This window comes from Delftia sp. HK171, assembly GCF_001886655.1.
Lineage (GTDB): Bacteria > Pseudomonadota > Gammaproteobacteria > Burkholderiales > Burkholderiaceae_C > Comamonas > Comamonas acidovorans.
The window spans coordinates 1,476,997-1,534,667 of record NZ_CP018101.1 but is presented as its reverse complement, the minus strand read 5'-3'; the positions used below and the strand labels follow the sequence as shown (position 1 = coordinate 1,534,667).

The 57,671-nt window shown below is 64.7% G+C and carries 49 protein-coding genes and 1 pseudogene (2 of these 50 only partly in view); 6 read left to right on the top strand and 44 right to left on the bottom strand.

Annotated elements, in window-relative coordinates:
- Positions 1-1,124: the 3' portion of a S9 family peptidase gene (locus BO996_RS06945; RefSeq protein ID WP_156897929.1), read on the top strand. Its footprint begins 769 nt before the window's first position; the window shows 1,124 of its 1,893 coding nt (coding positions 770-1,893); its start codon lies beyond the left edge, outside the window; it ends in the stop codon at positions 1,122-1,124.
- Positions 1,125-1,168: 44 nt separating this feature from the next.
- Here the strand turns inward: BO996_RS06945 and BO996_RS06940 are convergent, their stop codons facing one another.
- The gene (locus BO996_RS06940) at positions 1,169-2,995 is read right to left on the bottom strand and encodes an ABCB family ABC transporter ATP-binding protein/permease (RefSeq protein ID WP_071957045.1); all 1,827 of its coding nucleotides are present in this window, start codon (positions 2,993-2,995) and stop codon (positions 1,169-1,171) included.
- 41 nt (positions 2,996-3,036) lie between these two features.
- Here BO996_RS06940 and BO996_RS06935 point away from each other — a divergent pair, with 41 nt between their 5' ends.
- On the top strand, positions 3,037-3,513 hold the full coding sequence (locus BO996_RS06935; RefSeq protein WP_012203278.1) for an acyl-CoA thioesterase: 477 nt from the start codon (positions 3,037-3,039) through the stop codon (positions 3,511-3,513).
- Between the two features lie 74 nt (positions 3,514-3,587).
- Here BO996_RS06935 and BO996_RS06930 read toward each other — a convergent pair whose 3' ends face one another.
- Positions 3,588-4,253: a bactofilin family protein gene (locus BO996_RS06930; protein ID WP_012203277.1), complete on the bottom strand. Its 666-nt coding sequence runs from the start codon at positions 4,251-4,253 to the stop codon at positions 3,588-3,590.
- Between the two features lie 218 nt (positions 4,254-4,471).
- Here BO996_RS06930 and BO996_RS06925 point away from each other — a divergent pair, with 218 nt between their 5' ends.
- Both BO996_RS06925 and BO996_RS06920 read left to right on the top strand, forming a co-directional pair.
- A complete protein-coding gene (locus BO996_RS06925) occupies positions 4,472-4,939 on the top strand; it encodes a MarR family winged helix-turn-helix transcriptional regulator (protein ID WP_013804191.1) in 468 nt (155 codons plus the stop codon).
- The gene (locus BO996_RS06920; protein WP_071954360.1) at positions 4,936-6,315 is read left to right on the top strand and encodes an MATE family efflux transporter; all 1,380 of its coding nucleotides are present in this window, start codon (positions 4,936-4,938) and stop codon (positions 6,313-6,315) included. The genes BO996_RS06925 and BO996_RS06920 overlap by 4 nt, the downstream gene beginning before the upstream one ends.
- 40 nt (positions 6,316-6,355) lie before the next feature.
- On the opposite strand, the gene BO996_RS06915 is transcribed toward BO996_RS06920, so the two are convergent.
- The 20 genes from BO996_RS06915 to BO996_RS06820 form a co-directional block, all read right to left on the bottom strand.
- Complete coding sequence (locus BO996_RS06915) at positions 6,356-6,847, bottom strand: thioesterase family protein (RefSeq protein ID WP_071954359.1); 492 nt, start codon at positions 6,845-6,847, stop codon at positions 6,356-6,358.
- Positions 6,841-7,635, bottom strand: a complete 795-nt coding sequence (locus tag BO996_RS06910; protein WP_013804194.1) for an enoyl-CoA hydratase — start codon at positions 7,633-7,635, stop codon at positions 6,841-6,843. Before BO996_RS06910 ends, BO996_RS06915 begins: the two co-directional genes overlap by 7 nt.
- A gap of 16 nt (positions 7,636-7,651) precedes the next feature.
- Entirely contained in the window at positions 7,652-8,482 is an 831-nt protein-coding gene (locus BO996_RS06905) for an acyl-CoA thioesterase (protein WP_034365068.1), read from the bottom strand.
- A 37-nt stretch (positions 8,483-8,519) separates the two neighbouring features.
- On the bottom strand, positions 8,520-9,422 hold the full coding sequence (locus BO996_RS06900; RefSeq protein ID WP_016451807.1) for an alpha/beta hydrolase family protein: 903 nt from the start codon (positions 9,420-9,422) through the stop codon (positions 8,520-8,522).
- A 163-nt stretch (positions 9,423-9,585) separates the two neighbouring features.
- A complete protein-coding gene (locus tag BO996_RS06895) occupies positions 9,586-10,782 on the bottom strand; it encodes an acetyl-CoA C-acyltransferase (protein ID WP_061287125.1) in 1,197 nt (398 codons plus the stop codon).
- Positions 10,783-10,920: 138 nt separating this feature from the next.
- Complete coding sequence (locus tag BO996_RS06890) at positions 10,921-13,323, bottom strand: 3-hydroxyacyl-CoA dehydrogenase/enoyl-CoA hydratase family protein (protein WP_071954358.1); 2,403 nt, start codon at positions 13,321-13,323, stop codon at positions 10,921-10,923.
- Positions 13,324-13,376: 53 nt separating this feature from the next.
- Entirely contained in the window at positions 13,377-13,817 is a 441-nt protein-coding gene (locus BO996_RS06885; protein WP_012203268.1) for a DUF2147 domain-containing protein, read from the bottom strand.
- Positions 13,818-13,897: 80 nt separating this feature from the next.
- Positions 13,898-15,703 carry an acyl-CoA dehydrogenase C-terminal domain-containing protein gene (locus BO996_RS06880; RefSeq protein WP_012203267.1) on the bottom strand — a complete coding sequence of 602 codons (1,806 nt, stop codon included), beginning with the start codon at positions 15,701-15,703 and terminating at the stop codon, positions 13,898-13,900.
- 63 nt (positions 15,704-15,766) lie between these two features.
- Entirely contained in the window at positions 15,767-16,474 is a 708-nt protein-coding gene (locus BO996_RS06875) for a TetR/AcrR family transcriptional regulator (RefSeq protein ID WP_071954357.1), read from the bottom strand.
- A 200-nt stretch (positions 16,475-16,674) separates the two neighbouring features.
- Positions 16,675-17,790: an IPTL-CTERM sorting domain-containing protein gene (locus tag BO996_RS28915; protein ID WP_156897928.1), complete on the bottom strand. Its 1,116-nt coding sequence runs from the start codon at positions 17,788-17,790 to the stop codon at positions 16,675-16,677.
- 547 nt (positions 17,791-18,337) lie between these two features.
- Positions 18,338-18,880: a hypothetical protein gene (locus BO996_RS06865; RefSeq protein WP_071954355.1), complete on the bottom strand. Its 543-nt coding sequence runs from the start codon at positions 18,878-18,880 to the stop codon at positions 18,338-18,340.
- Positions 18,877-19,992 carry a hypothetical protein gene (locus tag BO996_RS28910; RefSeq protein WP_156897927.1) on the bottom strand — a complete coding sequence of 372 codons (1,116 nt, stop codon included), beginning with the start codon at positions 19,990-19,992 and terminating at the stop codon, positions 18,877-18,879. Before BO996_RS28910 ends, BO996_RS06865 begins: the two co-directional genes overlap by 4 nt.
- Positions 19,992-20,693 carry a hypothetical protein gene (locus tag BO996_RS06855; RefSeq protein WP_013804202.1) on the bottom strand — a complete coding sequence of 234 codons (702 nt, stop codon included), beginning with the start codon at positions 20,691-20,693 and terminating at the stop codon, positions 19,992-19,994. The genes BO996_RS28910 and BO996_RS06855 overlap by 1 nt, the downstream gene beginning before the upstream one ends.
- The gene (locus BO996_RS06850) at positions 20,671-21,606 is read right to left on the bottom strand and encodes a hypothetical protein (protein ID WP_071954353.1); all 936 of its coding nucleotides are present in this window, start codon (positions 21,604-21,606) and stop codon (positions 20,671-20,673) included. Before BO996_RS06850 ends, BO996_RS06855 begins: the two co-directional genes overlap by 23 nt.
- Positions 21,603-26,594, bottom strand: a complete 4,992-nt coding sequence (locus BO996_RS06845; RefSeq protein ID WP_071954352.1) for a tape measure protein — start codon at positions 26,592-26,594, stop codon at positions 21,603-21,605. The genes BO996_RS06850 and BO996_RS06845 overlap by 4 nt, the downstream gene beginning before the upstream one ends.
- A 70-nt stretch (positions 26,595-26,664) precedes the next feature.
- Positions 26,665-26,955 carry a DUF1799 domain-containing protein gene (locus BO996_RS06840; protein WP_012203260.1) on the bottom strand — a complete coding sequence of 97 codons (291 nt, stop codon included), beginning with the start codon at positions 26,953-26,955 and terminating at the stop codon, positions 26,665-26,667.
- 29 nt (positions 26,956-26,984) lie between these two features.
- Positions 26,985-27,440 carry a hypothetical protein gene (locus BO996_RS06835; RefSeq protein WP_071954351.1) on the bottom strand — a complete coding sequence of 152 codons (456 nt, stop codon included), beginning with the start codon at positions 27,438-27,440 and terminating at the stop codon, positions 26,985-26,987.
- A gap of 43 nt (positions 27,441-27,483) precedes the next feature.
- Positions 27,484-28,410 (bottom strand): phage tail tube protein, encoded by a 927-nt coding sequence (locus tag BO996_RS06830; RefSeq protein ID WP_012203258.1) that lies wholly within the window; start codon positions 28,408-28,410, stop codon positions 27,484-27,486.
- A 129-nt stretch (positions 28,411-28,539) separates the two neighbouring features.
- Complete coding sequence (locus BO996_RS06825; RefSeq protein WP_071954350.1) at positions 28,540-29,025, bottom strand: hypothetical protein; 486 nt, start codon at positions 29,023-29,025, stop codon at positions 28,540-28,542.
- A gap of 441 nt (positions 29,026-29,466) precedes the next feature.
- Positions 29,467-30,081 (bottom strand): S24 family peptidase, encoded by a 615-nt coding sequence (locus tag BO996_RS06820; RefSeq protein ID WP_013804208.1) that lies wholly within the window; start codon positions 30,079-30,081, stop codon positions 29,467-29,469.
- A gap of 146 nt (positions 30,082-30,227) precedes the next feature.
- Here BO996_RS06820 and BO996_RS06815 point away from each other — a divergent pair, with 146 nt between their 5' ends.
- Positions 30,228-30,740 carry a Mor transcription activator family protein gene (locus BO996_RS06815; RefSeq protein ID WP_071954349.1) on the top strand — a complete coding sequence of 171 codons (513 nt, stop codon included), beginning with the start codon at positions 30,228-30,230 and terminating at the stop codon, positions 30,738-30,740.
- 103 nt (positions 30,741-30,843) lie between these two features.
- Here BO996_RS06815 and slmA read toward each other — a convergent pair whose 3' ends face one another.
- The 6 genes from slmA to BO996_RS06785 form a co-directional block, all read right to left on the bottom strand.
- Positions 30,844-31,539, bottom strand: a complete 696-nt coding sequence (slmA, locus tag BO996_RS06810) for a nucleoid occlusion factor SlmA (RefSeq protein ID WP_012203254.1) — start codon at positions 31,537-31,539, stop codon at positions 30,844-30,846.
- A gap of 82 nt (positions 31,540-31,621) precedes the next feature.
- Positions 31,622-33,109 carry a sensor histidine kinase gene (locus BO996_RS06805; protein ID WP_034390299.1) on the bottom strand — a complete coding sequence of 496 codons (1,488 nt, stop codon included), beginning with the start codon at positions 33,107-33,109 and terminating at the stop codon, positions 31,622-31,624.
- A gap of 37 nt (positions 33,110-33,146) precedes the next feature.
- The gene (locus BO996_RS06800) at positions 33,147-33,866 is read right to left on the bottom strand and encodes a response regulator transcription factor (protein WP_012203252.1); all 720 of its coding nucleotides are present in this window, start codon (positions 33,864-33,866) and stop codon (positions 33,147-33,149) included.
- Positions 33,867-33,987: 121 nt separating this feature from the next.
- A complete protein-coding gene (argB, locus tag BO996_RS06795) occupies positions 33,988-34,878 on the bottom strand; it encodes an acetylglutamate kinase (protein WP_012203251.1) in 891 nt (296 codons plus the stop codon).
- Positions 34,879-34,988: 110 nt separating this feature from the next.
- Positions 34,989-36,092 (bottom strand): glycosyltransferase family 4 protein, encoded by a 1,104-nt coding sequence (locus tag BO996_RS06790; protein ID WP_012203250.1) that lies wholly within the window; start codon positions 36,090-36,092, stop codon positions 34,989-34,991.
- 5 nt (positions 36,093-36,097) lie between these two features.
- Entirely contained in the window at positions 36,098-36,871 is a 774-nt protein-coding gene (locus BO996_RS06785) for a glycosyltransferase family 2 protein (RefSeq protein ID WP_071954348.1), read from the bottom strand.
- A gap of 344 nt (positions 36,872-37,215) precedes the next feature.
- Here BO996_RS06785 and BO996_RS06780 point away from each other — a divergent pair, with 344 nt between their 5' ends.
- A complete protein-coding gene (locus tag BO996_RS06780) occupies positions 37,216-41,007 on the top strand; it encodes a methyltransferase domain-containing protein (protein WP_071954347.1) in 3,792 nt (1,263 codons plus the stop codon).
- Positions 41,008-41,041: 34 nt separating this feature from the next.
- Here the strand turns inward: BO996_RS06780 and BO996_RS06775 are convergent, their stop codons facing one another.
- The 16 genes and pseudogenes from BO996_RS06775 to BO996_RS06700 all read right to left on the bottom strand — a co-directional run.
- Entirely contained in the window at positions 41,042-42,085 is a 1,044-nt protein-coding gene (locus tag BO996_RS06775) for an acyltransferase family protein (RefSeq protein ID WP_071954346.1), read from the bottom strand.
- Between the two features lie 23 nt (positions 42,086-42,108).
- The gene (locus tag BO996_RS06770) at positions 42,109-43,140 is read right to left on the bottom strand and encodes an acyltransferase family protein (protein WP_071954345.1); all 1,032 of its coding nucleotides are present in this window, start codon (positions 43,138-43,140) and stop codon (positions 42,109-42,111) included.
- 7 nt (positions 43,141-43,147) lie between these two features.
- A complete protein-coding gene (locus BO996_RS06765; protein ID WP_071954344.1) occupies positions 43,148-44,008 on the bottom strand; it encodes a class I SAM-dependent methyltransferase in 861 nt (286 codons plus the stop codon).
- Positions 44,009-44,039: 31 nt separating this feature from the next.
- On the bottom strand, positions 44,040-44,852 hold the full coding sequence (locus BO996_RS06760) for a class I SAM-dependent methyltransferase (RefSeq protein ID WP_232240475.1): 813 nt from the start codon (positions 44,850-44,852) through the stop codon (positions 44,040-44,042).
- Between the two features lie 129 nt (positions 44,853-44,981).
- Positions 44,982-46,043: an acyltransferase gene (locus BO996_RS06755; RefSeq protein ID WP_083571124.1), complete on the bottom strand. Its 1,062-nt coding sequence runs from the start codon at positions 46,041-46,043 to the stop codon at positions 44,982-44,984.
- Between the two features lie 3 nt (positions 46,044-46,046).
- Positions 46,047-47,330 (bottom strand): ABC transporter ATP-binding protein, encoded by a 1,284-nt coding sequence (locus BO996_RS06750; protein ID WP_071954341.1) that lies wholly within the window; start codon positions 47,328-47,330, stop codon positions 46,047-46,049.
- Positions 47,327-48,127, bottom strand: a complete 801-nt coding sequence (locus BO996_RS06745) for an ABC transporter permease (RefSeq protein WP_071954340.1) — start codon at positions 48,125-48,127, stop codon at positions 47,327-47,329. Before BO996_RS06745 ends, BO996_RS06750 begins: the two co-directional genes overlap by 4 nt.
- Before the next feature lie 246 nt (positions 48,128-48,373).
- On the bottom strand, positions 48,374-49,282 hold the full coding sequence (locus tag BO996_RS06740) for a peptidylprolyl isomerase (protein WP_071954339.1): 909 nt from the start codon (positions 49,280-49,282) through the stop codon (positions 48,374-48,376).
- A 104-nt stretch (positions 49,283-49,386) separates the two neighbouring features.
- Positions 49,387-51,105, bottom strand: coding sequence for a cell surface protein (locus BO996_RS06735; protein WP_071954338.1), 1,719 nt, complete (start codon positions 51,103-51,105; stop codon positions 49,387-49,389).
- Positions 51,106-51,316: 211 nt separating this feature from the next.
- Positions 51,317-51,754: a hypothetical protein gene (locus BO996_RS06730; RefSeq protein ID WP_071954337.1), complete on the bottom strand. Its 438-nt coding sequence runs from the start codon at positions 51,752-51,754 to the stop codon at positions 51,317-51,319.
- Positions 51,755-51,810: 56 nt separating this feature from the next.
- Positions 51,811-54,380, bottom strand: a pseudogene (gene gspD, locus BO996_RS06725) (type II secretion system secretin GspD).
- A gap of 37 nt (positions 54,381-54,417) precedes the next feature.
- Positions 54,418-54,759, bottom strand: a complete 342-nt coding sequence (locus tag BO996_RS06720; protein ID WP_071954336.1) for a hypothetical protein — start codon at positions 54,757-54,759, stop codon at positions 54,418-54,420.
- A gap of 325 nt (positions 54,760-55,084) precedes the next feature.
- Complete coding sequence (gspM, locus tag BO996_RS06715; RefSeq protein ID WP_071954335.1) at positions 55,085-55,657, bottom strand: type II secretion system protein GspM; 573 nt, start codon at positions 55,655-55,657, stop codon at positions 55,085-55,087.
- A complete protein-coding gene (locus tag BO996_RS06710) occupies positions 55,657-56,790 on the bottom strand; it encodes a PilN domain-containing protein (RefSeq protein ID WP_071954334.1) in 1,134 nt (377 codons plus the stop codon). Before BO996_RS06710 ends, gspM begins: the two co-directional genes overlap by 1 nt.
- 65 nt (positions 56,791-56,855) lie before the next feature.
- Positions 56,856-57,593, bottom strand: coding sequence for a general secretion pathway protein GspK (locus BO996_RS06705; RefSeq protein WP_232240474.1), 738 nt, complete (start codon positions 57,591-57,593; stop codon positions 56,856-56,858).
- A gap of 47 nt (positions 57,594-57,640) precedes the next feature.
- Positions 57,641-57,671: the 3' portion of a general secretion pathway protein GspJ gene (locus BO996_RS06700; RefSeq protein WP_232240473.1), read on the bottom strand. It continues 605 nt past the right edge of the window; the window shows 31 of its 636 coding nt (coding positions 606-636); its start codon lies off the right edge, out of view; its stop codon occupies positions 57,641-57,643.

The following is a 57,671-nucleotide window of genomic DNA, read 5'->3' as shown; positions in this document are numbered from 1 at the left end:
CCCGGCCCGACGAGGAAGAGGAAATCTTCGTGCCCGAAGAAGTCGATCTGGGCGCGGCGGCCTATTCGCGCAAGCGCCGCGTGCTGACCCTGGCCGCCTACCAGACCGACAAGCCGCAGTACCGCTTCTTCGATGCCGAGACCGAAGCCCTGTACGGCCGGCTGGCCGCGCAGCTGCCGGGCTACGACTTCGCCATCCAGGGCGCCAACCGCGCCGAGGACAAGTTCATCGTCGCCGCCTTCAACGACCGCACGCCGGGCGCGCGCTATATCTACGACGCGGCCGCCGATGCGCTGACCAAGCTGGCCGACATCAACCCGGCCATTCCCGAGTCCGCCATGTCGCGCGTGCAGCCCGTCAGCTACACCAGCCGCGACGGCCTGACCATCCACGGCTACCTGACCCTGCCGGCCGGCCGCGAGCCCAGGAACCTGGCCTGCATCATCAACCCGCACGGCGGCCCCTGGGCCCGCGACGGCTGGGGCTACAACCCCGAGGTGCAGTTCCTCGCCAACCGGGGCTTTTGCGTGCTGCAGGTGAACTTCCGGGGCTCCACGGGCTATGGCCGCGCGTTCTGGGAAGCGGGATTCGGCCAGTGGGGCCTGAAGATGCAGGACGACATCACGGACGGCGTGCACTGGCTGATCGACCAGGGCATTGCCGACCCTGCGCGCATCGGCATCTACGGCGGCAGCTATGGCGGCTATGCCACGTTGGCCGGCGTGGCCTTCACGCCCGACCTGTATGCGGCGGCCGTGGACTATGTGGGCGTGTCCAACCTGTTCACCTTCATGAAGACCATTCCGCCCTACTGGAAGCCGCTGCTGGACCAGATGCACGCCATGGTGGGCGATCCCGAGCGCGACAGGGAGCGCCTGGCCGCCACCTCGCCAGCCCTGCATGTGGACCGCATCAAGGCGCCGCTGTTCATCGCCCAGGGCGCGCGCGATCCGCGCGTGAACAAGGACGAGAGCGACCAGGTGGTGAAGGCGCTGCGCGAGCACGGCGTCGAGGTGCAGTACATGGTCAAGGACAACGAGGGCCACGGCTTTCACAACGACGAGAACAAGTTCGAGTTCTACGAGGCCATGGAGCAGTTCCTGGTCACGCACCTCAAGCCCTGAAGCCGTCCAGGCGCCAGGCCACCCGGCCGCCCGGTCGCCCCGCGCTACAGCACGGCGGGCTCCCCGCTTTGCTGCAGCGCCCACATGTCCGCATAGCGCCCGCCCGCCGCGACCAGCTGGGCGTGGGTGCCGCGCTCGACGATGCGGCCCGCATCCATGACCAGGATCTCGTGCGCATCGACCACGGTGGACAGGCGGTGGGCAATCACCAGCGCCGTCTTGTTGCGCGCGGCGCTTTGCAGCTCGGCCTGGATGGCGCGCTCGTTGGCCGAGTCCAGCGCCGAGGTCGCCTCGTCAAAGATCAGGATGGGCGGGTCCTTGAGCAGGGTGCGCGCAATCGCCACCCGCTGCTTTTCGCCGCCCGACAGCTTGAGGCCGCGCTCGCCCACGCGCGTGGCATAGCCCTGGGGCGTGGCCTCGATGAAGTCGTGGATGCGCGCGGCGCGCGCGGCCGCCACCACTTGGTCCCGGCTGGCGCCGGGGCGGCCGTAGGCGATGTTGTATTCCACCGTGTCGTTGAACAGCACCGTGTCCTGCGGCACGATGCCCACGGCGCCCCGCACGCTGTCCTGGGTCAGCTCGCGCAGGTCGCGCCCGGCGATGCGCACATGGCCGGACTGCACGTCGTAGAAGCGGAAGATCAGCCGCGCCAGCGTGCTCTTGCCCGAGCCCGAAGGGCCGACCACGGCCACGGTCTTGCCGGCCGGAATGGTGAAGCTCACGTCCTTGAGGATGGGCCGCTCGGGGTCATAGGCAAAGTCCACATGCTCGAAGCGCAGCTCGGGCGGTGCGCCGTCGGCCGGCAGAGGCCGGGCGCCGGGCGCGTCGGCCACCTCGCGCTCCTTGTCCATGAGGGTGAACATGCGCTCCAGGTCGGTCAGGCTCTGCTTGATCTCGCGGTAGATCACACCCAGAAAGCCCAGCGGGATGTAGAGCTGGATCATGAATGCGTTGACCATGACCAGGTCGCCCAGCGACAGCCGCCCGTCCACCACGCCCTGCGTGGCGCGCCAGAGGATGGCGACCAGGGCCGTGGCGATGATCAGCTGCTGCCCGCAGTTGAGCATGCTCAGCGTGGTCTGGCTCTTGAGGCGCACGCGGCGCAGCGCCTCCAGGTTCTCGTCATAGCGCCGCGCCTCGAAGCCCTCGTTGCCGAAGTACTTGACGGTCTCGTAGTTCAGCAGCGAGTCGATGGCCTTGGTGTGCGCCGCCGACTCCTGGGCATTGGCCTCGCGCCGAAAGCGCGTGCGCCACTCGGTCACCGTGACGGTGAACGTGATGTAGAACACCAGCGCCGCCAGCGTGATGACCGCGAACCAGATGTCGAAGCGCAGCGCCAGGATGCCCAGCACCAGCGCCATCTCGATGAAGGTGGGCAGGATGCTGTAGAGCGAATACGAGATCAGCGACTCGGTGCTGCGCACGCCGCGCTCGATGTCGCGCGTCATGCCGCCGGTCTGGCGCTCCAGGTGAAAGCGCAGGCTCAGCGCATGCAGGTGCTCGAAGGTGGACAGCGCAATCGCCCGCGAGGCGCCCTGCGTGGCCTTGGCAAAGACCAGGTCGCGCAGCTCGGTGAACAGCGAACTGGAAAAGCGCAGCAGCCCGTAGGCCAGCAGCAGGGCCACGGGCACGACGAGCACCGCGCGGGCATCGCCGGCCTTCAGATCCAGCGCATCGACCAGGTGCTTGAGCAGCACGGGCACGCCCACGTTGGCGAGCTTGGCCCCGATCATGAAGCCCAGCGCCGCCAGCACGCGCCACTTGTATTGCCACAGGTAGGGCAGCAGGCGCCGCAGCGCGTTCCAGTCCCGCGACGGTGCCGGGGTTGGGACTAAGGGTAAATCCGTAGGGGAAGCGCTCTCGCGTCGCATGAAAGACAATTCTCGGTTGTTATATTGACCCGATTGTGCCCATGCCACCCCGCCCCGACCTCCCGCCCCATCCCTTGCCCGCAGACAAGGAGCTGGTTCTCAAGGTCATTCCCATGCCCGCCGATGTCAACGCCAATGGCGACATCTTCGGCGGCTGGGTCATGGCGCAGGTCGACCTGGCGGGCTCGGTGCTGCCATCGCGCCTGGGCCAGAGCCGCATGGTCACCGTGGCCGTGAACGAGTTCATCTTCAAGCAGCCCGTGCGCGTGGGCGACATCCTGTCGTTCTACTCCAGCGTGCAGCGCGTGGGCCGCACCTCGGTCACGGTGGATGTCGAGGTCTATGCCGAGCGCTTTGCCGACCAGGGCCGCTTCGTCAAGGTGACCGAAGCCCTGCTGACCTACGTGGCCATCGACGGCCAGGGCAAGCCCCAGTCGCTGCCGGACAACGACCAGGTGCGTTCCTGGCGCGCAGCGGCCGAGCGCAATGCAGAACGAAAGCAGCAGCAGGCCGGCTGAACCCGCCCACCTCTGCAGCCATGAAAAAAGCGACCTTCGCAGGTCGCTTTTTCATTTCCGGCAGCAGAGATGGCTCATGCCAGCGACGGCGTGACGCGCGGCTGCAGCGAAGCCGCTGCGGTGGCCGCAGCCAGGGCAGCGGAACTGCTGGCGGCGCTGTCGCTGGAGACGGCCGACGAGGAAGAGGACAGGCTGGAGGCGCTGGACGCCACGGCCGAACCCGAAGATGAACGCGGCGAGGAACCGGCCTCGATCTGGCCTGTGAGCTCGCCACCCTCTTCGATCACCACCTTGCCGTAGCGGATCTTGCCGCTGACCTTGCCCGTGCCGTAGATGACCAGCTTCTCGCGCACGGTCAGCGTGCCGTCGAACACGCCATGGATCTCGGCGATATCGATCTCGGCCGTGCCATGGAAGGCGCCCTGCTCGGCGATCTGGATCACGCGCGAGTCCATGGTGGCCTCCACCGTGCCTTCGACCACCAGCGTGTCGCAATCGGTGATCTCCACGCCCTTGAGCTTGATGTTGGGGCCCACGGTGAGCTTGCTGCCCGGAGAGTCCTGCGACACAGGCGAGGCCTGGCGCTGGGTGGATGCCGGGCTGCTCACGCTGGAGCTGGGCATGACGGCTCCCGAAGGGCTGCCGCCCGTGCTGGCGGCGCCTGTGCCGCTGCCCAGGGTGTTGCGGGAGGTGAAAGCATCGTTGTCGCGCTTGCCAAAGAACGGGTTCTGAACAGCCATGGGTGGGTCTCCTTCGGAAAAATCCGATGCTACGCACACGAACTGGCAACAAATGCCGGCATCTCGCAAGAACGGTAACGAGATGGTTCTCCCGTTTCATGTGCTTGCAAGCCTTTCTCGATCACACACCGCGCATGCGCAGGTCGCGCAGCGGACATGCGCAAATCAATAGGTGCATCTACACTTATTTCCATTCCAGGCAACCTGCCCCTCGCCCCATGACCTCCTCCACCTCAAGCGCCGCCAGTCCGGTCTGCACCTGCTTCATGGTGCGCAGCCTGTCGCGCAAGATCTCGCAGCTCTATGACGACACGCTGGCGCCCAGCGGCCTGCGCGGCACGCAGTTCAGCCTGCTGGTGCAGGCACGCAATGCGCCCGACGGCCCGCCCACGGTCTCGGCCCTGGCCGAGCAGTTGCACACCGACCGCACGACAATGACGCGCAACCTGCGCACGCTGCAGCAGGCCGGCTTCATCGACCTGGTTCCCGGCGCGGATGCGCGCAGCCGCTGCGTGGTGGTCACGCCCGAAGGCCGCGCCCGCATCCGCGAGGCTGCCGCCCTGTGGCGCCAGGCCCAGCAGCGCGTGCGCGAGCTGTGCGGCAGCGAGCAGATCGGCGCGCTGGAAAGCCTGGTGCTGGGCATGCTGCCCGTGCTGGAAACCGCCACGCAGGAGAGCGCGGAATGAGCGCCGCCCTGCCCTCCGCAGCCCCTGGCGCTGCGGCCAGTGGGTCCGCGCATCCGTTGGTCAGCGGCCCCATCGCCTCCACCCTGATGCGCCTGGCCGTGCCCAACATGGTGGCGCTGAGCATGTCGGTGCTGGTCGCCGTGGCCGAGACCTACTACGTGGGGCAGCTGGGAACCGTATCGCTGGCGGCCATGGCCCTGGTGTTTCCGCTGGCCATGCTCACGCAGATGATGAGCAACGGTGCCATGGGCAGCGGCGTGTCCTCGGCCATCAGCCGCGCGCTGGGCGCGGGCGACGGCGCGCGTGCCTCGGCACTAGCCCTGCACGCCATCGTGATCGGAGCCATCGCGGGGCTGCTGTACTCGCTCATCTTCGTGCTCTGCGGCGCCACCTTCTACGGCTGGCTGGGCGGGCGCGGCGAGGTGCTGGCGGCGGCCACGGGCTTTGGCGCCGTGCTGTTCAGCGGCGCCATCCTGGTGTGGCTGTGCAATACGCTGGCCTCGGTGGTGCGGGGCACGGGCAATATGCGCATGCCGTCGGCCGTGATCTTTGCGGCCTCGCTGGTGCAGATCGTGGTGGGCGGCACGCTGGGGCTGGGCCTGGGGCCCATGCCGCGCTGGGGCATGCCGGGCGTGGCCGTGGGCAACATCGTGGCCATGGTGCTGGCCGTGGCGGCCTTTCTGGCCTACCTGCAGTGGGGCCAGCAGCGCCTGCAGCTGGACTGGCGCACGCCGCGCCTGGCCTGGCCCATGTTCCGCGACATCCTGCGCGTGGGCGCCCTGGCCTGCCTGTCCCCCGTGCAAACGGCGCTGGCCGCGCTGCTGCTGACAGGCATGGTCGCCCGCCTGGGCCCGCTGGCCCTGGCCGGCTACGGCATAGGCCAGCGGCTGGAGTTCCTGCTGATCCCCATGGCCTTCGGCGTGGGCATGGCCGCCGTGCCCATGGTGGGCATGGCCATGGGCGCCGGCCAGGTCGCCCGCGCGCGCCGCGTGGCCTGGTCGGGCGGCGCCATGGCCGCCGCCCTGCTGGGCGTGCTGGGGCTGGTGGTCATGGTCTGGCCGCAGCTGTGGTCAGGCATCTTCACCGGCGACCCGGCCGTGCGCGCCTACGCCGACCTCTACCTGCGCACCGTGGGCCCGGCCTTCGGGCTGTTCGGCCTGGGACTGGTGCTGTACTTCGCCTCCCTGGGCGCAGGCCGCGTCTGGGCTCCCGTGCTGGCCGGCACGGTGCGCCTGCTGATCGTGGTGGTGGGCGGCGGCTGGCTCATGTCCAGCGGCCTGGGCAGCGCCCAGTCGCTGTTCATCCTCGTGGCCGTGGCCATGGCCGCCTATGGCGCAGGCACGGCCTGGGCCGTGTGGCGCGCGCGCTGGGGGTGAAGAGACGCAAAAAGAAGGCCCGCAGTCAGCGGGCCATGCTTCAAGAAACGATGTACGCCGCCGTCCCCGTGGACAGCAAGCTGCCATCGGCCCCCAGGAATTCCATGCGCGTATTGGCCACGCGCGAGCCGAGCCGCAGCACCTCGGCGCGCAGGATGAATTCGCTGCCTATGCCGGGGCGCAGGTAGTCCACGCGCAGGTCGATGGTGCCCAGGCGCGAGAAGCGATGCAGGCGCTGCAGCGGCGCATCTTCCATGTGCTTGGCACCGATGGCCGCCATGACGGCCAGGCCGCCCATGGAGTCCAGGCCGGCGCTGATCACGCCGCCGTGGATGCGCTGGTAGGCGGCGTGGCCTATGAGCTCGGGCCGCATGGTGATGCGGCCTTCAACCCGCTCGGGCAGCACTTCGGTGATGCGCAGGCCCAGCACCTGGTTGAAGGCGATCTGGCGCTCGAACACTTCGCGCAGCCCGGCGATGAACTCGGGCTCGAATTGCACGGGCGCCTCGGAGGCCTTCGTGGATTTCAGCACTGGCTGAAGTCCGGCTTGCGCTTCTCCATGAACGCGGTGAACGCCTCCTTGGCAGCAGGCCCGCCCATCAGCTTGCCGAAGCTCGCTCCCTCCTCGGCCATGCGCTCGCGCACCAGGCCGGACTGGCCGGCCTTCATGAGGCGCTTGGTCTCGATCAGGGCCGACAGCGGCTTGGCCGCCAGCTTCCTGGCCTGGGCCTGAGCCAGTGCATTGCATTCGCTGGGCGGCACGACGCGGTTGACCAGGCCCACTTCCAGTGCGGCTTCAGCCAGGAAGGGCTCGCCCAGCAGCAGGGCCTCGGCCGCGCGGTGGTAGCCGAGCATCTGGGGCAGCAGCAGGCTGGAGGCCGCTTCGGGGCACAGGCCCAGGTTCACGAAGGGCAGCGAGAAGGCCGCGTTGTCGCCCGCATAGACCAAGTCGCAGTGCAGCAGCAAGGTAGTGCCGATACCCACGGCCGGGCCGCAGACGGCGGCGATCACGGGCTTGGGAAAGGCGGCGATGTTGTGCAGGAAGCGCCAGACGGGGCGCTGCTCGCCCTCCGGCCTGGCGGCGCCGCCGGCCGACTGCTTGAGGAAGTCGGCAATGTCGTTGCCCGCGCTGAAGATGGCCATGTCGCCCTGGAAGACCACGCAGCGCACGGCGGCGTCTTCGCCGGCCTGGGCCAGCGCATCGGCCATGCTGGCGTACATGGCCTCGGTAATGGAGTTCTTCTTGTCTGCGCGGTTGAAGGTGATGGTGCAGACACCGGCTTCGGTGTGCACGAGGATGTCCTGGGTGGTTTCGCTCATGATGGTCTTGCCTTGCTTATTCCTTGAAATACACGATCTGGTGGCTGCTCGCCAGCATCACGCCGGCCTCGCTCCACAGCTGGGCGCTCTGGTCGAAGAAGCCGTTGCGAAATTCCTGGCCGCGCGCCTGGGCCAGCAGGTGGCCCGTGCCTGCGGCGGCCAGTTCCTCACGCCCCGCATGGAAGTAGACGGTGATGGACACCGTGCCCGCCGGGGTGCGCTGTGCGCGGCGCAGCCACACGCGCGGGAAGAATACGTCAGCCAGGCCGGCCAGCGCGCAAAAATCCAGTGCGCGCGGCGGCTCGTCGCGCACCCACAGGCGCGTGAGGCTGTCGGTCTCGCGGCCATCCCAGGTCTGGGGAATGATGCCGTCGAGAAAGCGCATGTCGTAGCGGTTGAGCCATTCCACGCCGCCCAGCGGCGGCACGCGCGGCACGGCGGCAGGCGACGGCACCTCGGGCATGGCCAGGTCGGTACCGCCCCAGGTGCTGCGCCGCACGGCCGTGACGGCCGTGGCCGTGGTGACGACCTGGGCATCACCATCCTGGTCGGGCTGGGTGATGGTCAGCAGCCAGTGCTGGGTGGAGCGGTTGGTGCGAACGGGGCGGGCCTCGATGTCGAAGCGCCCCGCGCCCAGCGCAGCTGCGTAGTTGACGGTGATGGACAGCGGATCGCCCAGGCACAGCGGATGCTGCTGGATGGCCTGCACCAGCGCGGCGGCGGTGATGCCGCCGTACGGGCCCACCATGTTCCAGTAGTCCTGCGTGGTCTGGCCCTGGTAGTGGCCAACGGCGCCGGTGGGCGTGAGCGCCACGGCCTGGTCGAGAGGATGGATGTCTGTGCTCATGGCAAACGAGTGTGATGGCAAGCGTCGCCCGCGTCCGTCAAGCCGGCGACTCTGCGGGTGAGGGAAAGCGCGGGTGGGCCGCGGCGGCCGGCGCCTTGGTCCAGCCCGAGAACACGTCCACGGCCCGGCCCCAGAGCGCGTCGCGCATATCGGCGCGGAAGAAGCCGAAATGCCCTATGCGCCGCAACTGCAGCGCCTTGGGCTCGATGCGCTCGATGCGGCTGGGGGCATTGGCGTAGAGCGCGAACAGGTGCTCGGTGCCGCGCCAGGTCATGAGTTCGTCGTCGCTCATGGACAGCGCCATCACCGGAAAGCGCACGGCGGCGTAGCTGCGCGCGGCGGCCTCGCCCTCGGCACCCACGCTGTAGCGCGGATTCAGGCACCAGCGGCGCCACTGCAGCATGACGCCGGCCGGCAGGTCGCCCACCTTGCGCAGGCGCCGGCCCGGAAAGTAGCCGCACAGGCGCGTGGCCACGGGCACCAGCACATGCCAGAAATAGGGAACCATGCGCTTGAGGCGGGGCGCATTGTCGCGCCAGTAGCCGCTGCCGGCCGCAATGCTCAAAAGGCCGTCCACCAGCTGCGGGGAGCGCAGCAGGCCCGGCAGCTGGGCGCCCAGGCTGTGGCCGATCAGGAACAGCGGCTGGTCCGGCAACTGCGCCTTGGCATGGGCGATGACTGCCTCGTAGTCGCGCGCCCAGTCGCACAGGTCGGCACGCACCTGGCGCAAAGAGCCTTGCAGGGAATCGCCATGGCCCCGGTAGTCAAAGCTGGTCACCCGATAGCCCTGGCCCGCAAGCCAGGTGGCAAAGGCCTCGTAGAAGGCCTGGCGCACCCCCATGGCCCCGCCGATCACCACGCTGGCGCGTGGCGGGCCAGCGGGCGTGTAGACGCGCAGCGCCAGCGTGGCGCCATCGCTGCTGAGTTGGTGTTGTTCCATGGCTGTCTCCTGGTCGGTGCCGCAATGTGCTGACACCAAGTCAAAAACCGGCGCGGCCCCACGCCAGAGACACCAAGGAAGGGCCGCCCCGCACCGAGGGTGTCGTCCCCCTCCCTCGCGCAGCGAGTAGAGAGGGGGAAGCGGCAAAGCCGCTCAGGGGGTGCTACATCCTCTCGAAGATGCCGGCGGCGCCCTGGCCCATTCCGACGCACATCGTCACCATGCCGTAGCGCAATTGCTTGCGGCGCAGCGCATGCACCACGGTGGCCGAGCGGATGGCGCCCGTGGCGCCCAGCGGGTGGCCCAGGGCAATCGCGCCGCCCATGGGGTTGACCTTGGCGGGGTCCAGGCCCAGCGTGTTGACCACGGCCAGCGACTGGGCGGCAAAGGCTTCGTTAAGTTCGAACCAGTCGATGTCGTCCTGCTTGAGGCCCGCATAGCGCAGCGCGGCCGGGATGGCTTCGATGGGGCCGATGCCCATGATGGCCGGCGGCACGCCCTTGCTGGCATAGCTCACGAAGCGTGCCAGCGGCGTGAGACCGAAGCGCTGCACGGCGGCGCCGCTGGCCAGGATCAGCGCGCCTGCGCCATCGCTGGTCTGCGAGCTGTTGCCAGCCGTCACCGAGCCGCGCGCCGCGAACACGGTGCGCAGCTTGCCCAGGCCTTCCAGGCTGGTGTCGGGGCGTGCGCCCTCGTCCAGCTCCACGGTGCGCGTGCGCACCACGGGTTCGCCCTTGGCCAGGTCCAGGCTCCGGTCGGTGACCTCGATGGGCGTGATCTCGTCCTTGAACTCGCCGGCCTGCTGCGCGGCCAGGGCACGGCGGTGCGACTCCAGCGCAAAGGCGTCCTGCGCATCGCGCGAGACCTTCCACTGCTGGGCCACCTTCTCGGCCGTCAGGCCCATGCCGTAGGCAATGCCCACGTCGCCATCGCGCTCGAAGATGGATGGCGACAGCGAGGGCGCGTTGCCCATCATGGGCACCATGCTCATGCTCTCGACGCCGGCCGCGATCATCACGTCGGCCTCGCCCACGCGGATGCGGTCCGCCGCCATGGCCACGGCCGACAGGCCCGAGGCGCAGAAGCGGTTCACGGTGATGCCGCCCACGCTGGTGGGCAGGCCCGCCAGCACGGCGCTGATGCGCGCCACGTTCAGGCCCTGCTGGGCCTCGGGGATGGCGCAGCCGCAGATGATGTCCTCGATGGCAGCCGGGTCCAGCCCCGGCACCTGGGCCAGCGCGGCCTTCAGCGTGGTCGCCAGCAGGTCGTCGGGACGGTAGTTGCGGAAAAAGCCCTTGTGCGACTTGCCGATGGGCGTGCGCGTGGCGGCGACGATGTAGGCGTCTTGGATTTGTTTCATGGAGATTGCTCCTAGATCTCAGTTATTCGCGGCCCGCAACGCAGGCATGTCCCAAGTCAGGGACAGCGAGCAAGGGCCGCCCCGCCGCGAGGCTGTCGTCCCCCTGGGGGAAGGCGCGAAGCGACTCAGGGGGGCATATCAATTCCGGACGGGCTTGCCGGTGTTCAGCATTCCGAGAATGCGTTCATGGGTCTTCGGATGGCCGATCAGGTGGCAGAACGCCTTGCGTTCGAGCTTCATCAGATAGGCCTCGTCCACCAGGGTGCCCGCATCCACGTCGCCGCCGCAGACCACGTTGGCGATCAGGCTGGCCACATGCTGGTCGAACTCGCTGATGAAGCCGCCGTCACGCATGTTGACCAGCGAGCCCTTGATGGTGGCCACGCCGCTGCGTCCCGCCACGGGGAAGCTGCGCGGCAGCGGCGCGCGCCAGCCGCCTGCGGCCATGGACTTGGCCTCGTTGATGGCGACGAAGAGCAGTTCGTCCTTGTGCGGCACGATGAGGTCGCTGTCCAGCAGGTAGCCCAGCTTGCGCGACTCGATGGCACTGGTGCCCACCTTGGCCATGGCCGCGGCCGTGAAGCCTTCGGTCAGGAAGGGCAGCAGGTCCTTGCCCGTGCTGGTGGCGGCGTTCTCTGCCGCACGGCGCGCGATATAGGTCAGGCCGCCCGCGCCGGGCACCAGGCCCACGCCGACTTCCACCAGGCCGATGTAGCTTTCCATGTGCGCCACGCGGCGTGCGCTGTAGACGGCCAGCTCGCAGCCGCCGCCCAGCGCCATGCCATGGATGGCCGCAACCACGGGCACCTGGGCGTAGCGGATGCGCAGCATCAGGTTTTGCAGCTCCTGCTCCACGCTTTCGATGGCGTCGGCGCCGCCGATCACGAAGGCCGGCATGGTGGCTTCCAGGTCGGCGCCCACGCTGAACGGCGCATCGCCCGACCAGATGACCATGCCCTGGAAGTCGGCCTCGGCCACGTCCACGGCTTCCATCAGCGCTTCCATGACTTCGGGGCTGATGGCGTGCATCTTGTTCTTGATGCTGGCGATCAGGATCTGGCCGTCCAGCGTCCAGGTGCGCAGCGCCTTGGATTCGGCGATCGTGGTGCCGGCCGTCTTCCAGTCGGGCAGGCTGTCTTCGCCCAGCAGCTTCTCGGGGAAGATCTGGCGCTCGTAGACGGGCAGCACGCGGCGGGGCACGAACTGGCCCTTGGCAGGGCTCCACGAGCCCTGCGCCGTGTGCACGCCGCCAGCCTCGGCCACCGGGCCTTCGAAGACCCACTTGGGCAGGGGCGCCTTGCTCAATGCCTTGCCGGCATCGATGTCCTCCTGGACCATCTTCGCCACTTCCAGCCAGCCCGCTTCCTGCCACAGCTCGAACGGGCCCTGCTTCATGCCGAAGCCCCAGCGCATGGCCTGGTCCACGTCGCGGGCAGACTCCGCAATGCTCTCCAGGTGGATGGCCGCGTAGTGGAAGCTGTTGCGCAGGATGGCCCACAGGAAGCGGCCTTGCGCGCCCTCGGCATTGCGCAGCAGCTTCAGGCGCTCGGCCGCGGGCTTCTTGAGCATGCGGCCATAGACCTCGTCGGCCTTGCCGCCGGCGGGCACGTAGTCCTCGCTGTCCAGCTCGAACTGCAGGATGTCGCGGCCGACCTTCTTGTAGAAGCCCTTCTTCGCCTTCTGACCCAGGTTGCCCAGCTCGATCAGCTTGGCCAGCACGGGCGGCGTGCCGAAGCTGCCGTAGAAGGGATCGGTCTCGGCGTTGAGGTTGTCCTGCAGCGTCTTGATCACATGGGCCATGGTGTCCAGGCCCACCACGTCGGCCGTGCGGAAGGTGCCGCTGGATGCGCGGCCCAGCTTCTTGCCGGTGAGGTCATCGACCACGTCGAAGGTCAGTCCGAAGTTCTCGACCTCTTTCATCGTGGCCAGCATGCCGGCGATGCCGATGCGGTTGGCGATGAAGTTGGGCGTGTCCTTGGCGCGCACCACGCCCTTGCCCAGGCCGCTGGTGACGAAGGCTTCGAGCTGGTCCAGCACCACGGGCTGCGTGGTCGGCGTGGCGATCAGCTCCACCAGCGGCATGTAGCGCGGAGGGTTGAAGAAGTGGATGCCGCAAAAGCGCGGCTTGATCGCGTCGGGCAGCGCCTCGGACAGCTTGGTGATGGACAGGCCCGAGGTGTTGGACGCCACAATGGCGTGCTTGGCCACATGGGGCGCGATCTTGGTGTACAGATCGAGCTTCCAGTCCATGCGCTCGGCAATGGCCTCGATGATCAGGTCGCAGCCCTTGAGCAGCTTGAGGTGCTCCTCGTAGTTGGCGGGCTGGATCAGGTCCGCGTCCTCGGCCACGCCGATGGGCGAAGGCTTGAGCTTCTTGAGGTTGGCGATGGCGCGCTCGGCGATGCCGCTTTTCGGGCCTTCCTTGGCAGGCAGGTCGAACAGCACCACGGGCACCTTGACATTGACCAGATGGGCGGCGATCTGCGCTCCCATCACGCCAGCGCCGAGCACGGCGACTTTCTTCACATTGAATCGGGACATGGATGTTCCACAAGTGGGAGGAAGGAGGCCGCTGCGGCCGCCCTCCGGAATGGTTACTGCACTCGCACCCAGGTCTGGGTGCGGCCGAAGGGGCCGATGGAGCCGCGCACCTCGAGCTTGGCGCCGCCCTCGATGGGCGTCAGGCGCAGCGTGTAGGTCTTGCCGTTTTCGGGGTCGAGGATCTTGCCGCCTTCCCAGACGTCCTTGCCCTCGGCCTTCTTGGCGCCGCGGATGATCTCCAACCCCTTGAGCGGCTGGCCCTTGCGGTCGTCCGAGCATTCGGTGCAGGTGGCGGCCGGATCGGCGCCCTTGCGCAGGATCTGCTCGATGCGGCCCGTGACCACGCCGTCGTTCTCGGCCACGCGGATCTCGGACTTGGCTTCGCCGCTCTTGTCGTCCACGCTCTTCCACAGGCCCACGGGCGTCATCTGCGCCTGCGCTGCGGCAGCCGTGAGGCCCAGGACCATTGCTGCCAGTGCTTGATATGCCTTCATTTCAAACCCCTTTCGCCTAGAAAGGCGCGCAGGCCACGCTGATGCGCACAGCCCGCGCTCCCATGTTGGAGTGAAGCCGTTCAGGCCAGCGCTGCGTCCGTGTCCATCAGGGACTTACTGCCCGCGCGGGCCGTGCGCATCAGCGTGGCGGTCTCGGGCAGCAGCTTGGCGAAGTAGAAACGCGCGGTCTGCAGCTTGGCCTGGTAGAACGGGTCGGTGTTGCCCTTGGCGATTTCGCGCAATGCCACCTGGGCCATGCGGGCGAAAAAGTAGCCGAACACCAGGTGGCCCGCCACACGCAGGTAGTCCACGGACGCGGCACCCACCTCGTCGGGGTTTTGCATGCCCTTGAAGCCGATCTCGGTGGTGAACTTGGTCATCTGGTCGCCCAGGTAGGCGATGGGGTTGATGAACTCGGCCATCTTCTCGTTGACGCCCTCTTCCTCCACCAGCTGCGCCACCAGCTTGCCGAACTTCTTGAGCGATGCGCCCTGGTTGCCCAGCACCTTGCGGCCCAGCAGGTCCAGCGCCTGGATGCCGTTCGTGCCTTCATAGATCATGTTGATGCGCGCATCGCGCACGAACTGCTCCATGCCCCATTCGGTGATGAAGCCATGGCCGCCATAGACCTGCTGGCTCATGGTGGTGGCCGTCCAGCCGTTGTCGGTGATGAAGGCCTTGACGATGGGCGTCAGCAGCGCCACCAGCTCGGCGCTGTCCTTGCGCACCTTTTCGTCGGGGTGGTTGAACTCCTTGTCGATCAGGAAGGCGCAGTAGGTGACCAGTGCACGGCCACCCTCGGCATAGGCCTTGGCCGTCAGCAGCATGCGGCGCACATCGGGGTGGACGATGATGGGGTCGGCCGGCTTGTCCTTGGCCTTGGTGCCCGACAGGCTGCGCATCTGCAGGCGGTCCTTGGCATAGGCCAGGGCGTTCTGGTAGGCCACCTCGGTCAGGCCCAGCGACTGGTTACCCACGCCCAGGCGGGCGGCATTCATCATCACGAACATGGCCTGCAGGCCCTTGTTCGGCTGGCCCACCAGGGTGCCGATAGCGCCGTCGATATTGATCTGTGCCGTGGCATTGCCATGGATGCCCATCTTGTGCTCCAGCGCGCCGCAGAAGATGGGGTTGCGCTCGCCCAGCGAACCATCGGCCTTGACCACGAACTTGGGCACCACGAACAGGCTGATGCCCTTGGAGCCGACCGGCGCATCGGGCAGGCGGGCCAGCACCAGGTGGACGATGTTGTCGGTGAAGTCGTGCTCGCCCGCGCTGATGAAGATCTTGTTGCCGGTGATCTTGTAGGTGCCCTCGGGCGCGCCGGCCACGGGCTCGGCCTTTGTGCGCAGCAGGCCCAGGTCGGTGCCGCAATGGGGCTCGGTCAGGCACATGGTGCCGGTCCACTCGCCGCTGGTCAGCTTGGGCAGGTACAGCTTCTTTTGCTCTTCCGTGCCGTGCACATGCAGGGCTTCATAGGCGCCGTGCGACAGGCCCGGGTACATGGTCCAGGCCTGGTTGGCGCTGTTGAGCATCTCATACACCGCCGAGTTCACCGCAAAGGGCAGGCCCTGGCCGCCGTAGGCCGTGTCGCAGGACAGCGAAGGCCAGCCGCCTTCCACATACTTCTGGTAGGCCTCCTTGAAGCCCTTGGGCGTGGTGACCTCATGGGTTTCCTTGTTCAGCACGCAGCCCTCTGCATCGCCGCTGATGTTCAGCGGAAACGTCACATTGGCCGCAAACTTGCCCGCCTCTTCGAGCACGGCATTGATGGTGTCGGCATCGACCTCGGCATGCGCCGTCATCTGCTGGTAGTCGTCCGTGACCTTGAACACCTCGTGCATGAGGAATTGCATGTCGCGCAGGGGCGGGTTGTAGCTGGGCATTTGTCTTCTCCTGTGATGGCGGGGTTTGCGGTGGATGCGGTGAAAACGGTGGAAGCGAAAAAATCAGGCCGGGCCGGCGTAGCGCGCCAGAATGCTCTCGAAGCCGTCGATGGCGCGCTGCATGGAGCCTTCGTTGCGCAAAAAGCGCGCCTCGTAATGCAGGGCCAGGATCAGGCCGTGGATCTCGAACAGCAGCTGGTTCTCATCCAGATCGGCACGCAGATCGCCGCTCTCGCGGCACTGCACGATGGTGCGGCGCATGGCCGCGTGCCAGGTCTGGACCGAGGCCGTCAGCGCATCGCGCACCGGCCCCGTGCGGTCGTCGAACTCCACGGCGCCGCTGATATAGATGCAGCCCGAGTCCAGCTCGATCGACGTGCGCTTCATCCAGTTGTCGAACAGCGCCCGCAGACGCGCCACGCCGCGCGGCGCCTGAAGCGCGGGAAAGAACACTTCCTGCTCGAAACGGTCGTGGTACTCATGCACCACGGAAATCTGCAGCTCCTCGCGCGAGCCAAAATGCGCGAACACGCCCGACTTGCTCATGCCCGTCAGCTCGGCCAGAGCGCCGATGGACAGGCCCTCAAGCCCGATGTGCGTGGCCAGGTTGAGGGCAGCCTCCACAATGGTGGCCTTGGTCTGCTGCCCCTTGTGCAGCGCGCGGCGCGGCGCGGGCGCTGCGGCTTCGTGCACGGAAGAGCCCGCCTTGGGATCGGCTGTGGCGTCAGCGGTCAAACGGGTGATGCGGCGTGGGGCGGAAACGCTGGACATGCGAAATTCTTGTTAAAACGAACGTTCGTGCTATTTTGCATGGAAAGCTTGTCGCGGCGAAGACATGCGGGGGAAAACACCTAGCTTGTGGGCGAGCACGCAGAGGCTCGCGCATGAAAAAAGCCGGCATCAACCGGCTTGCGCAAGACACAAATCCCTCTCGAACCCACGCCTTTCCGGGTCGTGATCTCAGCCCTGGTTCAGGTGTTCACCCCTGTGCCTTCACGACGGCGCAGCCTGAACGCCCCCCCAGCCACCGCGATGCTCAGCAGTGCCAAGCCCCAAGGCGACAGCACGGGAACACTGGCTGCCGCCGAGGGCGATGGTGGTGCAACAAATGCGGTGATCTGCAGCACAACCGTCGTTCCATCCTGCACGAGATGGCCAGTTGCCCCTGCGGGCAGCGCCCCCAGCGTGAACAACCCATCGACACCTCCGGCTCCTGCATCGAGCAGCGTATAGCTTTGGCCGGCAGACAACGTACCGCCAAGATTGCTCACATTGAGGGCGGCCCCGTCGACCCATGCCGCCTTGTTTGATGGTGCCGCACCCGGGCCCGTGACTTGAATCAGATCGGCGGCGCCAGTGCCTGCATTGATCTCCGCCTCATAGATGCCGGCACGCATATCCAGAAAGGCTGCACTGACTGTCCCGATCGAATGACCGGGTGCCAGTGTCCCATTGAGCACCAGAGCGCCATTGATGGAAGCTGTTCCCTTGAAGCGACTGCCCGCGGTCGTCAGGCGAATGTCCGCCGCGATCGCAGCCCCTTGCAGCACCAAGGTATTGTTGGCTCCCTTGAGCTGGATGGAGGAGCCATTGCCAGCGCTGCCAGCAGCCAAAGGAGTTCCGCCCTGGCCCGCGGTCACGGTAGAAGTGACAGTCACTGTATTGCCGGACCCTTCCACACGTATTCCATCACCGCCCACTCCGCCGAATCCGCCACCCGGCACGCCCACGCTATCGCCTCCATCGCCGCCGGATGCCGACGCGATGGTGATGACATTGGCATTGCCGATGACGTAAAGACCGGATCCACCGCCACCACCGCCTCCGGCCGTACCACTGTCACCTCCACGGCCTCCCGTGGCGACTCCGATGGTGCAGCGCGCCCCATTGGATCGAATGACCACGCCAGCTCCGCCACCACCGCCACCGCCACCGCCGGAAGACATTCCCACGGCGCCGCCTGCACCTCCCGCGTAGCCGGCAGCCGAGGCGACCGCGCCACCGGCACACATGCTGGCGTCAGCCCCGCCGCCACCTCCCCCACCGGCGAAGTTGCCAAAATCTGCGTCGCCACCAGCGGAGTTCATGCCCCCGGGGGCACGCACGTGCGACAGATCCAGACCACCGGCCGCACCCCAAAGCGATGCGGGAGCACCCAGTCCATCCAGGGTGGACATTGCGCCCAACCCACCGGCATTGCCCTGCCCTCCGGCACCGGGGCCGGAGCCTCCGGAACTGCCGACGCCATTTCCGCCAGCGCCGCCTCCGTGTCCACTGCCTCCACCCCCGCTGATGTCCATGATTCCCACGCCACCCCCGCCTCCTGCGCCACCTGCCCATGCGTTGGGAAGCGCCATGCCCATGACAAACAGGCTGGCCGACGCCAGTGCTGAGACACGCAGCAATTCAGGAAACGAAGGGAGTGAATCAATGGATGATCTGGACATTTTGGGGCAACGACACAGGCAATTACAACTGTAAGAGACCGTAAATTTAAATGAGATTTACCCAGAATCGGGCATCTCTGAATTTATTTTGCGTACCGCGGCCCGATTCATCCAATCATGATGGCACTCGAAGACAAATGCAAAAAAGCCGGCAATTGCCGGCTTGCGTGCACGCCTTGCGGCCCGGTCATGCCTCCACGGCAAAGACCCTGATGCCCTTGAAGCGCATGCGCCTCCCAGGCGGCAGGTCGGCATTGATAGCGGCCTCGGTCACTTCCCAAACCCGGCTGTCCTCGAAGTGGACCGAGAAGCGCAGAACGCCCTGGACCATGGAGGCCAGCACCACGCGCTCGCGGCCATCGCGCGACCGGATGGGCAGTCGAAAGCTGTCATCCTTGGCCAACACCTGCGCGCCTGCCCGCAGCTCGGCAGAGAGGGCCAGCGTGGCGCCCACCGGCACCGTCGCATCGGTGAAGTCGGGAGTATGTACAAAGTCCTCCTTGTCGGCCGCGATGCCGGTGATGACGATCTCCGGCATCGCGGGTTCGGGCACCGGCTCGGGCGGGGCCTCATAAGGCAGTTCGACCCAGGCCAGGCCCGTGAAGTTGCTGCGCGGGCGGCCCGCTGTCTCGTGCGTCTGCATGTTGTCGGGTGGCAGTGTCGTCGTGCGCGAGCCGGGCATGGTGGACATGCCTGCGTACCAGCCCCAGAGGTTGAATTCGTAGTTCATGCGGCACCCAGTTCGTAATAGAAGTCGCGGTCGTTAAGGGTCTCCGAAACATGTACGACGGAGTCCAGCCCCTGCGCTACATACAGGCCCTTGCCGGGCCCCAGGCCAAACATGGCTTTCCCTGCTGAGGTGCTATCCCCTGACACATTACTCCCGGCAAGTGGGGGAAATGCCCGCCAAGTGATCCCATCCGCCGACACAATCAACCGGACTCGACGGATTTGAGCCCAATCGACCGTATACATCTTCAAATAGGCACAACCGTCAGCCATCACCGCATACTGCGGGACACCGAGACAACGCTCTCCGTTCTCTCCATCAAAAACCTGCCACGATTGCACGGAAAAACTCGCACCGTCTTCTGTCACGATGGACCTGACCGTATTGCCCCGCACTTCAACCAGCACGAATCTGCGCCCTACTGCAAAGGCATTCTGGGGCTGGATGTCCGCACTGAGCTTGAAGGCAGCGAACGTAGTCGATACGGAAAAATTCAGTCCATCGACCGATGTTGCCAGTACGGTGCCATCGGAGGAAATGGTCAAGTACCGCTCCCCGTTGTAGACCACGGATTGCCAGGAAGTGTCCACGGGCATCACCAGGCTTACGCTGGCGCTTGTTCCAGTTTCGCAACGACTCAGCCCACGAAACTCAGGAAAGCCGTAGAAAAACCCGCCAGCACACATGACCCGTCGGACCGCCCCCAGAGGCGAAGACGTGAATGTCAGACCATCGTTGACACTGACATACGACTCGTATTGCGTGGCACTTGAGGAGGGAACGCCGCTGCCGCATGCAATCACGACATTGCCGCCGCGCTCAGCAATCGAGTAAATCGCAGGCCAGCGTCCGCTGCCGGTATGGGTGAAGCGCAGCACCATGGTCCTGAGGTCAGCCGAGGTGTAGACCTTGTCACCAACCACCAGGAAGTTGACTCGACCATTGTTTACACCGTGATCAGGGACGATGTTGGGAGGCGATGTTGCACCAAGGGGCCGAAAGGCGTTGGCTGTCAACATGGACACACTTGGTACCTTTCGCTCCTCCCCGCTCCAGATACGCCGGCGCATCAGCGCGGCAGGTTGGCCATAGATATTGTTGAAGGAAAGCATCAGATCCACCCAAGGGTTGCGGTTTGAGTAAATACGCGGTCGGCATAGCGCGAGTCCAGCGCCAGGTCGTCCTCGATTCCGGAAAACTTGCCTCCGTTGCGCCTGAGCACGGGCGTCAGCGCACCGGAGCGGTTGGTGACGCGCAGTTGCTCCTGCGGCGCGGACCCGGCCGGCATCAGGCATTCGCACTGCGGGTGCAGGACGATGTAGTGCATGCCGACGATCAGGTGATGGGGCCCTGCCGTTGTCAGCTCCTGCTGCGGCATGGACTGCGGTGAACCGGACAGCCGCCAGCCCGCGGGATCCTGGGCCGGGTCGAGCGCGCTGGCCGTGGTGCCGGCTGGTACGCGCCGATAGGTCAGCAGCGACTGGGGCGACCACACGGCGTCGCCCTGGGCGTAGCTGCCCGGCGCCCATCGGGAGGCACCGGCGACAATGGCAGCGTTCTGGGCGCTGGTCGCGGCGGCGGAGGCGGCGGCCTGCGCAGCGTTCTTGTTGCCCTCGACCGTCAGCATGGCCTGGGCCATTTCCGTCAGAAACGTCGTGAGCCAAGTCACCAGGCCCGCCGTCCAGTTACGAAAGCCCGTCAGCCAGTTCAGATAGACATCCGTCTTGACGTCGAAGACGTCCTGCGGGTCCGTGCGACGATTCGGGATCGCCACCGATTCCTCGGGTGCACTAGGTGGGGGTGTGAAGTTCATCGTCTTCCAGTCCTTCAATGGTTAGGTTGCAATCGGAGAAGCCATGGGCCACCAGAACCTGGTCGAAGCCCGTGATGTAGCCGTAGGTGGTGAGCACGCCGTAGCCGCGCGCACCTATCCAGACGACCGGTCTGGCGCGATACGCCAGGATTTCGTTGCGCACGCGCTCGTACTGCGTGCCGTGAACGAGGACCTGCAGCTTCAAGCGGTCGCTGTAGGCGCCGGGCTCGGCCATCCAGCCGCCCCAGTCGTCGCGCTTCTTGAGGCTCCAGTCGTCGAAGCTGACCGAGGGCCGCCACTGCGTGTTGCCCAGCCAGACGGCACGGCCGATGACGACTTCGGCGCAGCGCGCCTTGGCCCCCAGGTTGGCGATGCGTATCGTGATGCTGGCCTGCGTGTAGGCCGGCAGTCCCGAGATGGACAGCTTGCGTTCGCGCTCTATGGGGTTGAAGAAGTAGCCCCAGTGCGAATTGCCCGAAGGGCGCAGCACCAGGCGCTGCCCGCTGTGGAACACCTCGCCGGCCACGGGGTCGGTCATCACCACCTCGACCGTGTGCGCCTGCAGGCCCAGCAGCTCGATGTCCGTGACCACGCGGCCGGGCTTGATGGTGACCTCGATAAGGTCATCGGCCTCGGTGTACGAGCCCAGGCTGGCATCGAACATGCGCAGCCGGTTTTCCACACCGCGCCTTTGCCACTTGCCTTCCGAACTGGCGGGGTCATTGCCGGTATTGCTGCCGGCCATGCTGCGCCAGATCACGCGCGAGGCGTCGATGATCTCGTCGTTGAGCGCATAGGCCTTGCTGGCGGACCAGGGCTGCAGGCCGCTTGCGGCGACGTTCGTGCTCATGTTGTCCAACGTGATAGGCAGGGGCGGCACAAATCCCATGCCGCGTGTGAATTCATCGTTCATGCGGTCTCCCTTTGCTTGACGCCGATGGCGTCGCTCTTGCGAGCCATCTTTTCGAGGCTTTGCAGCAGCACGATCTGCTGGCGCCCCAGGTCATAGGTCAGACGCTGCAGGGACTCGAGGGCCCTGTGCAGGTCGCCGCCCTGCATTCCCTCCAGCAGGCGCCGCGTCTGCTGGGCGCTGTGGATCCGTGAAGGTCCGGTGAACTCGAGCTCGGGGCCGTTTTCCCCGACCAGGCGCAGGCCGCCGAAGTGCTCGCCACCCGAGGCGAAGCGCGGAATGCCGAACTGGTCCAACGCCGCCAGCACGTCGCGCTCCGAGTAGCCATACAGATAGGCAAGATCCAGCGCCGTGCCCCCCTGGGCCTTGATGTCATTGGCCAGTCCCACCAGGTCTCCGGTGCCGTCGTACTTATGGAAGGTTGGCGAGAGCGCATCGAGCTTCTTGGCTCGCTCGGGATCCGTTTCGTAGTCGTAGATCGCGAAGCCATCACCGAGCACGGCAATAGGCATCTTGTACTTGCTATACACGGTGGAGCTGCCACCTCCACCCCCAGGACCTGGCCCCGGACCAAGTTCCGCGCCCCCGCTGCCGCCACCGGAACCGCTTCCGCCAGAACCAGCACCACCTCCGGTACCAGCTCCTTCCTTGAGCAGTGCCGCGCGGAATTCCGCCCATGCGAGATCGGACGACAGCAGCCGCGTGTCGATGCCACGCGCTATGTCCAGCGCCTCCTTCTCGGTCTTGAGCAGCCGCTCCAACGCATCGACCTGGCTTTTTTCCTGCTCCAGAATCAATTCATCGGCAGACAGCTGCTCGCCTGCCGCGTCATGCAGTACTTCGAGCTTGTTGGCCAGGATCAACTGCGCGGCCTCATAGTCCAGGCGCGAGCGGAAGTTGCCCGAGGAAATACCGCCGCGCGCAACCGAGACGGCCTCGCCGATGTCAGCCGATTCGGGCAGATAGCCCGTGCGCCGGTACGCAGCCAGTGCCTGGTCAATGACCTCGTTGGCTCTGGCCAAGGCCATGGCCTGGGTGCTCTCGATCTGGCCGCGCAGTTCGACGACATGCCCGCGCAAGGTGTCCATGAGGGCGCGCTCGGTATCCACGCGCTCCTGCGCGACATCGACGCGTGCCTGTATGGCCGAGCGCTCCGCATCGACGGAACGCTGCAGCAGGCTCCACGCCGCATCCGTATCGGCCTCGTTCTTCTTCGCCTCCTGCGCCTGCTCCTCCTGCTTGCGCTTGGCTTCCTCCGCCTGTTTGGCCGAAGCCGCCGCAGCATCCTCGGATGTCTTGGTAACGGCCTTGAACGTGTCGTTGAGCTTGAGCAGCTCGGCAGCGGTCTCGGCCGAAGATTTGCCGGTGCCGCCGATATTGCCGATCAGCTTGTCCATACCGGCAGTGAAGTCGGCCAGCGACGTGCTGGTGTTTGCCAGGTTCTCGAGATCGGCCGCGAGTTTCCCGATATCGCCCGAACCTTCTCCCAGAGTAGAGCTGGCCCAGTCCTTGAAGGCGCCAGTCTTGGCCATGTCCTTGAGGCCTTGCGTGCCCTGGACCTTGGAGATGGCGTCCTTCAATACCTTGGCATTCGCCTCCTCGGAGTTGGCTGCCTTGAGCTTGTCCTCCACCAGCTTGCGGAACCGGGCCTGGGCGTCGTCGGCATCCAGGTCGATGTCCACGCCCAAGTCCTTGAGCTTGCTGCCCATCTCGCGCTTGGCGATGGTCTTGCGCTCGTCCTCGCTATAGAAATTCTGGTAGAAGCTGCCGGCGTTGGCGTTCAGCGTCTCGATGCCGCCCGAAGCCTTGATCAGGGACTCGAAGGCCAGGTCGGTCAGGTCGGCAAAGCCCGTGATCTTCTTGCCCAGTTCCTCGAAGGAGCGGCCGATCAGGTCGATGGTCTGGAAGGCGGCCTGCAACGCCTCGACATTGGGTGCTTCGCCCAGCGAGTCCAGCGTGGTGCGCATCCAGCTGGGCAGGTCCGCCTTCTTGAGTTCGGACACCAGCAGGGAACCGGTCTGGCCCAGGAAGGCCTTGTAGGCCTCGTCCGGGTTGTTGCCCAGCGAGCGGTTCTCGAAGCCGGCCAGGATCATGCCGGTCGTCTTGTCGATGATCTTGGCGTAGCCGTAGGCGTCCTCGTCGCTGTACCGGCCGTTGACGGCAAAGCCGCCGACCAGGTCGATGCCGCGCGCGCTACCCGTCGCGTATTTGCTGAGAGACCCATAGACCGAGGCCAGGCCGTCCAGGCTGGTCTTGAGCTGCTTTTCGACGGCATCGCTGTGGCGCTGCGTCAGATCGTCATACCAGTCTCCGGCCGCACGGCCGAACAGCTGTTCGGCGGCCCTGTCGTTGCCGACGCCAGCGGTGCTGTAGGCGGCGCCAGCGTGGTTGGGGCCGCGGGAGCCGAAGGCCTTGTCCAGGGCTCCGCCCAGGAAGCTGCCGACCATCGTTCCGATTCCGGGAAGAATCCACGTCCCCACGGCTTGGCCGACAGCTGCGCCATATTGCCCCTGAGACAGGCTATAGAGACTTCCCAAATAGCCTGCGGCAGACCCCAGCCCACCTTTAAATCCAGGGATGTCTTTCAACCAAGAGTCAAACCTCCCCACGGTCCGGCTCAGGTCAAGCATCGCTCCACCGGCCTTGTCCCAACCGTTCACGACGAGCTTGAACGCAGAATCACTGAGGAACTCTTGAGCTGAGCTACCCCAGGTTGACCAGTCCGTCAGTCCCCCCCCCAAGCCCGCATCTGTCAAGCCACCAGGTCCAGAAGTTCCCGGAGCCCCTGTTTTACCGAAGAGGTTGCCGATGAATCCTTGCAACTGAGCAATCACAGGAACAAGGAATGGCCGTGCAAACGCCTTGTACATCTCATCGGCCACCGTGGCCTTGAACGTCGCGCTCAGGTTCTTGGTGAACGTGCGCCAGCCTTCCGTACCGTTGGCCAGCATGTCCGTGAAGCCCTTGCGGAACATCTCGTCCATCTGGTCAACGGACTTCTGGGTTTCCTGCATGCGGGTGCGCTCGGCGACATTGGTCTTGGCCTGGTTCGCAGCGGCCGTGGCGTCTTCCTTGAGCTTCTGGGCAGCTGCGGCGTCCGTGGGATTCTTGGCCGCGATGTCCTGCAGCTTTTTCTGGAGATCAATCTCGATCCTGTACTGCGCCAGGGCGATCTCCCGATCGCGCTGAGACATGGCGGCCAGGGACTGCTCGAACTGGGTCGCCTCGTTGGCCTCCTTCACGCTTTGCGCATACTCGGCCACCATGCGTGCCGAGTCGTTGTAGCCCTTGACCCTGGCGAGTTCGCGCGTGGCATCGGCCTCTTTGCCCACGGCCTCGGCGACGTCCTTCGAGCATCGGACGCTCTCTTGCTTGGCTGCGTTGTCTTGCAGTTCCGCGATGGTCTTTTCGACCTGCTCCTGCCGCAGCTGTCCCAACGCATCGCCAGTCAGACCGATCGCGAGGGTCTCCTGCCGGGCGAGGTCCAGGTTCTTTTCGGCCAGTCCGGCCTTGGTCTGGTGCTCCTTGACGAGTTGCGCCACCTCCTGCTGCCTTTTCTGCAGTTCCTGATCGCGCTTGAGCTCCTCATTGTCCTGCTGCGTTCTGGCTGGCACGGCCGGTGGCGCGTAGCTGACGGTGCGGGGTACCGCAGGCGGCTCTTTCTTCTGCGCAGGCGCATCGGTTTTCTTGCTTTGCTCCTGCGGCTGTGGCTGTGGCTGTCCCACCAGCGGCGGATTGATGAACCCGCGGCCGCCGCCTGCATTGCGCTGACCCTGTGCCGCCATCAATTCGCGCTGCACCTGCTGCAATTTTTCGACCAGGCGCTGGGCATCGTCATGGGCCGTGCGCACCCACACATTGCGCGATGTCGCTGCCCCCTTGGCCTGCAGCATCTCCAGTTCAGCCCTGGCGCGCGGAAGCTCCTTGGCCAGATAGGCTGCCTTTTCCGCATTCGACTGGAAGGCCGTGCTGATGTATTGCAAGCCCACCGCGCGCCCGGCTATGTTGCCCAGGCCGCTGCTGATCTGGCCCAGGAAGCCCGACCCGTTGTCACGCGCGCGCGACATGGACTCCGAAAAGGCGTTCATGTCGTTGGCCGCTGCATTCATGCCAAAGGAGATCATCTGGCTGATGCCGGAATCTCCCACGGCGGACTTGAGCTTGTCCCAGGCGTTGGCCATGCGTTGGGTGCCGGCATCCAGCCTGTCCGCCGCCTTGTCCGTCCCCTCTCCCAGGGAGCTTTGCAGCGCCTGCGAGAAACGGGGCAGAAAGTCCTGCGTCACGACCTCGCCGGTCTGCAGCATCTGGGAGAACCGCTCCTGTGTCACACCCAGGGCCTGAGCGCCGACCAGCGCCGCATCCGGGATATGTCCCAGTTTCTCGCTGAAGTCCGACGCGCCTATCGTCCCCTTGCCCATCAGGTCGAGTACGGCTGCCAACGAGGCATTGCCCTGCTCCACGGAAAGGCCCATGGCCGCGTTGGCCGAGGCAATCCCCGTGAAGATGCTCTGCACCTGCGCGCCTTCCAGCGCCGTACCACGCGCCTTGGTGGCGAAGTCGGCGTAGGCCTGGCCGGTGGCATTGAGCTGCAGGCCCAGCCGATCGGCCAGGGCCGTGACATAGGCCAGTTCCTGCGCGCCCTTGCCGCCGGTGGCAAGGTCCAGCCGCGTACGCAGATTCTCTGTCTGGGCACTGGCCGTGTAGAGCGCCTCTCCCACCTTGGCCGCCGAACCCGCCACCTCCAGCAGGGCATTGGCGCGGCCTGCAATCTTGCCCATGGAAGTGGACAGGCTCTCGACATCGACGCTGGCACGCGCCGACACAAGTCCCGTATCCGTTGAGGCACCTGCGAACTGCGACATGCCGGCATACGCCTGCTGCAGCTTGCCGTGGAGTTTGTCGAGCTCCTGGGAGAACTGGGCATTCTGCGCACGCAGCTCGCTCAGGCTGGGCGTCTGGGCGATGCCTATGCTTTTGACCGCTGTACTCATGCTGATCTCTGTTCGGTATGCTTGACCGCTTGTGTTTGTCTTGAAAGGCCGGAGCCGAGGCCCCTATGCCTCAGCCCCGGTTGAGCTGGCGCAGCGCCTGCGCCTCCAGTACCTGCAATTGCGCGAAGACCTCGCCGCGCTGCGCGGCGGGCACCGCGTAGCGGCGCATCACGATCTCGGCCCCGGCGTAGTCCAGCCCGTCCCAGTGCCACTGGCCCCAGGGCGTGGCCGTCCTGCGCCACTGGGTGGAGCAGCCGAGGTACACGCTCCAGGCCATCGCATGCTCCGGCCACAGTTCGTAGTCCTCGGGGTGCTGCCGTTGCAGATCGCCGGGCACCATCCGGTCGGGGTCGATCCCCATCTGCGCGCACTGGGCGCGCAGCTCGTCGTCTACGAGATAGCGGTCTGCGCCGTCGAGGCCGAGGTGATGCCGGACAGCGCCACGGAGTTTTTTGTGGCGGCATCCCGCTGGTGCACGTTGAGTCCGTCGAACCAGGCCACGGCCATGGCCTGCTCCAGTCCCGGGTAGGCCTCCTCGGCCGCCAGGCGCTCGTCGCGGCTGTAGGGCACGGGTGTTCCTTCGTCGCCCAGCATCCCCTCCCAGCCCACAACCACTTCGTCGAGCAGCTCAGGGATGGTCATGCGCCGTACCTCCTGCGAGCCATCGGGCTGCGTGGCGGGCTTGCCGACGACGATGAGTTCATTGATCTCGTCACGCCGCGCCTTGCCCAGGCGCTTGAACACGACGGCAAAGTGATGGGCTCCGAACCTGCCCTCATCGACGGGCAGGTACAGCGTTGCGGGAACGGAGATGGTGGACTTGAGCCCGGAAATCTTGACGGCCATGGTGATCCTTGGATGTGTAGTTGTCAGGCAGGGAGGTGAGGCGTCAGATCTCGATGGACCATTCGTCGTTGCCCGCGTCGGAGGGAATGAACGACAGGGGGATGGTGATCATCTGCACGCCATCGCTGTCGCTGTAGGTCGGCTTGCCGATCTGGGCGCGCGCGCTCTTGAAACTGACGGTGTTGGTGGCGCCCGGGCCATGCTTGAGCGTGACGGGCACGATGGCGCTGGCACGCGCCAGGCCGATCCAGTCCTTGGTGGCCACGCTGGTGTTCTCGAAGGTGACGCTGCCCGTGGACTTGCGGTCCGTGATTTCCACGGTGTCCACGTTCATCAGGTCGCGCTTGACCACCTGGTTGCCGCACTTGAAGCTGAAGGCGCTGCAGGCCACCGCCAGGCCGTCGAGGGTCAGTTGGGTGTTGGTCTTGTTGACGCCCAGGGGAGCGACGAAGTCGCTGTAGTCCACTGCCGGCAGGGCCTCATCCACTGCGGGGACAAAGGAGCCCGTGAACTCGAACTTCCACTTGGGAATGGCCTTGGCATCGGTGCTGAATTCCACCTCGCCGCGTGCACCATGCATCTTGTAGAGGGTGCCGTCCACGTTGCCGTAGATGGTCACGCTCTGGATGCCGTCGGTCACGGGAGAGAAGACTGTCTTCACGCCAGTCTCGGTGCTGGCGCTGGCGGCGCACGCACGCAACAGGTCGGTCACGCCGGGACGCTCACCCGCTGCGGCCACACCCGCGAATTCCACGGAGAACGCCACCTTCTGGTATTCGGTGACCAGGGTGCTGCCGCTGGAGCCGAAGAAGGGACGGATGTTGTTGCGCTCGACCACATCGCCCTCGATGGGGGTGAGGGTCACGTCGCTGACCAGCATGGCATTGGCCGCCAGCGGCACGACGGCCGTGCCGACAACGGTTTCAACCAGGGCCAGGAGGGCCATCTTGCGCATGATCTTTGCTGCCATTTGGAAAATCCTTTGAAGAGATGAGGAGAGGTTTCGCGGCCTTGGGCGCCGTTCTCCAGCGCTGCGGACCACAGGGGTTGCGGGAAAGTTGCGGGTATCCGGTCTAGGCCCGGTTCGGTGGTGTGCAGGTCACAGGTAGCTCCAGGTTCTGAGTTGCAGGACAACGGAGTGGCAACGCACTCCCGCGAAATCCACAGGCTCGGCTCGCACGACCTGCACGCCATCGGTGCTGTCGTCGCTGCCTGCCAGGGGACCGGGCTGGCACGCGCCGCCCAGGGTCGGATCGGCTCGCACCAGGGCGCGGAACTGCTCGACCAGGTCGTCAAGCAGCAGCTCGCTGGCCTGGGTGTCGGCGATGGCCAGGTAGCCATGCAGCGTCCATTGGTGCACGCTCACCGTGCGGGCCGTGCTGCTGCCGTGCTCGGCCGTGCTGCTTCTGCGCAGCCACCAACCGCGGACATGGGCCGTGCCTGCTGTAGGCGGCGTGTACGTGAACAGGGCGGCCAGCTCGGCATCGCTGGCGGCATGGCGTTCGCGGTCCTGCACAACGCCGATCTGCGGCACCGAGGCCAGCACGGACACGATGGCGTTGCGATGCTGGGCCAGTGCATTCATGAGCGCAGCACCGGAAAGGCCGCCGTCACGCTCGCCGCAGCCTCGGCCACGATGGGCCGCAGATGAGCGGCAAAGAGCAGGAACAGTTGTGCGATGGCGTACATGGGTCACTCCGTTGGGGGACGCAGAAAACGATGCGTCGTTGCGATGGAGTGACTGTGCCGAGGCAGGCAAAAATGAATAAGGCCTGCATATGCAGGCCCGGTTTCAGAGTCCACAGGCGCGCGCCTTCTCAGGCGCAGCGGATCTGGATGCCAGGCACATGTGCCTTGGCCCGACACATCCCAACGGCCAGGCAAGCGCAAACGTCCTGCCGCTCGGGCAGGCACGGATGCACGAAAGAGGAGGACGAGAAAGGCTGGGAGAAGACGGAAGCGCGCAGGCTGGCCTCAGGCCTGCGGCAAAGTCTTTGGAGCGATGCTGGGAGGCGCGGCCCGGGGGCTAAAGTTCTCCGCCGTGCCAGAGGACCCGGCCGCAGATGCGCAGCCGGTTGGCCGCTTCGCCTTCCAGAACCTGGGGCGGATAGGCGGGGTTGTAGCTGACGATGCGCACACCGCCCGTGCTGAAGTCGCGCTCCAGCAGCTTGACGTAGTTCTCACCCTCCAGCTCGATCACATAGACACCATCCTGGGTCAGCGTATCGACCGAGGTGTTGACCAGCAGGATGTCGCCATCGTTGATGCGGTCCGCCATGGATCTTCCACGGGCACGCACGATCTTGGCGTTGTGCCTGCCCAGTCCCTTGGACTGCAGCCAGGACGAACGGAAGGCGAAGCGGCCTATCACCTCGTCGGGGCCATTGACGGCCCCATGCCCTGCGCTGACGTGCGCATCGAGCATCTCGATCTGCGTGAACTCGTCCTCGGCCGCCCCACCATGCCGAGCCCCAGGCTTCGCTGCGCCCGTGCCGTTGAAATACTCCAGCGGCCGGCCCGCTCGCTGCGAGGCCCGCAGCAGTTGCCGTGCTGGCACTTCCCCGCGCTTGCGCCAGGTCCGCACCGTTTCAGGCTGCACCTCCATGCCCGCCATCCAGTCTGGTCCCAAGGCTTCAGCCATGCGCGCCAGTACCTCATCAACGTTGGATGTAAGCGCATCAGTCACAGGTTTTGCAGGCATGGCGAATCTTGACAGTGGTTCGTTATGGACCAAGAATATGGTTCAAATTGAACCGTTTCCTTTTGAACCAAGAGCGTACAGCCAAAATGCATTCCGAACACCATCCGGCACCCGCCTTCCAGGGCTTTCGGCCTGCTGCCCTGCCCCCCACCATCGGCATGCACACGCCCGTGGCAGCTGCCTTGGACCCGCACCATGGCACTTGCAGCGATCTGCTTCCGCCCCTGCTGCAGGACTTCGAGCGCCTGATCGGACTGCAGCCCACGATGGCCCTGGTGCAGCGCTGGGGTGGACTGCGCATCTACGTTCCCACGCCGGACAAGGTCACACCCGAGCATCCCTATGCAGCCACCATCGGCGTGCCAGCCTTGCTCCAGCTCGCTCGTGAGTATGGGGGCCTGCCCCACTTCCAGCTGCCCAGGGCAGCGCGTGCACTGCAGGCACTGCGCAACCAGCGCATCGCTGCAGACTACGCCACGGACAAAACGGCCCGGCAGCTGGCTGCCGAGCATGGGATTACGGAAGGCCAGGTGGGGCGCATCGTTGCGGCGCTGGGCGTGACAGCACCGGCCAGGCGACGGCGCAATCTCGTGGGCTGAGCACAGCCACCGCGACGAAGCAAGGCCGTGGTCGCAAAAAAAGCCACCGGCGCAGGCGGGTGGCTTTGCTGCAAAGCGGACCCTGGGGTCCGCTGGGCCATGTTCAGACCATCAAGGCCAGGCTGGCTTCCAGATGCTCGGTCGGCAGGCGGCGGAAACCCGAGCGCGCGTAGCGCTGCAGGCGGCCCAGCGCGAACGATGTCAGCACGCTGGCGGCCACCTGTGCATCGACCGTCGGGGCGGAAGAGCCCAGCGCACCGGCGGCGGGGCGCAGGCACTGGCGCAGCGTGGATTCGATGCGGTCGAAGAACTGGTTCATGCGGGCCTGAAGGCGCTCGTGCTCGAAGACGATGGCATCGCCCACCATGACGCGCACCATGCCGGGGTTGCGCTCGCCGAACTGCAGCACCAGGGAGATCACGCGGCTGGCCTGGCGCATTCCGTCCACTGCGGGCCGCTCTTCCTCCGGCACATCCCGCCCGACGATCTGCTGCACCAGCGTGAAGACGGATTGCTCGATGAACTCGATCAGTCCTTCGAACATCTGGGCCTTGCTGGCGAAGTGGCGGTACAGGGCTGCCTCGCTGACGCCCAGATGGGCTGCCAGCGCTGCCGTGGTGATGCGTTCTGCGCCCGGCTTCTCCAGCATGGCCGCAAGCGCCTGCAGGATCTGCTCGCGCCGCTCCCCGGGTTTGGGGCGTTTGCGCGCAGGCGTAGGGGCGGAAGCGGAGGCGGCTTCGTCGGAAACGACATCAGCGCCAGGAGCGGATAAAGGCGACAGGACTTCAGACTCGGACATAAGCAGATCAACTATTTGTAAGTAATTCTCTCACAGCCCTCGGCGGCAACTCCGCACAAAGCTGTCCCCATGAGCGCAACCGTCAGGATCGCTTGCCTGTTGCTTGCGCTGCTATTGTTTCCGAGAGCATGGCCGGCATTTGCAATGGAAGCTCCAAGCGTACCAGCAGGCCCTTGCCTTGCGCTGCGGCGCCAAAGGCCAGAGTGCCCTGGTGCAGCAGGGCGATTTCTTCGGCAATGGCCAATCCCAGCCCGGTGCCGTCACCGGCCGCGCCCTGCGCGCGGTAAAAGCGCTGCGTGATCTGCGAGCGCTCGGCCTCGGGCACGCCGGGGCCGTCGTCCTCGATCTCCAGGAAGGCCCAGCCTTGCGGCTCATCCGCAGACTGTGCCGCGCCATGGTACATGCCGCAGCGCAGCGTGACGCTGCCGCCGGGCGGCGTGTACTTGATGGCGTTGTCCACGAGGTTGGAAACCAGTTCGCGCAGCAGCCAGCTGTGGCCCCAGACACTGGCGGCCGCCACGTCAAGGCCGAAGTCCAGCCCCTTGGCGCTGGCCTGGTCGAAAAACATTTCCAGCATGCTTTCGCACAGGTCCTTGAGGTCCACCTTCTGCAGCGGCTGGACTTCGGCATTGCGGGCGTCGGCACGTGACAGCGCCAGCAACTGGCGTGCCAGCTGCGAAGTGCGCCGCGTGGCATCGCGCAACTGCTCGATCTGCGTCACGCTGAGCACCACCTGGGCCTCGGTGCCCTTGCGCCTCGCCTCGGCCTGGGCAGCCTGCGCGCTCAGCGCCCAGGCCTCGACCTGGGCCTGCAAGGCCGCCAGCGGCGTGCGCAATTGATGGGCCGCATCGGCCACAAAGCGCCGCTGGCCTTCGGCCTGGGCGTTGACCAGTGCAAACAGGCGATTGAGCGAGCGCACCAGCGGACGGACCTCGGCCGGCGAGCTGTGCTCCGAGATGGGACTGAGGTCGCGCGGCGAGCGCCGTTCCACCGCCTGGGTCAGGGTCAGCAGCGGCCGGAAAGCCCGGCTGACCGACCAGTAGATGGCGATGCCGGCACCCGCGATCAGCAGCACGCTGGGCAGCAGCACATGCAGCAGCAACTGGCGCACCCATTGCTGGCGCACATCGCCGCCATCGGCCAGCACCAGCACCATTTCACCGGCGCCATAGGTCTCGGCGCGCATGACGGCCACGCGGTAGGTCAGGCCGTCATGCTCCTGGCTGTGGAACTCGGCCAGCGGCGTGGAAGGCACGTCGAAGCGGATCCAGGTGTCGCCGGCAACGACATGGCCCTGCAGGTCGCCTATGGCATATCCGACGTCGTCGCCGCGCTGGCGCAAGACGTCCTCGATGGCGGGCGTCAGCGCCACCAGAGGCGGCGTTCCCTCGGCGATCGACGGAGCCAGCACCGAATCGGCCAGCGCAGGCAGCAGGCGCAGCAGGCGCTGGTCATGCTGGGTGGAGGCTTCGTCTGCCGAGCGATAGCCGAACCAGCCGCCCATCAGTGCCAGCAGCGTCAGCGGCACCACCAGCAGCACCAGCAGGCGAAGGCGCAGATTGGCCGTCATGGGCGGTCAGCGCCTGGGACCATGCGCCATGTCCGCATCAGGCGGCGGTATGCGAGAGTTCCAGCCGATAGCCGAAGCCCCGGATGGAACGAAGTGCCACGCCATGCGGCTCCAGCTTGCTGCGCAGGCGAGAGACATAGACCTCGACCGCATTGGGCGTGATCTCGCGGTCCCAGCCCGTGAGCGCCTGCAGCAGCTTGTCCTTGCTGGCGGGCTTGGGCGCGTGGATCAGCAGGTATTCCAGCACGGTCCATTCACGTGGGCCCAGGTCGATGGGCAGCAGTTTTCCCTCGCTCTCGTCGTCCTGCGCAGGCTGGCGCGCGCCGGCGCGGCGGCCTGCCGTGTCCAGCTCGATGGGACCGAAGCTCAGGACGGCCGATGTGGCTGCCTGCGAGCGGCGCAGCAGCGCGCGCAGCCGGGCGAGCAGCTCGGGAAGCTCAAAGGGCTTGACCATGTAGTCGTCGGCGCCCTGGTCCAGGCCCTGCACGCGGTCCTGCAGCGCATCGCGCGCCGTCAGGATCAGCACGGGCATGGCCGAGCTCTCGACGGCGCTGCTGCGCAGGCGGCGTGTGAGTTCCAGCCCGTCGATGCCCGGCAGGCCGATGTCGATCACGGCCAGGTCGAAGGCTTCCTGGGCCAGCACCTCCAGGGCGCGCTCGGCACTGCCGACCCAGTCCACGGCATACCCCGCATCGGACAGCCCCAGCTTGATGCCGCTGGCCACCATCACATCGTCTTCCACAAGAAGCAAACGCATATCAAACCTAAAAAACAAAAGCCGCCCAAAGGCGGCTTGCAGCAAACCGGCCCAGGCCGTCAGACCACGCCCGGGCCATGCACGATGGTAACGCGAACCGCAAAGTCCGCGCCATCGGGCCTCAATGGCTGCGGATCATGGTGCCGTAGGCCTGGTCGGTCAGGATTTCCAGCAGCATGGCATGCGGCACGCGGCCATCGATGATGTGCACGGCGTTGACGCCGGCCTTGGCGGCATCCAGGGCACCGCTGATCTTGGGCAGCATGCCGCCCGAGATGGTGCCGTCTGCGAACAGCGCGTCGATCTCGCGCGCAGTGAGGTCGGTCAGCAGGCTGCCCGCCTTGTCCAGCACGCCGGGGGTGTTGGTCAGCAGCACCAGCTTTTCGGCCTGCAGCACGGTGGCCAGCTTGCTGGCTACCACGTCGGCGTTGATGTTGTAGCTCTCGTTTTCCTCACCAAAGCCGATGGGGCTGATCACCGGGATGAAGGCGTCATCCTGCAGCGCGCGCACCACGCTGGGGTCGATGGAGACGATATCGCCCACCTGGCCCACGTCGTACTCGATGTTCGGATCCTTGTTGTCGACCATCTTGAGCTTGCGTGCGCGGATCAGGCCACCATCGCGCCCGGTCAGGCCCACGGCCTTGCCACCGGCCTGGTGGATCAGGCCCACGATGTCCTGCTGCACCTCGCCGGCCAGCACCCATTCCACGACTTCCATGGTTTCCGCGTCGGTCACGCGCATGCCCTGGATGAACTCGCCCTTCTTGCCCAGGCGGTTGAGGGCCGTCTCGATTTGCGGCCCGCCGCCATGCACCACCACCGGATTCATGCCCACCAACTTCAGCAGCACCACGTCTTCCGCGAAGTCGGCCTGCAGGGCCGGATCGGTCATGGCGTTGCCGCCATACTTGATGACCATGGTCTTGCCATGGAACTTGCGGATGTAGGGCAGGGCCTGGGCGAGGATTTCGGCCTTGTCGCGGGGGGCAATCGAGAGGATATCGTTCATGGTGCTAGCCCTGGGGCGTGGAAGTAGTCAACAACAAGGCGGGCATTGTGCCGCAACTGCGCGGCAGTGTTGCATGCCCGGATGACGGAACGCCCACTGGCGCCCGGCCATCATCCATTGTTCTGCATCCAGCCCGGCAGCTTGAAGCGCACGATGGCCAGATAGGCGATCACATAGCTGACCACGAACAGCAGGCAAAAACCCACCAGAACGGGCGTGTTGCTCCAAAACAGCAATGCCGGCACCACGGTCAGCAGCGTGAAGGCCCACAGGTAGGGAGAAGTCCGGTTATTGCGGCGCAGCATGCGCCGTGCCAGATCGTCGTCGAACACGCCGCGCACGATGCGCCGGTAGATCAACTGGTGGAAATGCAGCGCATCCGCCATGCCCGGCGACATGCCGCGCATCAGCTTGCGGTAAATGGAAAACACCGTCTCCCAGACCGGATAGATCAGCAGCAGCATGGGAAACCATGGCGAGACTGCGGAATTGCGCTGCACCAGGGCAATGCTGGCCAGGGCAATCGCCAGCCCCCAGACATAGGCCCCGCCATCGCCTGCAAACATCATGCCGCGCGGGTAGTTCCAGACCAGGAAGCCGCAGGTGGCGGCGGCCAGCGTCACCAGCATGGCGGCCAGGGTCCGGTCCCCCACCTGCAGGGCCACGTGGGCCAGCGCCAGGCAGATGATGGTGGCCACCATGCCGGCCAGCCCGTTGTAGCCGTCGATGATGTTGAAGGCATGGGGCAGGCCCGTCAGGGCCAGGACGGCCAGGCCCATGCCCAGCCAGGGCATGGCCGGACCCAGTGCCTGCTCCAGCCAGGGCCAGCCGAGCCGGGGCACGGTGAGGCCGCACAGCAAAACCGCCAGCACGGCGCTCAGCAGGGTGAGCACCAGCCGGTAACGCACGCTCAGGCGCTGCGATACATCCTCGATGACGCCGCCGACCACGGCCGGCAGCATGGCGGCCAGGCACACAACCACCCACAGCTGCATGCGCAGCGAGGAAGGATCTCCGCGCATGCTCAGCCAGGTGCCCACACCCCAGGAGACAGCCAACCCGAGGTACATCGGCACGCCCCCAAGCCGGGGTACCTCGCCGATGTGAAAGCGCTGCGGCTTGTCGTATCCGTAAGAGGACGTCGAGGACCGCCCGGCCCAGCGCACCAGCAGTGCACAGCCGGTGCAAGACACCATGAAGGCCAATACCGCCATCCAGATCACGATGACTCCCCGTGCAGGCTGCGCAGCGAGGGCGCTGCCTGCGGCAGGTCTCGGGCCTTGCGGTAGGCCGGACGGCTCCACAGCCGCAGCAGGCTGGCCACGTGCCATGCGCCATGGCGCAGGCTGCGCCGGCTCGCCCTCTGACCCGCATGGACGACAGGCAACTCACCGCGCCGAAGCTCTCCGCCCAGCACCCGCAGGCGAAGGCACAGATCCACATCCTCACAATACATATAGAAACCTTCGTCAAACCCACGCAGCCGCATCCAGCTATCCCGGCCCAGCACCAGGCAGGCCGCATTGACCCATTCCACACGCTGCTCCACACGCCCGTGCAGCTTGCGTCGCAGCAAATTCCAGAAAGATGGCAGCTCCCGCTCGGAATCCTGCAGCGTGCCGTCTTCGCCGATCTGCGGGGGATAGGCCAGGGCCAATCCCGGCCGGGCCGCCAGCGCCAGAAGCTCTTGCAGCGGCTCTTCCTGCGCTCCCCAGTACACGTCAGGATTGATCACGCAGACAAACGCCTCCCGGGCATTCGCCAGCGCCCGGTTGTGGTTGCAGCCAAAACCCAGGGGTTGCGCATTGCGCCGTATCTCCAGGACAAAAGGCCAGCCGGTCGCTGGAGCCAGGGGCTCCGGTTCGGGAATATTGAGCGTCAGCACCACTCGGGACATCGGCGCCAGGCACGCTGACCCCAGGCATTCAAGCAGCCTCTGTATATGAGCGCCATGTCCGTGGCTCACCACCGACACGACCAACGATGAACCCATCAATGCCGCCCTTCAGATCTTCAAATTCCAACCCGCATACCTGCGCCGAAAAAACGGCGGCTCCGAGTATTCAGCGGAAGGCGCCCGGAAGGCGTCAGCGGGTATGCCGTGATGCAAGGAAATGCAACAGCCGCACAAAATGTCATTAACCCGCCATGCCAAGCAATCACTGCGGTGGCCGGGATTATGATGCGCGACAATCTGCCGCCCGGACTTCCGGGATTTTTTGCGCCTGGCGTGGGCATGCCCTGCTGCTCTCTGCAGACCGGCCACGGTCGACTGGCGCAGATGAATATGACGGGCGATCGATCCCTGCCCGGACCGCGCCCGGCACCTCATTTCCTATGACCACACCCATTCCCGATCCCCACGTCTACCTGCGCACCGTCGATCTGAACGAGCGCACGTCGCTGTCCGTGCTGGCCGGCCATGTCCGCGCCCAGGCGCACATACTGGATCTGGGCTGCGGCAGCGGCGCGCTGGGCGCCTTCCTCGCCGAGCACAAGCAATGCGTCTGCGACGGCGTCACCCTGAGCCAGGAAGAGGCCCGCCATGCCGCGCCCTTCTACCGCCATGTCCATGTGGCCGACCTGGAGGACTGCGACCTGGACCAGCTCTTTGGCGACGCGCGCTATGACTACATCGTCTGCGCCGACGTGCTCGAGCACCTGCGCCAGCCCGAGCGCATCCTGGCTGCCTGCCGCAAGCGGCTGACACCCGAAGGCCGTCTGCTGATCTCCGTACCCAACGCAGGCTACAGCGGCCTGGTGGCAGAACTGCTGCACGGCGAATTCCGCTACCGCGAAGAAGGCCTGCTGGACCGGACACACCTGCGCTTTTTCACGCGGCGCTCGCTGTCGCGCTTTCTGGCCGAGCAAGGCTGGCAGGTGGATGACATCGACACCATCGAGCGGGCGCTACCCGAATCCGAATTCCGCGTCGCCTACGACAGCCTGCCCCCTGCCGTTGCCCGCCACCTGCTGGCCACGCCCGATGCACTGGCCTACCAGTTCATCGCCAGTGCAGCGCCCGCCGCCCAGGCGCTGCCCATCGAGCCGCCGCTGAACTACCCCCAAGGGCATGCGCTGTTCACGGCCCAGCTCTACATGGCACGCGCTGGCCGCTATGAGGAAAAGAGCAAGCTCTCCACCACCGGCATCATTGGCCAGGCACGTCAGACATTGCGCTTTGCACTGCCCGACCACAACACTTCGCTGAGCCATCTGCGCCTGGACTTGGCCGACCGGCCGGGCTTCGTGCACCTGTACCGGCTGGCCTTGCTCGATGCGCAAGGCGCTGTCGTCTGGCAATGGCTGCCCGAGGATTCGGACGCTGCCTTGTTGGGGCAACGCCCTCACCATCAGCTGGTGTGGAACGGGCCCCATCCGGCAGGCGCATTCGCGCTGATGCTGCTGCTGACCGGCGATGACCCCTGGTTCGAACTTCCCATTCCCGCAGAAACCCTGGCCCCCTTGCGTGGCGCCTCGCTGGAGATCGAGATGGGATGGCCCATGTCGGCCGACTATCTGGCACTGGCCGGGGCCGTGCAGCCGCTTGAGCGGCAGATCGCGCAGGAACGCAGCAGGGCCAATGATCTGCAGGACCAATGGCACACACAGCGCATGCTGCTTGAGCAGCAGCATGCGCAGGATGTCCAGCAGTTGGAGGAACGCAGTGCTTCGATCCAGCGCCTGCAGCACCGCAATGCCTTGTTGGAAGACAGCCACCAGTCACAGAGCAAGGAGCGCGCCATCTGGCAACAGGAGGCCACCCGCGTACAGCGGGATTTCGCACGCCTGGAACAGCACCTGCGCGACATCGAGAACTCCACCGTCTTCCGGGCCACGCGCCCCCTCGTCCACGCCAAGATGCGCATTGACCGCCTGCTGGGCCGCACGCCAGTGCCTGCCCCCGTCCTCCATACACCCGTACCCGAGCCGATGCCCCAGCAGCCCGTCGATGTGATCGTGCCCGTGTACCGCGGCCTGGATGACACGCGCAACTGCATCGAATCCGTGCTGGCCAGCCCCTGCCGCACGCACTGGCAACTCGTGGTCATCAACGATGCCAGCCCAGAGCCCGAAGTCACGGCCTGGCTGCGCGAGAAGGCGGCACAAGAGCCTCGCATCACCCTGCTGGAGAACGAGGAGAACCTCGGCTTCGTCGGTACCGTCAACCGGGGCATGGCGCTGAACACCGCCCATGACGTGCTGCTGCTCAACAGCGACACCGTGGTCGCCAATGACTGGCTGGACCGCATCCGCCAGGCTGCCTACGGCGATGCACGCATCGCCTCCGTCACGCCGTTTTCCAACAACGCCACCATCTGCAGCTACCCGCGCTTTTGCGAGGGCAACGACCTGCCGCCCGGCATGGATACGGCCGCCATCGACGCACTGTGCGCGCGCACCAATCCCGGCCAGGTGGTGGACGTGCCGACCGGTGTGGGCTTTTGCATGTACATCCGCCGCGACAGCCTGAACGCCGTCGGCCTGTTCGATACCGAGCACTTCGGCAAGGGCTATGGCGAAGAAAACGACTTCTGCCAGCGTGCCGCAGAGGCTGGCTGGCGCAACCTGCATCTGCTGGACACCTTCGTGCTGCACACGGGCGGCGTGAGCTTCGGAGAAAGCAAGAGCCCGCGCGAACGTGCCGCCATGGAAACCCTGCGCCGCCTGCATCCGCGCTACGAAGCCGATGTCATGGCCTTCGTCCAGGCCGACCCTGCGCGCACCGCGCGCCTTGCGCTGGACGTGGCACGCCTGCAGGCAGAGGCCGCACACCAGCCTGTGGTGCTGGCCGTGCTCCACGACCGGGCGGGCGGCACGGTGCGCCATGTGCGCGAACTGGCGCAGTTCCTGCAAGGCAAGGCGCTGTTCCTCATGCTCTCGCCAGCCGCAGGTGGCACCGTGGTATTGCGCCGTGCCGAGGAAAAGGAAGCATTCGAGCTCGCCTTCCGCATCAACGACCAGATGGAGGAACTGGTGCAGGCACTGCGCCAGCTGGGCGTGGTGCATGTGCACTACCAGCATCTGCTGGGCCACAGCGAAGCCATCCTGGACCTTCCCGCCCGTCTGGGTGCAGCCCATGACTTCACGGCCCATGATTTCTATACCTACTGCAAGAACATCTCGCTGACCGGCATCGACAACCGCTACGTCGTGCCGCCCCGCGCGGGCGAGTGCGGCTGCTGCGAACCCACGGACACAGCCCCCTACGCCGGCACCGTGGCCCAGTGGCGCCATCGCAATGCACTGCTGCTGAACAACGCGCGCCATGTACTGGCCCCCAGCCAGGACACGGCCCGCCGGATCGCCGGTTTCGTGCCCGGTGCCCGCGTCCAGGCGGTTGCCCACACCGACCTGCCGGCACAGCTGCCGGCCCCGGTGGCACACCCGCTGGCCGCCACGGCCCCGCTCAAGATCGTCGTACTGGGAGCCATGAGCGCCATCAAGGGCGCCGACGTACTGGAAGCCGTGGCGATCGAAGCCGCCAAGCGGGGAGCTCCTGTGGAATTCCATCTGCTCGGCTATGGCTACCGCAGCCTGCAGACCCAGCCGCGCGCACGCCTGACCGTGCACGGCGGCTACAAGGAAGAAGAACTGCCTGCTCTGCTGCAGTGGTTGCAGCCCGACCTGGCCTGGTTCCCCGCCCAATGGCCGGAGACCTACAGCTACACCCTGAGCGCCTGCCTGGCCGCCGGGCTGCCGATCGTCGCGCCCGACATAGGAGCCTTCCCCGAAAGGCTGGCGGGCCGCGACTGGTCCTGGGTCATGCCCTGGGACGCCAGCACCGCCCAATGGCTGGACTTCTTCGCGCAAATACGCGAACGCCACTTCATTGAAGGGCAGCCACCGCAGCAACCCACCGCGACAGAGAGTGCGGCCGCCCAGCCGGGAGCCACTTTCTATGGCGACGGTTATCTCCAGGGACTGCAGCCGCGCGATCAGGCTCTGCTCCAGCCCCTGGATGCGGCCTTCCTGGCCACACATCGCCTGCAACGCCAGGACCATGCGGCAAGATCTGGGGCCTTGATCCTGCTGGCCCATCTGCGCTCGCTACCCATCCTGCGCGGCGTGGCCAGGCTTATTCCCGCGCACTGGCAGCGCCGGGTCAAGAATTGGCTGCAGGCCTAGGCTGCGTCCCTTGAGTGGCAGGCCAGCGCTTCAATCAACGCTTGGCCGCCTGAATGCAGGGGCGCTCCACACAATGCCAGGACAGCAGGGCCAACGCCAGGATCAGCCCCAGAGACAACAGCAAGCTGACCCACAGCGGCCATACCCTGCGCAGACACAGTTCAACGACGGCTTGCTGCACAGGGAAAGCGTAGATGTATACGCCATAGGACAAATCTGCACGCCAACGGCTGCCAGCCTTCGGATTGCCCACGAAGGCCACATAGAGCGTCCCGCAGGCAATCAGGACCCAGACGGCAACCTGCCGCCAAAGCGCAACGTCAGCCAGCAATGCGCATACGATGGCGCCCAATGCAATTGCAGCCATCCATGCATGGGGACGAACGCGGTAGGCTGCCATCGTGCTGCCCAGAAAAAACGGCACGCCAAAGCCACAGAAATCCCGCCATCTGAACAACTCGGCCACCGGACCACCCGTGGTTGCCAAGGCTTCATCCCACCCTCCGCTGCGGGCAAGCTGCCACGCAATCGCCAGCAGGAAAGCCGACAGGGGGTAAATCCAGCGGCGCCCTTTGGCAAACCATGCCAGCGACGCCAGCAGCAGGTACATGAAAAGCTCGTAGCGTATGGTCCACAGCGAACCATTGACTGCGCGCGCAAACGGATTTGACTCGAACACACCTGGCAGGGTCTGGACGGTCGCCAAGCCCATCACATTGTTCAGGAAGTTATTCCAGGTTCCTCGCGCGGCCCAGTATTCAGTGGACGGCATCGTGGTGACGGCCCAGCCCAGCACAAATACCGAAAAAGTGACAGCCACTGCCAGACCCGGGAAGATGCGCATCAAGCGCTTCAGCCAAAAGGCGCGCCACATGGGTGCCCGCATCCAGCTCTCGCAAACCAGATAGCCGCTGATAAAGAAAAACACATAAACCGCCAACGACCCGAGGCTATGCCCCGGAAATGGCACGGGCAGATGGAGTCGATACAGAAAATCTCCGTGCGCGGCGAAGACGGCCAGAGCCGCCGCAAGGCGCAGTAGATCAAAGCGGTTGCCGATGCCTTGGGAATTCTCCATGCAGCATTAACCCTCTGCCAAACTCAAAAACGATGCGCCAGACGTTTGAAACGCAAGGCGGGAGCCTCCACCAGATGCCAGGAGGCATAACCAGCAACCAACGCCAGCATGAGCGCGGCCAGAAGGCTCCAGGCAAACGGCAAGTGTGGCCACGTCGCCTGCACTGCCTGCTGTATCGGGCATCCCAACACATAGATGCCATATGAAGGGTCTCCTGCCCGGTGCAGCCAGGAAAAGACAGGGGCGCGCAAAGATCCAAGATAGACCAGAAGCGGAGGAAGCAGCAGCAGCCCCGCCGTGTGCTGAAGCTTCAATCCGAAGAACAGCACGGCAGACAACGGCAGCAGTACCAGCACCATCACACCGCCGTGCTCAGCAAACCTCTGTTGCCACAAGGCAAGCAGGCTGCCGAAGGCAAAGTAGGCAGGATACTCAAACCAATGCCGCATTGACCCTGTCAGGTCCGCGTTTCTCATTGCCAAAAAGAAGGCCAGATACGCCAGAAGCACGGTATATGCCAATGGCCTCCAGCGGAAAACCCCCAGGGCGCCAGCACCCACAAGGACGGCGTAGCACAACAGCTCCAAGGGAATCGTCCATAAAGGGCCATTCATCAGTCCTGCCAGTGGATTTGCAGGGAACACCCCAGGCATCACGACATAGGCCTTGACCAGCAAGAGATTGCGCCAATGCGCCAGCGTTTCCGGATGAATCAGGAATTCGCCCAGTGGCAACGACGTGAAGATGGGACCGAACAGAAATACGCCCGCCAAGACGGCGACAAGCATGCCTGGCCAAAGTCGCAGCAACCTCTTGAAAACGAATGCCAGAACCCGAGGATCGCGCAACCAGCTCAATGTGACAAGAAAGCCGCTGATGCTGAAAAAGGTCATCACGGCCACTCCGCCTACCATGTCTGCGTGCAGCCACCCGGGAGGCTTGGTGCCCGTGATGTGGAAGTGATGGCTGAATATCACGGCAGACGCTGCCGCCATGCGTAACACATCAAAACCATTGTGATGCGCAGGCCGCGCCGTGAGGCCAGGAGCACTCATCGCAAGCTCAGCTCTTGCCCAACAACAGCAAAATCTCGTTGTTGCGCAGCCACTCCTCGGGGTAGCGCCCCGCCAGCGCCTCGGGAATAGCCATGTCCACCTGGCGCCGCTCCTCGCGCAACACCTCAAAGCCGGCCTGACGAGCGATATCGACCAGCTCGTCTGCCGTCAACCGGTTCAGCGCCTGGTACTCCTTGAAGACAAAGCGCTTGTAGCCATCGACACCGAAATCGGCAAAGCCGAAGTCCACCTCGGCGGCGTCCAGCGGACCTTCATGCTTTTCGATGATGCTCCACAACTCCTCCTCCGACGCCAGCAAGTGGTGCCAGGGCACATCGTCGTAGCGGCGCAGGTGCGAGCCCCAGGGAGAATGAAACAAGGGCTCGATCTGCAGGAAGAACACGCCTCCCGGACGCAGGCAGGCATGCAGGTCGGACAGGATCGGCAGCACCTTGTCGCGCTGCACATGCTCGAAGGTAGACCAGCTGAGCAATCCGTCATAGTTCGCATGCCGGCCGGCCAATGGCGAATTCGGCACGATGGTCTCGAAGCTCAGCGCAGCGGGAATGCGCGACATGCCCAACTGCTCGCGTGCAATGCGCGGCAGCTTGGCGTACTCCTGGCGGATATCGATGCCATGGATGCAGGTTGCGCCATGGCGCAGTACCAAAGCCAGATCGGTGATGCCATCGCCGCAGCCGAAATTCAGCAACCTGGCCTTGGACAAATCCAATGACTGTCCCAGCCAGTCATGGGCCAGATCCGCTGCATAGTTGAAATGCGCACGAAACCACTCATCGGTGATCTTGCCGGCATCCCATGGTGCCAGGCCGAACAGCCTTTCCTGCAAACGCAGCATCCAACTCATGCAATCGTCCTCTCTGTTCTATATACAGCGCTTACAGCCGCTGCAGCACATAGGCATCCTGGTGGTTCCAGAAATGCACAAGTGATCGATGGCGCAGCGCATCGGCGCCCCAGGTTTCGGCAATGCGGTCCAGGACGAATTGCTCGGAAGTGAACGCCGTTCCATACTCATTGGCATCGATGGCATTCGACTCGCTGGACGGGGCAAAGAAAAATCCCTCGTCATCCAGCTTCACGCTGTCGAAATCTGCGGCCTTCATGCCGTGCGTGCTGAAAACCAGCAACCCGCCAGGAGCCACCGCATCGCGCAGCACCTGCAGCCAGCGCGTCCAGGTCGAGCGCGGCAGATGGCTGAACAGCGAGAGCACGAACACCAGTTCGTACTGCTGCGGCCAGCGTACCTGCTCTGGCACGCTGGCCGACGCAAAGCCCTTCACGCCGAAGGTCTGCTGCGAAAAATCCACAGCATCGACCACGATGTCTGAGACCGTGACCCGTTCCGCCCCCAGCGCCTTGACCAGGTGCCGCGTAAAGCGGCCGTGACCACTCGCGAACTCCAGGACGCTGGCCGTGCGCAGCAAAGGCTTGTCCACAGCCTCCAGCAGCAGCATCAGTTCCGACAGCGTGCGCCAACCGTCGGCGAAGTAGTCGCGCAGGGGATTCAGGCTGGAAGGGTGGCCGCAGAAAAATCCGAAGATATCGTCCTGGGGCGAAATCCGGCACTCCAGCCCCATGATGTTGGAGAACGAGCCCACAAGGCCATGGGCCTCAATCAGTTCATGCGCCTGAAGCAGCGTATCGCGCTCGCTGCGGGCCCGCACCAGGACCTGGGCTGCTCCAGCCAAGTCTCCTTGAACCAAAAGCTGCTGCGCCTCAAGCAACAGTCGCTGTCCTTCACTGGTTATCGCGGGGGAAGAATTCGTTGTATTCATCGGTATCTCAAGAATTGCGCGAGATCGGCTTTGCCGCCGGCCTCAGCTCACCAGGCGCCTCAGCCCGGGAATCGAAAAAAGAGTCAGCGAGGTCAGGGCAGACAAGGCAAACACCACCAGCGTCAGCACTGGCCAGTATCCGCCTGCCTGCGGCAGGCCATAGCCCCAGCGCGCCAGCATGTCGATCCAGAATGGGTGGATGGCATAGATGCCCAGGGTCGCCTTGCCCAGGTGGTTGACCCAGGCGGGCACGGCTTGAGGCGGCAGGCGCAATGCCAGCAAAAACACCGAGAAAGTCAGCAGCATCGCAAAGGGGCTGCGGTTGCTGTAGAAAAGCACGAAGGCCCAATCCTTGAGCACCGGATAGGCCATCGCCACGCCAACCGCCATGCCCGCAACACCCAGCACTACACCGGCCACAAGCTGCCAAGTGGCAACGCGCACCGGACGCCGCAGCAGATAGTAGCCACCCAGGAAATAGACCACAAACAAGGGTGCCAGACCGATGAAACTGGCATGTGATGTCTTTTGCAGCGTCTGAGCGATGGAGGCAAACCAGGTCATTCCTGCCGCCACCATCAAAAGGTGACGCCAGCCTGGCCCCTCCCCCACGCCCAGGACCGCGTAACGCATGGCCGGCATCATCAGATACAGACCCAGCATCATGTACATGAACCACAGGTGGTACCAGGGGCTGCCCAGCACGACATCCTGCACGATACCGGGCCAGGTGATGCCGCCCCACATCCATTCACGCCAGGCGAAATAGAACACCGACCAGAACAGCAGTGCAGGCAGCAGGCGGGACAATCGCTGGCCGACAAAACCCCAGGGATCACGCTCTGCAGGACGCGCCAGCAATACGGCTCCCCCGACCATCACGAACATCGAGCTGCCAAAACGCCCTGCCGCATCGCCAATATTGGCCACCCACCAGCCCAGGCTGTGCACGTCTACCTGAGAGACCCGCAGAACCGCCGTGTGCACCATGATCACAGCGAACGATGCCAGCACCTTGAGCAAATTCAAGCGCGGATCAACGCCCCTCCTCGCTTCGCCGGTGGGTGACGCGTGCTGCTGCAATCGTGCCGACTCCTGCGCCATCGTTCAGCTCCAGTGATGAGGAAGGCGCACAAGCCCTGGCAACGGCTTTGGGAAGATAAAGCGCAGATGCAGGAACTGGAACCACTCGTCATAAACGGCAAGTCCCGTCTCATCGAACAGGAAGGCACTGATCACATAGTCCCCGCTGTGCAAAGGCAGCTCGGGAAAGGTCAACACCGTCTGCCAGCTTCCATCCGGCAGTTGACGCGGGAACGCATTGTCTTCGTGGGTGGCCAGCGAGGTGATTCCCACGCCTTTGGATTGCTCGATCATGAAGCCTATGTGGGGCCGCTCATTGCCACGTCCTCGCGCCGTGATGGTAACCACCAGATCCTGGCTCTGCAGCAGTCCAGGTTGGTCGCCCACGGGCTCCGCAAGGTCCTTCACATCCACCGACAGGATGCAGGCCGTGCCGCTGTCTACCGCAGCCACGGGGCTTGCAGGAGACGCCGTGGCCTCGCATGCCTTTTCCTCCTCATGGCCCGGCACCTGCGGCGCAACCGCGCCCTCCAGTGCCAGCTGCTCACGCTCCTGGCGTTCGCGGGTATGCAGATCGTAGGCGGCCAGCACCGGCTCGGTATCACCGAACTGTGCCACCTGTCCACCGCGCAACCACAGCGCAGCATCACAGAGATGGCGAATGTGATACGGACTGTGGGAGCAGAACAGGATGGTGCAGCCGCTGTTGCGGAACGCCATGATGCGCTCTATGCACTTCTTCTGGAAATGCTGGTCGCCCACGGCAAGAGCCTCGTCGATGATCAGCACATCCGGCTGCACCGCCGTCACCAACGCAAACGCCAACCGAACGGTCATGCCTGACGAATAGGTCTTGACCGGGCGCTCCATCGCCTCGCCCAGCTCTGCAAAGGCAGCAATCTCAGGCTCCAGCTCGCGCATGCGTTCGGGACTGATGCCGATCAGGCTACCGCCGAAATACAGATTGTCCCGGCCGCTGAAATCAGGATGGAAACCCGCGCCCAACTCAAGGATGGCCGTCACCCGGCCCACCCGCTCGATCGTTCCGCAACTGGGCTGCAAGGTGCCCGCCAGCAGCTTCAGCAGCGAGCTCTTGCCCGCACCGTTATCGCCGATCACGCCAATGCACTGGCCACGGTGCAGTTCGAACGACACATCACGCAGCGCCCAATGACTGCGGTGCGTGGCAGCGCCCGTCAGCAGCGCCTTGAACCGTGCACGCGGCGACGGGTACAGCTTGTATTCCTTGCCCAGGTCACGCACGCGCAGGACCAGATCTTCGGGCAGCTCGACATGCTTGGCGTTCATAGCCAGTCCACCAATTGATCGCGGCTGCGCCGCACCAGGCCGTTGAGCAGTGCGGCCAGCACCAATAGCCATGCGGCAAGCGCCACCCACACGGAGATCTGGGGCCACAGCCCCTGAAGCAACACGTTCTGGTAACCCAGCACCAGCGCCGTCATGGGGTTGGCCCAGAGCACCCAGCGCCATCGCTCGGGGAACAAGGCCAAGGGAAACAGAATGGGCGACAGATAAATCCCCACCGACAAAAAGAAGGTCACCAGCTGGCCTACGTCACGCAGCGCCGCCGTCAGGATGGCCAGTGCATAGGCCAGCAGTGCGCACAGCAGCAATTGACCCAGCAACAGCGGCACCAAGGCCAGCATCGATGCGTTCAATCCGTGCTGCGGCAGATAGGCCAGAGCCACCAGCACGAGCAGCGGCCCGAAGATCACGCTGCTGGCCAAGACGGCCCGCAGGGGGAAGAGCACCGGTGGCAAAGGGTTCTTCTGCAGGATGCCGCCCGCCTCGACAAGACTGTTCATGCCGCGCGACGTGGCATCGCAGAACGCCATCCAGGGCAGGGCGCCCACGACCAGGAACGCACCTACGGCATGCGTGGGCGCGTTGTCCCCCAGGCGCATGGAGAACACCACGTCGAAGACAAGATAGTAGGCAGCCACCGTGAGCAGCGGCTGCAGATAGGGCCAGAGCACGCCAGCGGCCGTGCCTGCGTGGCGAGCCGCCACCTCGCGCCGGGTCATCACCCACAGCAGGCTGCGGGCCTGCCACAGCGCGCGGCATTCGCCGAATAAAGAGTACATGCGTTGTAAAGCAAAAGCGCCGCGCCCCAGAAACGGTGGCGCAGCACTTCATTCATGCCAAACCTGCAATTTTCGCGCATTACACGCGCCATGTGTCAGAACGACATGGGCGGCTTGCGCAAAGATTGTCAGTTTTTGCAGCTTGGCCTCTAAGGCAAGCAACGTGCAGCAAGGTCCAGACCGGTATCTGGAACTTACTGACCCTCATCTGATCAAGCCAATAGGCGGCCCTGCGCAGCAAACAGGTCAGGGCTTTTTGACGCCTTCGCTGAAGGCGCGGATCGCATCCGCATTCAACTTGCCCTGGCTGCGCAGCTTTTCGGCTTCCAGGTCAATCGCTTCCTGTACCGCCTTGTTGCGCACCTCAGTCAGCAACTGTTCCCGCACTTCGGCATAAGGCTGGACACCGGCCGGGCGGCGCCCTTCCAGGCGCAGGATGTGGTAACCGAATTTGGTCTTCACCAGATCGCTCAGCGCGCCGGGCTTGTCGAGCGCGAAGGCGGCCTGATCGAACTCGGGCACCATGCGGCCGCTTTCGAAGTAGCCCAGATCGCCACCCTTGGCAGCACTGCCCTTGTCGTCCGAATTGGTCTTGGCCAGCTCGGCGAAATCAGCGCCCGCCTTGAGCTGGGTCAGAAGTTCTTCGGCCTTGGCCTTGGCTTCCGGGGTGTCGCCAGCCACCAGGATGTGGCGCACCTGGACCTGCTCGAACTGCTCGAAGCGGACGGGCTTGGCGTTGTACACATTGCGGGCCTGTGCTTCGGCCAACTGGTCCGAAAGGCGATGCTTGGCCTGCATATGCTGCAGCCAAGCATCCGACAACACCTTGTCCCGTGCCAGGCGCAAAGCGGCCTGCATATCGGCCTGCTTAGCAAATTCCATGTTTTGCGCCTCGACGGCCAAGGCGCGGCGCACATACAGGTTGGAGACGATCTGCTCCACCTTCTTTGGATCGGCCAGCACTTGGTTGCGCAGCATCTCGGGCATGCGCTGTGCGTCGGCGTTCACATCGGCGGCGGTGATCCGTGCTGGGCCATCCATCAGTGCCGCAGCTTGTTCAGCCCGGGCCGTGGCGCCCAGCAGGCTGCCAGCCACCAAGGCCAGCGCCAGGGAATTGCGCGACAGGGAAGAGAGAGCAGTCTTGGTCAATTGCATGTTGCGTCGGATCTCATCGATACAAATAAAAAAAGCGGGACTTGCGTCCCGCTTTCTTAGAGCGCTACTTAGCTCCTAAGTTGCCTGCTTACGCAAACAATTTATTAGGGAGCAACAGTGCGGTTGACACGGTGGGGCCAAGTGATGCCGTACGTGCCGGAGAAGTTCGCGCCAGCGCTGGGATTGGTCAGCTTCTGGAAGGAAGCACCCAGGATGGGCAGGCCAGCGCCAGCGTTGACGACGTTGGCGTTTGCCCAGCCGCGCATGTAGGCAGAGGTACCGGTGTCTTGGCGAGCAACCGTAGCGCCCAGCACAGAGGTGCCGGAATCACGGAAGCTCAGAACGCTGGTTTCGCCGCAGAAGCGGAACTGAGCGACTTGGCCAGGCGACAGCACGGCGCCGTCTTCACGAACTTCTTCTTCACGGCCGTAGAAGGTCTGACCATCAGCGGTCACGCAGATACGTGCATCAGCAGTGGCAGCTGTCACTTCGGTGTTGCCGTCGTGGAAGAATGCCGTAGCGGGAGCGTTCACACCCAGGATGCCTTCCGAGAACACGCGAGTTGCAGCATTGGTGCCCGAACCGTTGTAGTTCAGAGCCACGCTGTAACGGCGGGTGGGCATGGAGAACACCCAGTCGGTCTTGCCGGAGATGCTGGTGTCATTGGCGTACTGGTTGATCACGTTGTTCACAGCCAGTTGCTGCGACAGAGACTGAGCCTGGGCCAGAGGAGCCGCAGGTGCAGGAGCCGCAAAGTAAGGCGTGGACATGTCAGGCAGATCATACTGACCAGCACGGATCACGGGGTTCGCGAACGTACCAGGAGTAACGGCGCCAACTGCGTCCTTGGTCGTGCCAACGTTGACCGTACGGAACAGCGGGTCAGCAGTGGAGTTGTTGGCCACAGCAGCGGTCACAGGAGTAGCGCGCTGGGGGAACAGCACGAAGTTTCCGCGAGCAGCGGCGCCGGTTCCATCGGCGTTCACAGTGGCCGTCAGAGCCGTAGCAGCGCCCGAGAAGGTCGTCGTTTGCGGCACGTTCATGATGTACCAGTCACCCATCAGACCGGTGGTCGGGGTAGCCAGACCAGCAGCCGCTGCCGTCAGTTCCGTCGTGTGATCCGTGGTCAGCACGGCGGGGTTCAGCACGGTGCTGTCGCAAGCAGCCACGCCGGAAGCATTGTGCTTGATGGTCTTGTACAGAGCCGATTGAGCATTGGCACCAGCGCCGTAGACGGCAGCGCTCGGAATGTCAGCCATGTTGAAGATTTCAACATAGCCTTCACGCGAACCGGCAGCCAAGGCGTCAGCCGACAGCTTGGGGTTCAGGCGGGCAGTGGTGCCGTTGAAGAAGCCGACTGCGCCAGCAGCCTTTGCACCATCGGGTTCAGCTTGCAGAGGGGCCGAGTTCAGGCGGGGCAGCGTGCAGGTGTTGTCCGAGCTGACCAGCTGCAGAACGCCATTAGCGCCTTGCGTCACTGCAGCAGTCCACACGTCTTGGGGCGACAGGAAGACTTGGAAGTCCATCAGGTCGTCAGAGTTGGCGGCGCCGCGGAAACGCACCTTGACGGCCTTGCCGTTCTGGGTGTCGGTGTTCACCAAGTGCAGAACGGTCATGTTGCCGTTTTGCGCGCTGAAGTAAGGCACCACCAGGTTATGGCCCGTGCCGCCTTCGCTCAGGCCAAAGCCAGCCGCATTGGTCAGACCGAGAGTCGTTGCCGAGGGAGCGGCCGTGCCGGGAACGACACCAGCCGAAGCCGCGCCTGCGAAGCCCAGGCCACCAACCATGGCAGCAATGCTCAGGGCCAGAACATTTTTCTTCATAAGAACTATCTCCAGTAAAAAAGATAAGGTAGTTGCAACCACCACGATTGATCGCCGAGGAATCGTAGCACAGCCGGTTACGCCGCCATATGGCTTTCTGGGGGCTTGCAAGCGCCGCTTTGCGAAAAAAACAACACTTGCCCAACATGCACTACCACAGGGACGGCGAATTATCCCCTCAATCTACCACTTCACACAATGGCGCCTGAACTTATTCGAGGAACAGCCACCACTGGCCATCTTCGACCACCCAGGCTTCGGTGATGCTGATGGGTACATCCACGCCCGGCATGCTGGGTACCACGGTCGTGAAGTTGCGGCGTACCACGCAGCGCTCGGGCACGCAGGTGGTAGACAGCAACTCACCGCCCTTGAGCACGGTGGCGGCCCCGTTTTCCAGACGGAAGCGCTCCTTGTTCTTGAGCGCGCGGTAGGTAGGGGTCAGATAGGTGTAAGCCTTGTCCACATCGCCGCTCTGCCGTGCCTTGAGGTAGGCCGTCGAGCGGGCGTTCACGATGTCCTCGGGCGTCTTGCCTCCATCACCCGTGGTGGCGCAGCCTGCCAGCAGCGCGGCGCATACGCCGCCCAACGCCCAAGCCAGCCAACGCGAGCCTTGTGCCAGGGGTTGCTTGATGATCTTGTTGCTCATATGGTTTTCTCCAAAAAGAAGTTTCGAGACAGGCTAGGCCTGAATGTTCCACGGGTTCAGCGCGCAGCGGGCGCAAGAGGCCCGACTTCCACAGACGCCTTCGCGGGCGCCGGGAAGGAATCAATGGAAGCGGCCCGGCTCGAAGAAGGCGACTTGAGCAGCGGCGCCAGGGAGCGCATCTGCTCGCGCAGGTCATCGCTGACCTCGCGCACGTCGATGTCGGTGCGCACCACACGAGGGGTGATGATGACGATGAGTTCGGTACGGGCACCAGAATTGCTGGTGGTGCCAAAGAGTTTGCCGATCACTGGCATATCGTAGAGATACGGGATCCCCCCATTGCCGGCACTGGACCGCTCCTGGATCAGCCCCCCATGACAATGGACTCCCCCGAGCGCACGGCCACCCGGCTCGAAATCTGACGTTGAAGGAAGGAGCGCTGTTTAGTCACCTCATCCTCACCACCGATATCGGTCACCGACTGATTGATGCTCATGGTAACCAGATTGCCTGCATTGACCGAGGGGGTGACTTGCAAATTCACCCCAGTATCCTTGAACGCATAGTTGTTAATGGGCGTGCCAGATGTCCCCACAATAGTGGCACCCGATTGATAAGGCTGCTGCGTCCCTACAGCGATCGCAGCTTGGTGGTTGTCAAGCACCATCAAGGTAGGGCTGGCTACGACTTTGATCTGGGTCTTGCTAGCCAATGCTGTCAATACAGCCTTGATGTTGCCCAGAGAGTTCTTGAGCGTGTAATTGAAGCCTTGGCCCAAAGCAACAGCGCCGAGCGCACCCGCCCCACCCAGAGCTCCGTTAGAAGTGTCCACGGTGGAAGCGCCAACAGAGGTCGATGCCCCGAGCAAGCCACCAGTGCCGCTATAACCCTTGTTGCCCACATCGCCAGTGAAGGCCCACTGCAATCCATACTGCAGCGAGTCGTTGAGCGTCACTTCCACAATACTGGCCTCGATCAGCACCTGGGTCGGCGGCAGGTCCAGCTTCTTGAGCGAAGCCTCGATGCGTTCAAACTCTGCCGGCGTACCCCAGACCAGCACAGAGTTGTTGAGTTCATCCGCCATGACGCGCACGCTGCCCAGATTGGCGCTGACCATGCCTTGACCCGGTCCCGACTGATTGCCAACCCCGGATGTCGTGGAACCGAAGCGTTGTCCGGAGTTCGAGCCAAAGCCACTATTGCCAAAACCGCTGCTACCGAAGCCGCCGCTGCCAAAGCCGCCACTCCCAAAGCCGCCACTCCCAAAGCTGCTGTTGCCAAAGCTGCTGTTGCCAAAGCTGCTGTTGCCAAAGCTGCTGTTGCCAAAACCGCTGTTACCAAAGCTGTTGTTCCCGAAAGCCGAGGTCCCGGAAGTCGAGGTTCCCAGTCCCGGTGAAACACCGCTGTTGGCAGAACTGCCCGCAGCGGCGGAGCCACCGAAGATGCCGGCCAGCACTCCCGCCAGGTGCTTGGCATTGCCGTTCTGCACGCGGTAGATATTCAATTGCGGCTGGGAACCGCCCGAGCCTGGCTGGTCCAGCTTGGCCAGCCAGCGCCGCGCCTCGTCCAGATAGGCCGCCCGGGGCGTGATGACGATCACGCTGTTGAGACGCTCGATGGGGATGATGCGCAGCGCGCCGAACATGGGGTTGCCCTCGCTCAGCGATGTCACCGCGCCTGCGCTGGCCGCCGCAGCTGCGCCAACGGCCGCGCCCGGCCGGACTGATCCACCGGCAGCGCCGGGCGCCCCCGGGGTTGCAGCACCGCCAGCGCCTCCACCATTCATGATCTGGAGCGCCGCACTGACTTCCTGAATAGAGACATATTTGAGGGGAAAGACGCCTACGGACATGCCTTCAAGCAGGTTCACGTCGAAAGTCCGCACCATGTCCAGCCAGCCTTCGGCCTGCGCCCGCGAACCCGCCATCACCAGCAGGTTGCGGATGTTGTCCACGCGCACGATGGCATCGCCAGGCACCATGGGCCGCAGGATGGCGGCCATCTCGTTGGCACCGATGTACTGCAGCGGCACGATAATGGTTCCGTATCCTGGTGCCAGCGGCTTGTCGGTCGTGGCCTGGCGCACGGTGGCACCTATGCTCTTGAGTGCATCGACTCGGCCCACATGGTAGGTGCCGCGCGCATCGCGCACCATGGCCATGCCATTGGCCTGCAGAGCAGTCTCCAGCAGGTTGAGGATCTGGTCCGCCGGAATGGCACTGCGCGTGCTGAGCGTGATGTTGCCCGTGATCGGCGGATGCAACACATAGTCGAGCGACAGGATGTCACCCAGCACCGTGCGCACTACCTGGGACAGTGGCGCGTCCTCGAAGTTGAGCTTGGAGGGCTTGCCAGCCACCGGAGGAAATGCCTTGGCATCGCCCAGCAGCTTGCCCGTCCCGGACAGGATGCGTGGCTTGGCGCCATCAGCATCGTCCGAAGTTTTTTTGCCCTGCGATGCGCCATCGGCACCCTCTCCTTCGGGGAGAAAGACATAGTCCCGTTGAACGGTATCGTCACGAAAATGGCTCACGAAGTTGTTCTTGGCCGGCTGGGCACAGGCCAGCAGCAACTGGCACACGGCGAGTGCCAATGCGGTTCGGATAGGTCGATTAGGCAGTTGCATAGATTCTCTTGACTGGTTCTTGAGGTTGCGGCGGCTCTCAACGGACAATGCCGCCACCCAACGAAGCGCCTTCTTCCTGAGGCGCCGGCCCGGGGTTCTGAGGCTGATCCGCCTCACGTTGCTGCCCGGCGTAAGCCCCGCCCCTGGGCATCTGTGCCACTGAAGCGGGGGGCCTTGCGGGAATGGCTGGCCCTTTTTCCATTGCGGCCCGCGTCATTGGCAGCCTGCGCTTGCGGCCGCCACGTTCCAGTTCGATTTCACGGTCCAGCACGCGAGCCAGCGTCCAGCCGCCAAGGCTTTGGCTGAGCATGAAGCGCTGTTCCTTGCCTGCGTACTGGACGATGGCGCCCGTGACGGCCCCATCAAACAGGCCCAGCACCTTGGCCTTGGACCATTGGTCCTGCTCGACCGGTTCTTCGTTCGACTTTTTGGGAGGCGGCGGGGGGGAGGAGGAGGACGGCGGCTGAGCGCGAACAAAGGCCGTTCCTGCATCTGGAGCATCAACTGATCCTCCTGGCGTGTTCCAGGTTCCGGGGTCTCCGGCTGCTTTGGCAGCAATGCCTGAACGTCCGCCTTGATGGCTTCAGGCGGCTGCCAGCGGCTGTTCTTGATCTCCATCTGCGGCGTGAGCCAGGCCATCGCCAGGGCACCGCACAGCAATACCTGGGTGGCTCCTACGCCCCATCCCAGCCAGTTGATCTGATTCACGGCGTCTTGCTCCGGAGAATGCTGAAGGTAAATTGCGCACTCAACCTGGGCGCCACTCGGGGGTTGGCATTTTGCAGGCTGCCCGGCAGGTTGACCTCCAGGTCGTCGAGCCAGACCGTGGGGCTGATGTCGCGCAGGGACAGCAGTGCCATCTGGATCGAGGGCCAGTCGCCCTCCGTGGACATCACAACATCAATGCGCTCATAGTTGCCGTCTTCAGGATTGGGGCGCACCTGGCTGCTGACGATGGCCAGGCCCGCACGGTCCAGCACCGTGCGCAGGCGCTGCTGCACCGCGTTACCGGTCTGGGTAGCGTCACTCTCGCCCGGATAGACATGCTTGGCCTTGGTCTCGGCCAGGCTTTCCAATGCCTGTTGAATTTCCTCTTCCTGCTGCTGCAGACCCAGCAACCGCGCATGGCGTGGCTCCACGACATGCAGTTGGCTCTGCCCCCAGTTGTGCTTGGCATGGACCCAGAGCCCGCCCACAACCAGAGGTAGCAACAATGCCAGGGCAGGCAGCGACAGGATTGCCAGTTGGCGCCAGGGCAGTCTTGGCTTCTCGGCCATTACGCACCCTCCCTCGCCGGCACGGAGGGCGTACCCGTTGCTTCAGACTCATCCTTGGCCTCGTCCATGGCGTGCACACCGAGCACGGCTGGATCCAGCGTGGCTTCGAGCGTAAAGCTCTCTTTGCTGGTTCGCGAGGACCGTGTCACGGCGCTGGGCAAACGCACATCGCGCAATCCAGGCTCCTTGGAGAGCAGGCGCACTGCTTCGGAGGTGTCATCACTCAGGCCCTGCACCGTGAGCTTGTCTCCCTTGAACTGCACGCGTTGAACGGCTGTGTCATCAGGCAACACCCGCGTCAGGAGCGCCATTACACGCAGATGGTCGATCTGCTGATTCCTGCGATCCATCAGGGCGGAAACGCTTTCCGCTTCAGCCACCAAGGCCTGCCGCTTGGCCACGACTTCCCGGGTAGCCTGGGTCAGCCGGGCAAATTGGGCGTTGGCATCCTCGGCACGCAGATAAAGCTGTGCGGTGGGCGTGGCGGCCAGGGCTGCAGCCAGCGCCGCCACGACCAATACGCCAGTCAGTAGCCAGACGCGTTGCCGCGCCTCACGGGCCAGACGGCGCTGCTCGCCAAACCCCGTGATCATGATGGTCTGCGTCACGGCATCTGCCCAGACCTCGGGCGCCACACCGGCCGGCAGGCGGTATCCCTGCTCCCTTAGAGCCCGCTCCACCTGATCGCGAGATGTGATCACCACATCGACCAGCCGGACTGAAGTTGCCCCTCCTGCGGAACGCGCAGCATAGGCCCATAGCGTCTGCTCTTCAGTAAAAGGCGACATCATCTGCACATCGAGCTGCACGGCTCCATGCAGCGCCTTGGGAGACATGGCAGGCAGGCGCAGCGTGCGTACCAGCACCAGCTCGGACGGCAGCAAGACGGCAGCATAGTCAGGCGAGGCGGTGGTCCCGCCATTGGCCCGCTGCACCCACTCGAGACGATCTCCCCTGACCCAGGCCATACCATCAGGCCGGGACTCCCAGCCTGCCACCTTCACGGGGAACCGCGGCATAAAACGCCGCATCCAGGGCAGGTGCGCCAGTTGCTGCCATGCCTCACGCAATTGGCCACCCAGCGAACTCAGGTCGATGCCGAACAGTTTCGCGTCGGAACTCAGCAGCGGCATGGGCTACCCCCTCCACTCTCACGTTGAGCCATCTTGAAATTCTTCCTTTCTTGGCACTTGAAGCGCTACAAGCGCCCTTTCCAGGTCTGGGAGGCTGCAAGCACAGTCCAGGGCAAACGCCCAGGTCCCATTCCGCCCGGCACGTCCACCTGCCGCGTGATCAATGCCTCTCCAGCGCCGTCAAACGGCACCTTGGCAATGAGGGTGTAGCGCGAACCGGATACGCCCTGCTGGGAGCCCGCGCCCCCGTCCAACCAAGGCTTGAGTCCTTCCGGAGCGGCCCCGGGGTTCACAGCGCCACGCCCGTCCGAATCCGCAACAACGAAGTCACGAATGCTGGCAAAAATCCCATAGGTCATGCCTGGCACCTGCAGCAAATCTTCAGGTGCGTCCCAGGCAGGGCGCAGCGGCTGGCGATTGTCTACACCATTGCGCGACTGCACAATGGCCTGGGCCAATGCTTCGGCGGCACCGCCACCGAGACCGGCCGCCTTGGACAGCAACAACGCCAGCAAAGCAGGCGGCGCGTCGTTGATGTTCACCAAACCGCTCCAAGGGACAACGGCAATCTCTATTATCCCTTTTGCCGTCGGCACTGGGATTACGGCGTACTCACGGAACTCCGTCGGTTTGAGAGCGATCCGCTGCAGAAGCTGGTAGATGGCGGCTTCGCCCAGCGCCCGCCCCTCGGCCATTTGGCGGGTCACGCCTATGAGCGAAGCCTCACTGCGCACCACGCGCCCCAAGCTGCTCGCGAAGATGGCCAAGGCAGCCACGATCCAGAGCACCAGCACCAGGGCCATGCCACGCTGCATAACAGAACGACGCATGAACGTAATTGAGCGGCCTTTCACCAGACGGAGCCTCCGCCCAAAGTGGCT

Bases quoted from the DNA above. Each gene is read 5' to 3' on its own strand.
- BO996_RS06940 (WP_071957045.1), bottom strand. From the start codon at position 2,995: ATGCGACGCGAGAGCGCTTCCCCTACGGATTTACCCTTAGTCCCAACC.
- BO996_RS06935 (WP_012203278.1), top strand. From the start codon at position 3,037: ATGCCACCCCGCCCCGACCTCCCGCCCCATCCCTTGCCCGCAGACAAG.
- BO996_RS06930 (WP_012203277.1), bottom strand. From the start codon at position 4,253: ATGGCTGTTCAGAACCCGTTCTTTGGCAAGCGCGACAACGATGCTTTC.
- BO996_RS06925 (WP_013804191.1), top strand. From the start codon at position 4,472: ATGACCTCCTCCACCTCAAGCGCCGCCAGTCCGGTCTGCACCTGCTTC.
- BO996_RS06920 (WP_071954360.1), top strand. From the start codon at position 4,936: ATGAGCGCCGCCCTGCCCTCCGCAGCCCCTGGCGCTGCGGCCAGTGGG.
- BO996_RS06910 (WP_013804194.1), bottom strand. From the start codon at position 7,635: ATGAGCGAAACCACCCAGGACATCCTCGTGCACACCGAAGCCGGTGTC.
- BO996_RS06905 (WP_034365068.1), bottom strand. From the start codon at position 8,482: ATGAGCACAGACATCCATCCTCTCGACCAGGCCGTGGCGCTCACGCCC.
- BO996_RS06900 (WP_016451807.1), bottom strand. From the start codon at position 9,422: ATGGAACAACACCAACTCAGCAGCGATGGCGCCACGCTGGCGCTGCGC.
- BO996_RS06895 (WP_061287125.1), bottom strand. From the start codon at position 10,782: ATGAAACAAATCCAAGACGCCTACATCGTCGCCGCCACGCGCACGCCC.
- BO996_RS06890 (WP_071954358.1), bottom strand. From the start codon at position 13,323: ATGTCCCGATTCAATGTGAAGAAAGTCGCCGTGCTCGGCGCTGGCGTG.
- BO996_RS06885 (WP_012203268.1), bottom strand. From the start codon at position 13,817: ATGAAGGCATATCAAGCACTGGCAGCAATGGTCCTGGGCCTCACGGCT.
- BO996_RS06880 (WP_012203267.1), bottom strand. From the start codon at position 15,703: ATGCCCAGCTACAACCCGCCCCTGCGCGACATGCAATTCCTCATGCAC.
- BO996_RS06875 (WP_071954357.1), bottom strand. From the start codon at position 16,474: ATGTCCAGCGTTTCCGCCCCACGCCGCATCACCCGTTTGACCGCTGAC.
- BO996_RS28915 (WP_156897928.1), bottom strand. From the start codon at position 17,790: ATGAACTCCGCTGGTGGCGACGCAGATTTTGGCAACTTCGCCGGTGGG.
- BO996_RS06865 (WP_071954355.1), bottom strand. From the start codon at position 18,880: ATGAACTACGAATTCAACCTCTGGGGCTGGTACGCAGGCATGTCCACC.
- BO996_RS28910 (WP_156897927.1), bottom strand. From the start codon at position 19,992: ATGCTTTCCTTCAACAATATCTATGGCCAACCTGCCGCGCTGATGCGC.
- BO996_RS06855 (WP_013804202.1), bottom strand. From the start codon at position 20,693: ATGAACTTCACACCCCCACCTAGTGCACCCGAGGAATCGGTGGCGATC.
- BO996_RS06850 (WP_071954353.1), bottom strand. From the start codon at position 21,606: ATGAACGATGAATTCACACGCGGCATGGGATTTGTGCCGCCCCTGCCT.
- BO996_RS06845 (WP_071954352.1), bottom strand. From the start codon at position 26,594: ATGAGTACAGCGGTCAAAAGCATAGGCATCGCCCAGACGCCCAGCCTG.
- BO996_RS06840 (WP_012203260.1), bottom strand. From the start codon at position 26,955: ATGGGGATCGACCCCGACCGGATGGTGCCCGGCGATCTGCAACGGCAG.
- BO996_RS06835 (WP_071954351.1), bottom strand. From the start codon at position 27,440: ATGGCCGTCAAGATTTCCGGGCTCAAGTCCACCATCTCCGTTCCCGCA.
- BO996_RS06830 (WP_012203258.1), bottom strand. From the start codon at position 28,410: ATGGCAGCAAAGATCATGCGCAAGATGGCCCTCCTGGCCCTGGTTGAA.
- BO996_RS06825 (WP_071954350.1), bottom strand. From the start codon at position 29,025: ATGAATGCACTGGCCCAGCATCGCAACGCCATCGTGTCCGTGCTGGCC.
- BO996_RS06820 (WP_013804208.1), bottom strand. From the start codon at position 30,081: ATGGCTGAAGCCTTGGGACCAGACTGGATGGCGGGCATGGAGGTGCAG.
- BO996_RS06815 (WP_071954349.1), top strand. From the start codon at position 30,228: ATGCATTCCGAACACCATCCGGCACCCGCCTTCCAGGGCTTTCGGCCT.
- slmA (WP_012203254.1), bottom strand. From the start codon at position 31,539: ATGTCCGAGTCTGAAGTCCTGTCGCCTTTATCCGCTCCTGGCGCTGAT.
- BO996_RS06805 (WP_034390299.1), bottom strand. From the start codon at position 33,109: ATGACGGCCAATCTGCGCCTTCGCCTGCTGGTGCTGCTGGTGGTGCCG.
- BO996_RS06800 (WP_012203252.1), bottom strand. From the start codon at position 33,866: ATGCGTTTGCTTCTTGTGGAAGACGATGTGATGGTGGCCAGCGGCATC.
- argB (WP_012203251.1), bottom strand. From the start codon at position 34,878: ATGAACGATATCCTCTCGATTGCCCCCCGCGACAAGGCCGAAATCCTC.
- BO996_RS06790 (WP_012203250.1), bottom strand. From the start codon at position 36,092: ATGGCGGTATTGGCCTTCATGGTGTCTTGCACCGGCTGTGCACTGCTG.
- BO996_RS06785 (WP_071954348.1), bottom strand. From the start codon at position 36,871: ATGGGTTCATCGTTGGTCGTGTCGGTGGTGAGCCACGGACATGGCGCT.
- BO996_RS06780 (WP_071954347.1), top strand. From the start codon at position 37,216: ATGACCACACCCATTCCCGATCCCCACGTCTACCTGCGCACCGTCGAT.
- BO996_RS06775 (WP_071954346.1), bottom strand. From the start codon at position 42,085: ATGGAGAATTCCCAAGGCATCGGCAACCGCTTTGATCTACTGCGCCTT.
- BO996_RS06770 (WP_071954345.1), bottom strand. From the start codon at position 43,140: ATGAGTGCTCCTGGCCTCACGGCGCGGCCTGCGCATCACAATGGTTTT.
- BO996_RS06765 (WP_071954344.1), bottom strand. From the start codon at position 44,008: ATGAGTTGGATGCTGCGTTTGCAGGAAAGGCTGTTCGGCCTGGCACCA.
- BO996_RS06755 (WP_083571124.1), bottom strand. From the start codon at position 46,043: ATGGCGCAGGAGTCGGCACGATTGCAGCAGCACGCGTCACCCACCGGC.
- BO996_RS06750 (WP_071954341.1), bottom strand. From the start codon at position 47,330: ATGAACGCCAAGCATGTCGAGCTGCCCGAAGATCTGGTCCTGCGCGTG.
- BO996_RS06745 (WP_071954340.1), bottom strand. From the start codon at position 48,127: ATGTACTCTTTATTCGGCGAATGCCGCGCGCTGTGGCAGGCCCGCAGC.
- BO996_RS06740 (WP_071954339.1), bottom strand. From the start codon at position 49,282: ATGCAATTGACCAAGACTGCTCTCTCTTCCCTGTCGCGCAATTCCCTG.
- BO996_RS06735 (WP_071954338.1), bottom strand. From the start codon at position 51,105: ATGAAGAAAAATGTTCTGGCCCTGAGCATTGCTGCCATGGTTGGTGGC.
- BO996_RS06730 (WP_071954337.1), bottom strand. From the start codon at position 51,754: ATGAGCAACAAGATCATCAAGCAACCCCTGGCACAAGGCTCGCGTTGG.
- gspM (WP_071954335.1), bottom strand. From the start codon at position 55,657: ATGGCCGAGAAGCCAAGACTGCCCTGGCGCCAACTGGCAATCCTGTCG.
- BO996_RS06710 (WP_071954334.1), bottom strand. From the start codon at position 56,790: ATGCCGCTGCTGAGTTCCGACGCGAAACTGTTCGGCATCGACCTGAGT.
- BO996_RS06705 (WP_232240474.1), bottom strand. From the start codon at position 57,593: ATGGCCCTGGTGCTGGTGCTCTGGATCGTGGCTGCCTTGGCCATCTTC.